The sequence below is a fragment of the Kitasatospora sp. NPDC056181 genome, from assembly GCF_042266225.1.
GTDB lineage: Bacteria > Actinomycetota > Actinomycetes > Streptomycetales > Streptomycetaceae > Kitasatospora.
The window spans coordinates 1-47,220 of record NZ_JBHJUK010000065.1; the positions used below are offsets into that span (position 1 = coordinate 1).

29 protein-coding genes and 2 pseudogenes are annotated in these 47,220 nt (G+C 72.8%); 3 read left to right on the forward strand and 28 right to left on the reverse strand.

Annotation, left to right across the window (positions count from 1 at the left end):
* Window positions 1-84: 84 nt before the first annotated feature.
* The 3 genes and pseudogenes from ACFC1F_RS23715 to ACFC1F_RS23725 all read right to left on the reverse strand — a co-directional run.
* Window positions 85-1,197 (reverse strand): branched-chain amino acid aminotransferase, encoded by a 1,113-nt coding sequence (locus tag ACFC1F_RS23715; protein ID WP_376161061.1) that lies wholly within the window; start codon window positions 1,195-1,197, stop codon window positions 85-87.
* 238 nt (window positions 1,198-1,435) lie between these two features.
* A complete protein-coding gene (locus ACFC1F_RS23720; RefSeq protein WP_148642817.1) occupies window positions 1,436-2,473 on the reverse strand; it encodes a 3-isopropylmalate dehydrogenase in 1,038 nt (345 codons plus the stop codon).
* 62 nt (window positions 2,474-2,535) lie between these two features.
* Window positions 2,536-2,817: pseudogene (locus ACFC1F_RS23725) on the reverse strand (Uma2 family endonuclease); the annotation flags it as partial.
* 190 nt (window positions 2,818-3,007) lie between these two features.
* Here ACFC1F_RS23725 and ACFC1F_RS23730 point away from each other — a divergent pair.
* Window positions 3,008-5,533, forward strand: coding sequence for a YfhO family protein (locus tag ACFC1F_RS23730; protein WP_376161063.1), 2,526 nt, complete (start codon window positions 3,008-3,010; stop codon window positions 5,531-5,533).
* An 87-nt stretch (window positions 5,534-5,620) separates the two neighbouring features.
* Here the strand turns inward: ACFC1F_RS23730 and ACFC1F_RS23735 are convergent, their stop codons facing one another.
* From ACFC1F_RS23735 to ACFC1F_RS23840, 22 genes and pseudogenes are all read right to left on the reverse strand, one after another.
* Entirely contained in the window at window positions 5,621-9,010 is a 3,390-nt protein-coding gene (locus ACFC1F_RS23735; RefSeq protein WP_376161065.1) for a S8 family serine peptidase, read from the reverse strand.
* Window positions 9,011-9,254: 244 nt separating this feature from the next.
* Complete coding sequence (locus ACFC1F_RS23740; RefSeq protein ID WP_376161067.1) at window positions 9,255-9,416, reverse strand: hypothetical protein; 162 nt, start codon at window positions 9,414-9,416, stop codon at window positions 9,255-9,257.
* A gap of 260 nt (window positions 9,417-9,676) precedes the next feature.
* Window positions 9,677-11,263, reverse strand: coding sequence for a phosphoglycerate dehydrogenase (gene serA, locus ACFC1F_RS23745; protein WP_209411538.1), 1,587 nt, complete (start codon window positions 11,261-11,263; stop codon window positions 9,677-9,679).
* Window positions 11,264-11,516: 253 nt separating this feature from the next.
* Window positions 11,517-12,515: a ketol-acid reductoisomerase gene (ilvC, locus tag ACFC1F_RS23750; RefSeq protein WP_209411384.1), complete on the reverse strand. Its 999-nt coding sequence runs from the start codon at window positions 12,513-12,515 to the stop codon at window positions 11,517-11,519.
* A gap of 159 nt (window positions 12,516-12,674) precedes the next feature.
* Window positions 12,675-13,199, reverse strand: coding sequence for an acetolactate synthase small subunit (ilvN, locus tag ACFC1F_RS23755; RefSeq protein ID WP_148642822.1), 525 nt, complete (start codon window positions 13,197-13,199; stop codon window positions 12,675-12,677).
* Window positions 13,200-13,233: 34 nt separating this feature from the next.
* Complete coding sequence (locus tag ACFC1F_RS23760) at window positions 13,234-15,087, reverse strand: acetolactate synthase large subunit (protein WP_209411383.1); 1,854 nt, start codon at window positions 15,085-15,087, stop codon at window positions 13,234-13,236.
* 331 nt (window positions 15,088-15,418) lie between these two features.
* On the reverse strand, window positions 15,419-18,349 hold the full coding sequence (locus ACFC1F_RS23765; RefSeq protein ID WP_376161098.1) for a putative bifunctional diguanylate cyclase/phosphodiesterase: 2,931 nt from the start codon (window positions 18,347-18,349) through the stop codon (window positions 15,419-15,421).
* A gap of 470 nt (window positions 18,350-18,819) precedes the next feature.
* Window positions 18,820-21,867 (reverse strand): AAA family ATPase, encoded by a 3,048-nt coding sequence (locus ACFC1F_RS23770; protein WP_376161070.1) that lies wholly within the window; start codon window positions 21,865-21,867, stop codon window positions 18,820-18,822.
* Window positions 21,868-21,998: 131 nt separating this feature from the next.
* Window positions 21,999-22,154 carry a hypothetical protein gene (locus tag ACFC1F_RS23775; RefSeq protein ID WP_376161072.1) on the reverse strand — a complete coding sequence of 52 codons (156 nt, stop codon included), beginning with the start codon at window positions 22,152-22,154 and terminating at the stop codon, window positions 21,999-22,001.
* Between the two features lie 318 nt (window positions 22,155-22,472).
* Window positions 22,473-23,984 carry an Asp-tRNA(Asn)/Glu-tRNA(Gln) amidotransferase subunit GatB gene (gene gatB / locus ACFC1F_RS23780; RefSeq protein ID WP_148642825.1) on the reverse strand — a complete coding sequence of 504 codons (1,512 nt, stop codon included), beginning with the start codon at window positions 23,982-23,984 and terminating at the stop codon, window positions 22,473-22,475.
* 75 nt (window positions 23,985-24,059) lie between these two features.
* The gene (locus ACFC1F_RS23785; RefSeq protein WP_209411380.1) at window positions 24,060-24,299 is read right to left on the reverse strand and encodes a hypothetical protein; all 240 of its coding nucleotides are present in this window, start codon (window positions 24,297-24,299) and stop codon (window positions 24,060-24,062) included.
* Window positions 24,296-25,789 (reverse strand): Asp-tRNA(Asn)/Glu-tRNA(Gln) amidotransferase subunit GatA, encoded by a 1,494-nt coding sequence (gene gatA, locus ACFC1F_RS23790; RefSeq protein ID WP_376161074.1) that lies wholly within the window; start codon window positions 25,787-25,789, stop codon window positions 24,296-24,298. The genes ACFC1F_RS23785 and gatA overlap by 4 nt, the downstream gene beginning before the upstream one ends.
* A 5-nt stretch (window positions 25,790-25,794) precedes the next feature.
* The gene (gene gatC, locus ACFC1F_RS23795; RefSeq protein WP_035845952.1) at window positions 25,795-26,091 is read right to left on the reverse strand and encodes an Asp-tRNA(Asn)/Glu-tRNA(Gln) amidotransferase subunit GatC; all 297 of its coding nucleotides are present in this window, start codon (window positions 26,089-26,091) and stop codon (window positions 25,795-25,797) included.
* A 459-nt stretch (window positions 26,092-26,550) separates the two neighbouring features.
* A pseudogene (locus ACFC1F_RS23800) lies at window positions 26,551-28,119 on the reverse strand (putative bifunctional diguanylate cyclase/phosphodiesterase); the annotation flags it as partial.
* A 373-nt stretch (window positions 28,120-28,492) separates the two neighbouring features.
* Window positions 28,493-30,841, reverse strand: coding sequence for an NAD-dependent DNA ligase LigA (ligA, locus tag ACFC1F_RS23805; RefSeq protein ID WP_376161100.1), 2,349 nt, complete (start codon window positions 30,839-30,841; stop codon window positions 28,493-28,495).
* Between the two features lie 23 nt (window positions 30,842-30,864).
* A complete protein-coding gene (locus tag ACFC1F_RS23810; RefSeq protein WP_376161076.1) occupies window positions 30,865-31,875 on the reverse strand; it encodes a methionine synthase in 1,011 nt (336 codons plus the stop codon).
* A 108-nt stretch (window positions 31,876-31,983) separates the two neighbouring features.
* Entirely contained in the window at window positions 31,984-34,194 is a 2,211-nt protein-coding gene (locus tag ACFC1F_RS23815) for a right-handed parallel beta-helix repeat-containing protein (RefSeq protein ID WP_376161078.1), read from the reverse strand.
* 296 nt (window positions 34,195-34,490) lie between these two features.
* Window positions 34,491-36,809 carry a right-handed parallel beta-helix repeat-containing protein gene (locus ACFC1F_RS23820; RefSeq protein ID WP_376161080.1) on the reverse strand — a complete coding sequence of 773 codons (2,319 nt, stop codon included), beginning with the start codon at window positions 36,807-36,809 and terminating at the stop codon, window positions 34,491-34,493.
* A gap of 245 nt (window positions 36,810-37,054) precedes the next feature.
* Window positions 37,055-39,448: a hypothetical protein gene (locus tag ACFC1F_RS23825; protein ID WP_376161082.1), complete on the reverse strand. Its 2,394-nt coding sequence runs from the start codon at window positions 39,446-39,448 to the stop codon at window positions 37,055-37,057.
* An 85-nt stretch (window positions 39,449-39,533) separates the two neighbouring features.
* The gene (locus ACFC1F_RS23830; protein ID WP_376161083.1) at window positions 39,534-40,223 is read right to left on the reverse strand and encodes an SDR family oxidoreductase; all 690 of its coding nucleotides are present in this window, start codon (window positions 40,221-40,223) and stop codon (window positions 39,534-39,536) included.
* A gap of 13 nt (window positions 40,224-40,236) precedes the next feature.
* A complete protein-coding gene (locus ACFC1F_RS23835; RefSeq protein WP_376161085.1) occupies window positions 40,237-40,761 on the reverse strand; it encodes a TIGR00730 family Rossman fold protein in 525 nt (174 codons plus the stop codon).
* A gap of 194 nt (window positions 40,762-40,955) precedes the next feature.
* A complete protein-coding gene (locus ACFC1F_RS23840) occupies window positions 40,956-41,924 on the reverse strand; it encodes a GlxA family transcriptional regulator (protein ID WP_376161087.1) in 969 nt (322 codons plus the stop codon).
* Window positions 41,925-42,005: 81 nt separating this feature from the next.
* Between ACFC1F_RS23840 and ACFC1F_RS23845 the strand changes: the two genes are divergently transcribed.
* Both ACFC1F_RS23845 and ACFC1F_RS23850 read left to right on the forward strand, forming a co-directional pair.
* Entirely contained in the window at window positions 42,006-42,599 is a 594-nt protein-coding gene (locus tag ACFC1F_RS23845) for an MBL fold metallo-hydrolase (protein ID WP_376161089.1), read from the forward strand.
* 84 nt (window positions 42,600-42,683) lie between these two features.
* Complete coding sequence (locus ACFC1F_RS23850; protein ID WP_376161091.1) at window positions 42,684-43,517, forward strand: hypothetical protein; 834 nt, start codon at window positions 42,684-42,686, stop codon at window positions 43,515-43,517.
* A 95-nt stretch (window positions 43,518-43,612) separates the two neighbouring features.
* Here ACFC1F_RS23850 and ACFC1F_RS23855 read toward each other — a convergent pair whose 3' ends face one another.
* The 3 genes from ACFC1F_RS23855 to ACFC1F_RS23865 form a co-directional block, all read right to left on the reverse strand.
* Window positions 43,613-44,590 (reverse strand): hypothetical protein, encoded by a 978-nt coding sequence (locus ACFC1F_RS23855; RefSeq protein WP_376161093.1) that lies wholly within the window; start codon window positions 44,588-44,590, stop codon window positions 43,613-43,615.
* A gap of 342 nt (window positions 44,591-44,932) precedes the next feature.
* A complete protein-coding gene (locus ACFC1F_RS23860; protein WP_376161094.1) occupies window positions 44,933-45,511 on the reverse strand; it encodes an HD family hydrolase in 579 nt (192 codons plus the stop codon).
* Window positions 45,512-45,525: 14 nt separating this feature from the next.
* Window positions 45,526-46,689 (reverse strand): helix-turn-helix domain-containing protein, encoded by a 1,164-nt coding sequence (locus ACFC1F_RS23865; protein WP_376161096.1) that lies wholly within the window; start codon window positions 46,687-46,689, stop codon window positions 45,526-45,528.
* Window positions 46,690-47,220: the final 531 nt, after the last annotated feature.

The window sequence follows — 47,220 nt, forward strand, 5'->3', positions numbered from 1 at the left end:
CGTCCTTTCGGGGGTCCCCCTCTGGTGGGGGGGGGGGCCGCCCCCCCGCGGCGCGGGCCCCCCCCGGCCGCGGTGCTCGCGCCGTCAGACGATCTTGTGCAGCCAGCCGTGCGTGTCGGGGGCCTGGCCGCCCTGGATGGCGAGCAGGGACCTGCGCAGCTCCATGGTGATCGGGCCGGGCTCGCCGGTGCCGACCGTCCAGTCGCCGCCGGCCGACTTGACCGAGCCGACCGGGGTGATCACGGCGGCGGTGCCGCAGGCGAAGACCTCGGTGAGGGTGCCGTCGGCGTTGCCCTGCTTCCACTCCTCGGTGGAGATCTTCCGCTCCTCGACGGCGTAGCCGAGGTCGGCGGCGAGCTGGAGCAGCGAGTCGCGGGTGATGCCGGGCAGCAGCGCGCCGGAGAGCTCGGGGGTGACGATCTTCGCGTCCTTGCCCTCGCCGAAGACGAAGTACAGGTTCATGCCGCCCATCTCCTCGATCCACCGGTGCTCGGCGGCGTCGAGCCAGACGACCTGGTCGCAGCCCTTGGCGGCGGCCTCGGCCTGGGCGACCAGGGACGCGGCGTAGTTGCCGGCGCACTTGGCGGCACCGGTGCCGCCCGGCGCGGCGCGGACGTAGTCCTCGGAGAGCCAGACCGAGACCGGCTTGACGCCACCGGGGAAGTAGGCGCCGGCCGGCGAGGCGATGATCATGAAGAGGTAGGAGTTGGCCGGGCGGACGCCCAGGCCGACCTCGGTCGCGAACATGAACGGGCGCAGGTAGAGGCTCTGCTCCGGCTCGTTCGGGACCCAGGCCTGCTCCTGCTGGACCAGCAGCTCGACCGCCTCGACGAAGGCCTCGACCGGCAGCTCCGGCATCGCCAGGCGGCGGGCGGAGGCCTGGAAGCGGGTGGCGTTGGCCTCCGGGCGGAAGGTGGAGATCGAGCCGTCGGCCTGGCGGTAGGCCTTGAGGCCCTCGAAGATCGCCTGGCCGTAGTGGAGCGTCATGTTCGCCGGGTCGATCTCCAGCGGCGCGTACGGCGTCAGCTGGGCGTCGTGCCAGCCCCGGCCCTCGGTCCAACGGATGGTGACCATGTGGTCGGTGAAGACGCGTCCGAAGCCGGGGTTGGTCAGCCGGGCCTCGCGCTCCGCGTCGGACAGCGGCTGGGCGGAGGGCTTGAGGTCGAACGTGATGGGCGCCTGGGTGGGCGTGCTCATGGCTGTATGTCCTTCACCGTGGGGTTGGTCCGGGCCGCCTCCGCCGGGATTCGTTTCGGCGAACGAACGCACGACGGCACGGCCCACTGTCGATACTCGCATCCAGAGGGCCGTGCCGAACAGTCGCGGGCTCCTTGGGGAGCTGCAAGCTGTGGTTATGCGGTCCGGCCCGTCGGGCCGGAACACGTTGTACCGGTTCCGGCCGCTCGGCCGGATACCGCTTCTCGGTTCCGGCCGCTCAGCCGGATACTCGGGCGGTGAGCGCGTCGCCGACCTGCGAGGTCGTCCGGGTGCCCGTGCGCTCGGCCAGGTCCGCGGCGACCGCGGCCTCGACCTTGGCGGCCTCGGCGGCGAAGCCGAGGTGGTCCAGCAGCATGGCGACCGAGAGCACGGTGGCGGTCGGGTCGGCCTTGCCCTGGCCCGCGATGTCCGGCGCCGAGCCGTGCACGGGCTCGAACATCGACGGGAAGTCGCCGCTCGGGTTGATGTTGCCGCTGGCCGCCAGGCCGATGCCACCGGTGACGGCGGCGGCCAGGTCGGTCAGGATGTCGCCGAACAGGTTGTCGGTGACGATCACGTCGAACCGCTCGGGCTGGGTGACGAAGAAGATGGTCGCCGCGTCGACGTGCAGGTAGTCGGTGGTGACCTCGGGGAACTCCCGGCCGACCTGCTCGAAGATCCGCGTCCACAGGTGACCGGCGTGCACCAGCACGTTGTTCTTGTGGACGAGCGTGAGCTTCTTGCGCGGACGCGCCTGGGCCCGGCGGTAGGCGTCCCGGACGACCCGCTCGATGCCGTAGGCGGTGTTGAGGCTGACCTCGGTGGCCACCTCGTGCTCGGTCCCGGTGCGCAGCGTGCCGCCGTTGCCGACGTACGGGCCCTCGGTGCCCTCGCGGACGACCACGAAGTCGATGTCCGGCTCGCCGGCCAGCGGGGACTTCACGCCGGGGAAGAGACGGCCCGGGCGGAGGTTGATGTGGTGGTCGAAGGCGAACCGCAGCTTCAGCAGCAGCCCGCGCTCCAGCACGCCGGAGGGCACGCTCGGGTCTCCGATGGCGCCGAGCAGGATCGCGTCGTGGGCCTTCAGCTCCGCCAGCACGCTGTCCGGCAGCGTCTCGCCGGTGCGGTGGTAGCGCCGGGCGCCGAGATCGTACTCGGTGGTCTCCAGCTTCACGTCGGCGGGCAGCGCGGCGCCAAGGACCTTGAGGCCTTCGGCCACCACTTCCTGGCCGATGCCGTCACCGGGGACAACTGCGAGACGAATGGTGCGAGACATGGTCGGACCCTACTCCGGTGTCCCAGAGGCTGACACCTCGTGTCCACTATCCGGACGAACGGTCAGGTCAGGTCGATGTCGACCGGGAACGGGCGTTCGAGCTTCAGCTGCTTGTGGTGGATGCCGGTCAGGCCGTAGGACTGGGTGGCCGGGTCGAGCTCGTAGGTGTGGACGACCGGGCGCCCCTCCTCGTCACCCTCGACCCGCCAGAAGTGCGGGATGCCGGCGGCGGCGTACTTCCGCGGCTTCACCTGCCGGTCGCGCTCCTCGGACTCCTCGGACACGACCTCCACGGCCAGCAGGACGTCCTCGGCGGTGTAGCCGCCGACCGGAGGGCGGAGCCAGTCGGGGTACGGCTCGGTGCTCATGATTCCTCCCATGCAGCCACCCTGACGGACCATTTCAGGCTACTCGGCAGATCCTCCCGCACGTCCCTCCCACGAGGGAGCGCGTGTAGTCGGCCCCCGCGCCGGGGGCGCGCTTATGCTCGCGGGCATCCGATCCGGCATTCCTCGCAGAACGGGGCAGATCACCATGGCCGAGCGGTGGCGGGAGGCGCGGGTCTGCGGGGCGGCGGGGGCCGCGGGGATGGCCGCGTACGCCCTCGCGGCCGGGCTGCGGGGGCAGTGGCCGCCGGGGGCGGCGGACACGGCGGTGCCGTTCCACGCCCACCTCTGGGACATGGTGCGCGGCGACGCCCCCGGCGACCTGCTGTTCAACTGGAACAGCGGCTACGGCGCGCCGTTCCTCGCCGACTTCTTCGCCTACCTGATGAACCCGTTCTCCTGGCCCACCGTCCTGCTGCCGCGCGACCAGGGTCAGTTGGCGGTGTTCCTGGTGGCCCTGTCCAGCATCGGGCTCGGCACCGGACTGATGACCCACGCGCTGGGCCGGCTGCACCCGGGACCGCACTGGCTGCGGGCGCTCGCCGCCCTCGGCTACGGGCTCTGCGCCTGGGTGCCGACCGTCGGCGGGACGGCCCCGATGTGGCTCTGGGGCCTGGTCTCGCTGCCGCTGCTGGTCGTGGCCGGCGACTGGTGCCTGCACGAGCGGCGCTGGCTGTCCGGCACCCTCTGCGTCGCGCTCGCCTGGTGGGGCAACCTCTACACCGCCGCGATGGCCACCATCACGGCCGGACTGGTGCTCGCCGTCCGGCTGCCCTCCGTCCGCCGGCCGTTCAGGACGCTCGTCCGGGTGACCGGGCGGGCCGTCACCATGGCCACCGCCGGGGTGCTGCTCGCCGCGCCCGTCCTGTTCGTCGCCGTCCGGGCCGCGCAGGAGGCCCAGCCGGAGTCCCCGGTGCAGCCGCTCGGCCCGTCCGGGCTCGGCGGGCACCTGGCCCAGCTGCTGCCCGGCGCCCACGGCGGCCCGCCCGTCCCGGACGTCTCGATCGGCCTGTTCGGCCTCCTGCTGGTGGCCGGGCTGCCGTTCAACCGACGGGTGCGGGCCCGCGAGCGGATCGCCTGGTGCGGGCTGCTGGTGCTCGTGGTGCTCAGCTTCGTCTGGACGCCGACGGTGCTGGTCTGGCACGGCCTGGCGATCCCGGCCGGAGGCCCCTACCGCGTCGCCTTCGTGCTCAGCGGCCTGCTGGTGCTGGCCGGCTGGGTCTCGCTGGCGCACCGGCCGGACACCGTGACCCTGCTCGGCGGGGCCGCGGTGGTGCTGGTGGTGACCGCCGTCGCGGCGGGCCAGCGCTCGGTGCGGGCGTCCACCTGGGTGCTGCTGGTGGCCGGCGGCGCCGTCCTGCTCGCCGCCCTGTGGACGCTGGAGCACCGGCACACCGACCGGCGGGCGGGCGCGGCGGCGACGGCGGTGCTCGGGTGCGCCGTCCTGGGCGGCGCGGTCTGGTCCTCGTACGCGGCGCTGGGCACGCCGGCCACCGGCACCGCCTCCGGGGCTTCCGTCCGGGCCGGGCACGCGGCGATGCGGCAGGCCGCCGACTGGCCGCGCGTGCGCACCGACCCCGGTCCGCACGCCTTCACCCCGAACGACCCGCTGCTGCTCGACGGCCAGGGCGGCGGCTACTCCAGCGGCTACCTGCCCACGGTCACCGCCCTGCTCCTGCACGACCTCGGCGCGGGCTGGACGGCGGGCGGACGGCAGACCGCGAGCGTCACCGATCCGGTCGGGCAGGCGCTGTTCGGCGTGCACACCCACCTCGCCGACGGGCCCCCGCCGGACGGCTTCACCGTCGTCCGGGCGCCCGCTCCCCCGCTGGTCACCGTCCTGCCGCCGGGATCGGCCGTCGACACCACCTCGGTCTGGTCCCGGCAGGAGTCGCTGCTCGGCGGGCAGGTCTACGACGTACCCGTGCCCGTCCCGGCCGCCGGCCCGGCGCCCACCGCGCACGGCAGCAGCGGGTGGTCCGTCCCCGCCACCCCGGAGGGCACGGTCGGGACCGCCTTCACCGCGCTCTGCACGCCGGGCGCCACCGCGTACTTCCACGGGGTCTGGTTCAACGGCACGGTGAGCGGCCTCGGCACCACCTACCGCAGTGACGGCGTCCAGCCGACCACGGCGGTGCCCGTGCACCTGCTGGGGCCGGTGCCCGCCGACGGCGTCGTCCGGGTGGTGCTGCACGCGGACACCGTCACCCAGGTCCCGGCCCGGCCGATCGGCTGCCTCCGGCCCGGCGCCCTGGACGCGGCCGTCACCCGGCTCACCGCCACCGGCGCGACGCGGGTCACCGCGGGCGGGCACGGCCTCAGCGCCGTCCTCCCCGCGGGCAGCACCGGAACCGCCCTGCTCTCCGTCCCGGCCACCACCGGGTGGACCTGCTCGGCCGGCGGCGGCCCGTACACCGCGCCGCGGTCCGTCCTGGGCATGATCGGTGTCCCGCTCGACCGGGGCGCCGACCGGGTCGTCTGCTCCTTCCGTCCGCCCGGCCTCACCGAGGGCGAGACCTTCGCGCTCGCCTCCGCCGCCGTCACCGTCCTGACCGCCGTCTTCGGCCGCCTGCGCCACCGCCCCACCCGGACTCCGCGCCGCGTCCGCCGGGCGGCGGCCGAGCGGGAGTGGCGGGAGGAGTGGCGGCCGCCGGGAGGCACGTGGGGCCTGTGAACCGCCCGGCCGCGCGGCCGGCGGGCCCGGTACACGACGGAGCCGCCGCCCTCTGCGAGGCGGCGGCTCCGGGTGCGGGGCGCGGTGTCAGGGCAGGTTCAGGATCTGCCCGCGGAGGCCGTCGCGGTTGAAGTGGTGCAGGAGCAGCAGGCGCGACGTGTCCCCGTCGGCCCGGCGGACGTCGAGCACGGTGCCGGGCGGCAGCGGCGCCGCCATCGCCGCGGGGCCGCCGGGACCGGTCCGGACGTCGACGGCAGGGTGCAGGACGTCGACGGCGAGGGTGGGCCGGGTGCCGCGCAGGCCGATGGCGGAGAACGCCTCGGCCGGGTCGGGCTTGCCCGCGGTGGCGGCGCCGGTCCAGAGCCCGTAGCGGACGGTGCTGTGGCCCGCCTTCACGCCGGGGAGGGCGCTCAGTCGGACCGGGAGTACCAGCACGTCGCTGTCGAGCAGCGCGGTGTCGGTGTCGCCCCAGCGGGCGTTGAGCGGCTGGACGTCCAGCTCGGCGCCGGTCCGGGCGTCCACGGTACGGGCGACCAGGACGTCGCTGCCGCGCTGCCGGTCGGCCTTGACGAAGGCGTCCGTGCTGCCGTCCCCGTCGGTGTCGAGCGAGGCCCGGACGGCGAAGACGCCGACCGGCGTGGTGGCGGGCGCCCAGAACTGGGCGGCGAGGTAGAGCGTGCCCTGCCCGTCGCCGACGGCGGGCGTGTCCGAGGCGGCGCCCGCGGCGCGCAGGTTGGCGGCCCGGTCGCCCGGGCGTTCGACGCAGACGTCCTCCGGCTTCTGCGGTTCGCCGTCCTCGGGGACGATGCCCGCGCCCGGGCCGACGGCGGCGCCGCTGCCGGGCGGGCAGTCGGGCCACCGGGCCCCTTCGCCGCCGAGGGCGAAGGCGCTGAGCAGGCCGGGCTGTTCGGCGGGCGCCCGGGTGCCGCCGAGGGCGACGAGCGCGCCTGAGCGGGGGGTGCGGACCGGGGCGGCGGCGCTGAGGTCGGAGGCGGGCCGGGGGGCGGCGAAGACGGGGACCCGCAGCGCGGGCAGGGCCGCGTCGGACTCGGGGGTGAGCAGCAGCCGGCCGGAGAGTTCGCCGCGGTAGCTGCGGGCCTTCCCGCCCTGGAGGGTGGCGATGGTCGGGTCGGGACTGCGGCCCAGCTGCCCGGGGACGGCCAGGGTGACCCGGACGCGGGCGGTGCCGCCGGCCGGGACCTCGACCCGGCCGGGGCTGATCTCGTAGCGGGCACCGGGCACGTCGGTGGCGGCCGCGTAGCCGGTGCGGTAGGTCACCGCCGCGCCGGAGAGGTTGCGGACCTCGACCTCACGGACCTCCGCCCCGCGGGCTGCGCCGGGCGCACCGCCGACCGCCACCACGCCGAAGGAGACGCCGACGCTGCCCTGCACCGCGCCCTCCCCCGCGGCGTACGCGACAACGGGGGTGCGGACGGCGGCGTCGACCCGGGCCCGGCCGGCGCCGGTGCGCTCGGGGCCGTAGACCGGGCCGGTGCCGCCGTCGCCGAGCCAGGTGTCCCCGGCGGTGTTCATCAGCGCGGCCTTGAGCTGCTCGACCGTCCAGTCGGGGTGGGCTGCGCGGACGAGGGCGGCGAGTCCGGCCACGTGCGGGGTGGCCATCGAGGTCCCGTCCTCGCGCTGGCCCCCGCCTCCGCTGCCGGCCTTGGCGGACCAGATCGTCTCGCCGGGCGCGGCCAGGTCGGGCTTGACCACGCCGGGCACGCCGATGCCTCGCGAGGTGAAGTCGGTGAGGGTGTCGGTGCGTTGCGGCTGGTCCTGGGGGACGACGCCGTGCAGCGGGTTGCCCGGCGCGGCGAGCCGGACGTCGACCTGGCCGGCCGCCGCGCCCTGGCGCAGGCGTTCGCCGTCGGCGTGGGCGAGCAGGGCGACGGGGATGCGGTCGTTGCCGGCGATCTCGGCGAGGTGGTCGTCGTCGGCGGCGAGCAGGGCGCCGATCGCGCCGGCGTCGGCGGCGTGGTCGGCGCGCGGGGCGGAGCCGCACGCGCGCTCGGACTCGCGGGTGGCCCAGGCGAGTACGGCGATCCTGCCGGTGAGCCGCTGCTTGTCGGCGTCGGTGAAGGCGGTGCAGCCGTCGGCCTGGTCGACGGGCAGCGCGAGCCGGCCGGCGACGTCGGCGGTGGACCAGCCCTGGTAGCGGCCGCTCCAGTGGGCCGGGACGGTGCCGGCGAGCGGCTCGGGGGCCAGCACGGTGAGGCCGTCGGCATCGCTGTGCGGGTCGACCGAGGCGGCGACGGCGAGGGCCCGGGCGGCGGTGCCGGGGCTGCCGCCGATGCCGTAGACGTCGCCCTCGTTGCCGGCGGCCGCGACCACCAGGGTGCCGAGGTCGGCGAGGTGGTCGACGGCGACGGCGTCGGCGTCGTCGGTGGAGCCGAAGCGGCTGCCGAGGGAGAGGTTGACGATGTCGAGCCGGTCACCGAGGTCGCCGTCGCCGTCCGGGTCGGCGGCGACGTCGAGGGCCTGGGCGAGCTGGTCGGTGGAGCCGTCGCAGCCGAACACCCGGATCGCGTAGAGCTGGGCGCCGGGTGCGGCGCCGGGGCCGACCTTGAAGGCGGCCGGGTCGAGGCCGGGCCGGTAGGGGCCGGCGTACGGGTGGCCGTCGGCGGTGACGCCGAGGCCGGCGGCGGTGCCGGCGACGTGGGTGCCGTGGCCGTTGAGCGCGCAGTCGATCGGGTTGGCGTCGGGGTGCGGGTCGGGCTGGTAGTTCGGGGCGGACGGGTCCGGGTTGTAGTCGTCCCCGACGAGGTCCTTGCCGCCGACCACCTTGGCGTTGGGGAAGAGTCCGGCGGGGGCCGGCCGGGCGCCGTCGACCGCCTTGAACGCCTCCGCGGTGCCGGGGCCGCCGAAGTCGGCGTGGGTGTAGTCGATGCCGCTGTCGATGACGCCGATCCGCACGCCCTGCCCGGTGTTGCCGCCGGTCGTGCCGTCCGCGGAGGGGCCGGACCAGACCTGCGGCGCCCCGGTGAGCGGCACGGAGTACGCGTTGTCCCGCTGCTTGCGCACGACCGGGTGGACGGCCCGGACGCCGGGCAGCGCCCGCAGGGCGGGCAGCCGGTCGGCGGGCACGGTGACGGCGAGGCCGGTGAGCAGGGTGCGGGTGCGGTAGAGCTCGCGGGCGGTGGGCGCCGCGCCGCGGACGGCGTCGGCGAGCCGGTCGAGCGCGTCGGAGGCGCGGGAGCGCTGCCCGCCCCCGGCCTGCGCGGCCTCCCGGCGGACGGCCTCCGGGGAGCGCCGGGCCCGCCGGGCCTCGGCGGCCGCCCGCCGCCAGGCCGGGCCGGCGGCCTCGGTGGTGAGCTCCAGCAGGACGGAGGCCGGGCGCCCCGGCGGGGCGCCCTGGGCCGTCGGGCTCGTCGGCGGACTGCCGGCCGCCGGGGCCGCGGTGAGCAGCACCGGCCCCGCCAGCAGGGCCAGGGTGAGTCCGATCCTGGTGACCGGACGACGGACGGGTGGCTGACGCACTGGGCCCTCTCCCCCGGCAAGGGGGACTGATCCGCACGCCGTGTCGCTGACGCCCGCCCGCGCGGACGTCGATCACCCCTCCGGGGCCCCACATATAGGAGACCCCGGCGGGGAGTGCGAGCAACATCCCTCCAACGGGCGCCACTTGCACTCCTCCGGGTGATCCGGCGTCAGTCCGGACGGCCCATTCGGCGGATGAACGCCACCGCCCGGAGACGGACTCGCAGGAGGGCCGGAGCGACCATCAGAGGTGCCCGGTCGCGCCGCCGTTGTCACGGCGGTCCAGTGCGCGCTGCAGGGCGGCGGCCGCGAAGGGGCTCTGCTCGGCCGCGCGGCGGCGGCGCGGGGTGCGGGCCGGGGTGGCGGCGGGGGCGGGAGTGGCGTGGCGGTCTGCGGCGGGGGGCATACCGGGCTCCTTGGGGCGAGCGCGCCGGGAGGGCGCAGAGGGTGGAAGGCACAGAGAGTGGGGGGTGCGCGGAGCAGGGGTCGCCTGCCCTCGGGGCGCACGGGCACACACGGGCCGCAGGCCCTGGCTACAGGGGCGGCACACCGTATGGCTCTTCCACGGTACGACCCGGCGCCTGCCGTGTCTGCACGAATACTTGGATTTCCTACTATCTGAGACGGGAGCCGCCCCGGGCCCTGCTGTCGGAGGCCGTGCGGTGCTCAGGCGCCCAGGTCGACCGAACGGGCGAAGCGGGCGCCGATCTCGGCGGAGATGGCGGTGAGGACCTCCTGCGGGATCTGGCTGTCCACGGTGATGGACGCCAGCGCGCCGCTGCCGTCGCGGGCCACCTGCATGCCGGCGATGTTGATGCCGGCGTCGCCGAGGTGGCGGCCGAGGATGCCGACCACGCCCGGACGGTCCTCGTACTTGAAGAACGCCATGTGGTCGGTGAGCGCGACGTCCACGTCGAAGGCGTCCACGCCGACGATCTTCTGGGTCTGCTTCGGGCCGGCCAGGGTGCCGGAGATGGCGATCTCGCCGCCGTCGGCCAGGGTGCCGCGGACGGTGATCACGTTGCGGTGCTCGGGGCTCTCGCTGGAGGTGGTCAGGCGTACCTCGACGCCGCGCTCCTGGGCGAACAGCGGGGCGTTGACGTAGGACACCGTCTCCGCCACGACGTCCTCGAACACGCCCTTGAGGGCCGACAGTTCGAGCACCTTGACATCGTGCTGGGTGATCTCGCCGCGGACCTCGACGTCGAGCCGGACGGCCACCTCGCCGGCCAGCGCGGTGAAGATCCGGCCGAGCTTCTCCGCCAGCGGCAGACCCGGGCGGACGTCCTCGGCGATCACGCCGCCCTGGACGTTGACCGCGTCCGGGACCAGCTCGCCGGCCAGCGCCAGGCGCACGGACTTGGCGACCGCGATGCCGGCCTTCTCCTGCGCCTCGTCGGTGGAGGCGCCCAGGTGCGGGGTGGCGACCACGTTGTCGAAGGCGAACAGCGGGGAGTCGGTGCACGGCTCCTTCGCGTAGACGTCCAGGCCGGCGCCGGCCACCCGGCCGTCGCGCAGGGCGGCGGCGAGCGCGGCCTCGTCCACGATGCCGCCGCGGGCGGCGTTGACGATGCGGACGGTCGGCTTGACCTTGTGCAGCGCCTCGTCACCGATCAGGCCGATGGTCTCCGGGGTCTTCGGGAGGTGGACGGTGATGAAGTCCGAGACCTCCAGCAGCTCCTCCAGCGAGACCAGCTTGACGCCCATCTGCGCGGCGCGGGCGGCCTGGATGTAGGGGTCGTACGCGACGATCTTCATGCCGAAGGCGGACATCCGCTGGGCGACCAGCACGCCGATGCGGCCGAGGCCGACGACGCCGAGGACCTTCTCGCTCAGCTCGACGCCGGTGTACTTGTTGCGCTTCCACTCGCCCTGCTTGAGGGCGGCGTTGGCGGGCGCGATGTTGCGGGCGACCGAGATCAGCAGGCCGCAGGCGAGCTCGGCGGCGGTGACGATGTTGGAGGTCGGCGCGTTGACGACCATCACGCCGGCCTTGGTGGCGGCGGAGACGTCCACGTTGTCGAGGCCGACGCCGGCCCGGGCCACCACCTTGAGCTTGCGGGCGGCGGCCAGCGCCTCGGCGTCCACCTTGGTGGCGGAGCGGATCAGGATGGCGTCCACGTCGGCGATCGCGGTCAGCAGCTCGGTGCGGTCGGCACCGTTGCAGTGGCGGATCTCGAAGTCGGGTCCGAGGGCGTCGACGGTGGCGGGCGACAGCTCTTCGGCGATCAGGACGACGGCTTTGGATGTCACAGTGCTCACGACAGTGTGGTCCTTAACTGTGCGGTTCTCCCCGGCACGAAGGTGGCGTGGAATCCGGGGGGAAGGTGGCATGCCGCGTAGGTAGACGCACGACGCTGTGGGCCTGACGCGCACTCGGAAGTGTATCGACGGGCTGGGTACCAGGCTGCTCCCGTCCGGCGAAATCACCCGGACGGGAGCAGCCTAGTTGTACAAGGGAGTTACAAAATCAGGCTGATCCGATCGGACCGGTGCCCGGAGAGGCTCAGGCCTCTTCCTTGACCCAGCTCATCAGCTTGCGGAGCTGCTTGCCGGTGGTCTCCAGCAGGTGGTCCTCGTCGGCCTTCTTGTACTCGTTGTACTTGGGCAGGCCGGCCTTGTACTCGGCGATCCAGGTGTTGGCGAAGGTGCCGTCCTGGATCTCGGCGAGGACCTTCTTCATCTCGGCCTTGGTGGCGTCGGTGATGATGCGGGGGCCGGTGACGTAGTCGCCCCACTCGGCGGTCTCGGAGACCGACCAGCGCATCTTCTCCAGGCCGCCCTCGTACATCAGGTCGACGATGAGCTTCAGCTCGTGCAGGCACTCGAAGTAGGCGATCTCCGGCTGGTAGCCGGCCTCGACCAGGGTCTCGAACCCGGCCTTCACCAGGGCGGCGGTGCCACCGCAGAGGACGGCCTGCTCACCGAACAGGTCGGTCTCGGTCTCCTCGGTGAAGGTGGTCTTGATGACGCCGGCCTTGGTGGCGCCCAGGCCCTTGGCGTAGGACAGCGCGAGGGCGAAGGCGTTGCCCGTGGCGTCCTGCTCGACCGCGACGATCGCGGGGACGCCGCGGCCCTCCTCGTACTGGCGGCGGACCAGGTGGCCCGGGCCCTTCGGGGCGACCATGCAGACGTCGACGTCGGCCGGGGGCTTGATGAAGCCGAAGCGGATGTTCAGGCCGTGGCCGAAGAACAGCGCGTCGCCGGCCTTCAGGTTCGGGGCGATGTCCGCCTCGTAGACGTCGGCCTGGATCGGGTCCGGCACCAGGATCATGATGACGTCGGCCTCGGCCGCGGCCTCGGACGGGGTGACGACGCGCAGGCCGGCCTCCTCCGCCTTGGCACGGGACTTGGACTCCGGCTTCAGGCCGACCCGGACGTCGGCGCCGGAGTCGCGCAGGGACAGCGCGTGGGCGTGGCCCTGGCTGCCGTAGCCGATGACCGCGACCTTGCGGCCCTGGATGATGGACAGGTCGGCGTCGTCTTCGTAGAACAGCTCGGCCACGGGGGCACATCTCCTTGCGTGATGGTCTTGCCGGGTACTGCGTTTCCTACGGTACGTCGACCCGGCGGGGGTGTGGGGCGGTGCTTCAGGGGGTGAGACGGGGCGCATGAGCGGCGGTGTCGCACCGTTGGAAGGGTGGTGACGGGCGACGGCCGGGTGTCACGCGCTCCGGTCGAGGGCGCGCAGCGAGCGGTCGGTGATCGACCGGGCGCCGCGCCCGATGGCGACCAGACCCGACTGGACCAGCTCCTTGACGCCGTACGGCTCCAGCATCCGGAGCATGGCCTCCAGCTTGTCCGAGCTGCCGGTGGCCTCGATGGTCACCGCGTCCGGGGACACGTCGACCGTCTTGGCGCGGAACAGCTGGACGATCTCGACGATCTGCGACCGGGTCTCGTTGTCGGCGCGGACCTTCACCAGGACCAGTTCCCGCTGGATCGCAGCGGACTGGTCGAGCTCGACGATCTTTATCACGTTGACGAGCTTGTTGAGCTGCTTCGTGACCTGTTCCAGCGGGAGGTCCTCGACGTTGACCACGATCGTCATCCGGGAGACGTCCGGGTGCTCCGTCGGGCCGACGGCGAGGGAGTCGATGTTGAAGCCCCGACGGGAGAACAGCGCGGCGATGCGGGCGAGCACGCCGGGCTTGTTCTCGACCAGGACGGAGAGGGTGTGCTTGGACATGGGTCTCTGTATCCCTAGGTCTTCGAGGTCGGGGTCAGTCGGTGTCGTCGCCGAAGTCGGGCCGGACGCCCTTGGCGAACTGGATCTCGTCGTTGCTGGTGCCGGCCGCCACCATCGGCCAGACCATGGCGTCCTGGTGGACGATGAAGTCGATGACGACCGGGCGGTCGTTGATCTCCATCGCCTGCTTGATCACCGCGTCCAGGTCCTCCGGGCGCTCGCAGCGCAGGCCGACGCAGCCCATCGCCTCGGAGAGCAGCACGAAGTCGGGGATCCGGGTGCCCTGGGCCGGCGGCTCGATGCCGTCGTGGCCGGGGCCCGAGTGCAGCACGGTGTTGGAGTACCGCTGGTTGTAGAAGAGGGTCTGCCACTGGCGGACCATGCCCAGCGAGCCGTTGTTGATGACCGCGACCTTGATCGGGATGTCGTTCAGGGCGCAGGTGACCAGCTCCTGGTTGGTCATCTGGAAGCAGCCGTCACCGTCGATCGCCCAGACCGACGTCTCCGGGCGGCCCGCCTTGGCCCCCATGGCGGCCGGGACGGCGTAGCCCATGGTGCCCGCGCCGCCCGAGTTCAGCCAGGTGGCCGGCTTCTCGAACTGGATGAACTGCGAGCTCCACATCTGGTGCTGGCCGACGCCCGCGGCGTAGATCGCGTCCGGGCCGACCAGCTGGCCGATCCGCTCGATGACCTGCTGCGGGGAGAGCTGCCCGGCCGGGGCCGGCTCGTAGCCCAGCGGGTAGGTCTTCTTCCACTCGTTGAGCTTGACCCACCAGTCCACGTAGTCGCTCTTGTGGCCGGCGTCGAACTCGGCCTGGACGGCGACGATGAGGTCGGCCAGCACCTCGCGGGCGTCACCGACGATCGGCACGTCGGCCGGGCGGTTCTTGCCGATCTCGGCCGGGTCGATGTCGGCGTGGACGATCTTGGCGTACGGGGCGAAGCTGTCCAGCCGGCCGGTGACGCGGTCGTCGAAGCGGGCGCCGAGGGTGAACAGCAGGTCCGACTTCTGCAGCGCGGTGACGGCCGGGACGGAGCCGTGCATGCCGGGCATGCCGAGGTGCTGCGGGTGGCTGTCGGGGAAGGCGCCGAGCGCCATCAGGGTGGTGACCACCGGGGCGCCGGTCAGCTCGGCGAGGATCCGCAGCTCGGCCGTGGCGTTCGCCTTGATCACGCCGCCGCCGACGTACAGCACCGGGCGCTTGGCGCCGACCAGCATCTTCGCGGCCTCGCGGATCTGCTTGGCGTGCGGCTTGGTCACCGGGCGGTAGCCGGGCAGCGAGGTCTCGGCCGGCCAGCGGAAGGTGGTGGTGGCCTGCAGCGCGTCCTTGGCGATGTCGACCAGGACGGGGCCGGGCCGGCCGGTGGCGGCGATGTGGAACGCCTCGGTGATCACCCGGGGGATCTCGGCCGGGTCGGTGACCAGGAAGTTGTGCTTGGTGATCGGCATCGTGATGCCGCAGATGTCCGCCTCCTGGAAGGCGTCGGTGCCGATCGCCTTGGAGGCGACCTGGCCGGTGATGGCCACCATCGGCACCGAGTCCATGTAGGCGTCGGCGATCGGGGTCACCAGGTTGGTCGCACCGGGGCCGGAGGTGGCCATGCAGACGCCGACCTTGCCGGTGGCCTGGGCGTAGCCGGTGGCGGCGTGGCCGGCGCCCTGCTCGTGGCGGACCAGGATGTGACGCACCTTGGTCGAGTCCATCAGCGGGTCGTACGCGGGAAGGATGGCCCCGCCCGGGATGCCGAAGACGGTGTCCGCGCCCACGGCCTCCAGCGAGCGGATGAGCGACTGGGCGCCGGTCATGGTCTCGACGACGTGCTGGGGAGCGGGAGCGTGGGCGGCCGGGGTGTCCCCGCGGCGGGGGGATGCGGCGTGCTCAGTCATCTGCCTGTCTCTTCTCGGTTTTTGCCGGCCCGGGTGGTTGCGGGCCCCGGTCTGTCGAGGGTGGGGTCCCGGGGGTCGGGCCGATCGCCGGCTCTGCCCCAATCGTCCCCCTTTTCCCGGTGGATCGGGGTGGTCGGGGGCGGCCGGGGCCAGTGGTCTTGCGGAGTGGAACAGTGTCAGTGCAACAAAAAACCCCTCGTGCCTAGGGCATGCGAGGGGTGGCGCGTCGGTCTCTCACGAGTCGGGCATGGCCCGCTCAGCCGACGCGCCCGCCAAGTACGAGAATTCGGGTGCGCATGGCAACGACCTTCCTCCCGTGCGGGGCCGACTGTCAAGCAGGTGGGATGACAGTCTCGCCATGCGGACCATGCCCCGGACCGGCCACCGCGCGGTGTTCGGGCAGGTCGGAGCCGCCGTGGTGATGTACGACACGCCCCGCCGCGGACTCCCCGCAGCCACTCGTACGGGTGTCCGCGGCGAGGTGCGCGCGGCGGGCCGAGAGCGAGCCGAGCGGTCTCGGCAGCGGGTAGACCCGGCGGACCAGCGCGCGGCGCAGCCGGGTCTCGTCCAGGGGCGGTGCGAAGGCCGAACCCTGGCCCTGCCGGCAGCCCAACTCCTGGAGCACGGAGACCTGGCGCGGCAGGTCCACCCCCTCGGCGGCGGTCACCAGGCCGAGGTCGCGGCCGAGCCGCAGGGCGTGCCCGGCGAGCGTCCGGCCGAGCCCCGACTCGCCGAGGTCCTGGACCAGCGTGCGGTCCAGCTTGAGCCCGTCGAACGGCAGCCGGCCCAGCGCGCCGAGCGAGCCGTGGCCGGCCCCGAAGCCGGCCAGGGCGGTGGAGACGCCGAGCCTGCGCAGCGCGGCCAGCCGACGGCCGAGCTCGTCGGCCAGCGCGTCCGGGCCCGTCCTGGCGACCTCGACCACCAGCTGGCCGGCCGGCAGCCCGCTGTCCCGCAGCGCGGCGACCACGGCCTCGTACATGCCGGGCGAGCAGAGCCGTTCGGCCGACAACCGGACCGAGACCGGCACGGGCGGCGGCGCCGAACGGGTCCTGGCCGGCAGCCCGCGCCGCAGCGCCGCGGCGGTCACCGCCTCGTGGACGAGCCAGCGGGAGAACCGGGCGGCCGCGTCGCCGTGCTCCGCGGAGCGCAGGAACTCGGCGGGGGTGAGCAGCAGCCCCTGGGCCGAGCGCCAGCGGGCCTGGGCCTCGACGCCGGTGACGGAGCCGGACAGGAGGTCCACCACGGGCTGGTGCAGCAGCGTGAAGCCGCCCTCCCGGACGGCGACCCGCAGCCGCTCCTCCAGCTCCGAGCGGCGCTCCAGGTCGGCCCGCATGGCCGGGGTGTAGAGCACCACCCGGCCCTTGCCCTCGGACTTCGCCCGGTACATCGCGAGGTCGGCGTTGCGCATCAGCTCGTCGGCGGCGGCCCTGGGGTCGGCGGCGGGGCCGCGCTCGGGGGTACCGAAGGCGATGCCGATGCTGGCCGCGACGGCGAGTTCGGCGCCGCCGATCCAGTAGGGCTCGGAGAGCGCGACCCGCAACCGCTCGGCGAGCTCCTGGACCTGGAGCCGGCCGAGCGGGCCGCAGACCAGCGCGGCGAACTCGTCCCCGCCGAACCGGGCGACGGTGTCCCCGCAGCGCACGGCGCCCTGGAGGCGGCGGGCCGCCTGGACGAGCAGCTCGTCGCCGACCTGGTGGCCGGCGCTGTCGTTGACCGCCTTGAAGCCGTCCAGGTCGAGGAAGAGCACCGCGACCCCGGCGCCGGCCCCGCCCTGCTGTCCGCGCGTGGCGAGGGCCCCGCGCAGCCGCTGCGCGAAGAGCGCCCGGTTGGGCAGGTCGGTGAGCGGGTCATGGGAGGCGTTGTGCTGCAACTGGGCCTGGAGTATCACGCGTTCGGTGACGTCCCGGCTGTTCAGGATCAGGCCGTCGCGGTACCGGTTGACGGTCGACTCGACGTGCAGCCACTCACCGCCGCCGGAGCTGATCCGGCACTCCACCCGGGCCGCCGACGGCTCGGCGGCGGTGCCCGACGAGCGGTGCGCCAGCAGCCGGCCGCGGGCCAGGAAGCGGCGCACCTCCAGCAGTACGCGGTCCACGTCCTCGGGGTGGACGAGGTCCAGCAGGTTGCCGCCGACCAGCTCCTCCGGGTCCCGCCCGTAGACGCCGAGCGCGGCCGGGGACACGTAGGAGAGCACGCCGTTGGCGCCGGCGATCATGATGACGTCGCTGGAGCCCTGCACCAGGGAGCGGAAGTGCGCCTCCTTGTGGGCGAGTTCCTGCGCCAGCGAGAGGTTGTCCAGCAGCATCACGCCCTGCCGCAGGATCAGCGCCAGGCCGACGGTGCAGGCGGCGGAGGCCACCACCCGGTCCAACGGCCGCCCGCCGAGGGCGTTGTAGAGGATCCCGGCCGTACAGACCGCGGCCGCCGCGTACGGGGTGAGGGCGCTGAAGGTGGTGGCCACCCGGCGGCGCGGCAGGCCCCCGGCCGAGGGGTGCTCGCGCAGCGGGCGGCGCCAGCGCGGCGACCACGGCGCCCAGGCGAGCAGCAGGCTGCCGGCGAACCAGCCGGCGTCCAGCAGTTCCCCCGAGTGGTAGCTGTTGCGCAGTTCGGGGGAGGTGAAGAGGGCGTCGCAGAGCACGGTGACAGCCAGGCCGATCATCGCGGTGTGCACCGCGGCCCGGTTGCCGTCCCGGCCGCCGAAGCGCAGCCCGACCACCAGGCTGACCAGCAGGATGTCCAGCACCGGGTAGGCCAGGTTGAGGGCGAGGCGCAGCGGGGAGCCGTCCTCCCCGGCGGCGATCCGGCCGAGCGCGAGGCTCCAGCTGAGGGTGAACAGCGAGCCGGCCACCAGCCAGCCGTCGAGCAGCAGGCAGAGCCAGCCGGCGGCGCTGCGCGGGCGCTGGGCGAGGACGAGCACGCCGGTGATGGCGAGCGGGGCGAAGAGCAGGAAGGCGTACTCGGCGAGCGAGTCCTGCGGCAGCGGGGTGCGCTCGACCAGCTCGTACCAGCCCCAGGTGCCGTTGCCGAAGGCGACCATGAGCGAGGAGAGGCCGAACAGCAGCCAGGCCGGGCGGGCGTGGCCGCCGACCGCGCAGCCGTAGGCGAGGCAGGACAGCGCGGCCGCGAGGGCGGCCGCGGCCAGGCCGAAGTCGCCCATGAAGATCGCCAGTTGGCGGGATCCCCAGCCGGAGGCCGCGCCGGTCGCATAGGCCACGCAGAGGACGCCGAGGGCTGCGCCGGGCAGGCCACGGCTGTGGAGCATCCGGCAGACCGGGCCGCGCCCGGTACACCGGGGCGTGTCGGCGTCCGGCGCGCCCGGCCGTCCGGCTCCGGGCAGCACCGCATCGGTGGAGCTCACTCGGCCTCTCCCCCTCCGACCCGGGGCGTTGCGCCCCGGCCACGGGCCACCGGCCGCGCACCTGGTGGCCGTACGCGGTGACCTGGCGCCCCGTCAGGGCGGTGGCCCAGGGGGTGGACGGCCTGTCGGCCGACGCACCGCACCGATGTTCCCGGTCGGGACCCTACACCACTTCGGTCACTCAATGACACGCACACTCAACTTAGAGTAATGGCGCGGGGGTGGGGAATTGCACCCGAATCTGCCAGAACGGGCCGGTTGGCGGGGGCGTGCGGCGAGGGGCTCACGCGGCGCGCACAGGAGCACGCGGAGGCGCCCGCCTACCGGGGACCGGTCGGACCGGTACGGTCGGCGGGCGCGGACGGCGGCCCGGCTCAGCGGCCGGCGGGCGCCAGGTCCTCCGGGAAGAGCCGCAACCGGTGGGCCAGCGCGCCGGCCTCGCCCCGGCCGGCCACCGCGAGCTTGCCGAGGATGTTGGAGACGTGGACGCTCGCGGTCTTCGGGGAGATGTACAGCTCCTCCGCGATCTGCCGGTTGGTACGGCCCCGGGCGAGCAACCGGAGCACGTCCCGCTCACGGGGGGTGAGGCCGAAGGAGTCTCCCCCCGACGGCGGAGCGGCGGGGACGGGGGCACCCGCCCCGGCGCGCCCGGAGAGCGCCAGGCCCGCCCGCTCGGCCAGCGCCGTGACCTCGGCGAGCAGCGCGGTGTCGGAGCGCGCCCCGGCCAGCTTCCGCGCCTCGCGCAGCAGTTCGGCGCCCGCCTCGCGGTGCCCGGCCAGCACCTCGGCCTCGCCGGCCCGCAGCAGCGCCGCCGCCAGCGGGCCCGGCAGCCCGGCCGGCCGCAGCGCCTCGACGGCGGCGGTCCACTGCGCCGGGGTGTCCCGGTCCTCGGCCCGGGCCAGTTCGGCCTCCAGCAGCCGCGCCCAGCCGTGGTGGAGCGACGCCTTGGGGGTCAGCAGGGCGGCCACCGCGGCGATCTTCGCCAGCACCTCGGCGCGGCCCGGCCCGGCCTCCGGCAGGCCCCGGCTGTCGGCCTCGGCCGCGGCGCCGTCCACCAGCAGCGGGTAGAGCGCGGCCTCGTTCCCGGCGGGGATCGGGTTGTCGATCACGGCGAGCAGCTCGGCCCGGGCCTCCAGCAGGCGCCCGCTGCGGGCGGCGATCAGCACCGCGAGCCGGGAGATCGGCACGGAGTGCTGGAACTGGCAGACCCGGTCCGAGGCCCGGGCCTGGGCCAGCATGCCGGCCGCCGAGGGGAGGTCCCCGCTCATCAGGGCCAGCTCGCCCCGCAACCGGTCGAGGAACTCCGCGTGGCTGCCCGGCTGCTGGGTCCGCTCGGCGCCGGCCAGCGCCTCGGCCGCCTCCTCGGTCCGGCCGAGGTCCATCAGCGCCTCGGCGAGGTTGCCGACCAGCAGGGTGCCGATGTTGCGCAGCAGGCCGTTGCCGTCGGCGGTCTCCAGCCCCTCGCGGGCCAGCACCACGGCCTCCTCCGCGCGGCCGAGCGACTGCAGCAGGCTGGCCAGGTTGTTGAGCCCGCGGAGCATGAGGTCCGGCACACCGAGCTCGCGGGTGGCGGCGACCGCCGCGGACAGCTCCGCGACGGCGGCCTCGGGGTCGTTCCCCAGGTCGTTGCGCAGGGTGCCGAGCGTCATCCGGGCGTGCTGCTCGACGGCGTGCGCCCCGACCTCACGGGCGATCGCCGCCGCCCGCTCGGCGAGCTCGACGCTCTCACCGGTGGGGCTGTTCAGCATGGCGATGCCCGCGCTCAGCGCGAACACCTCGGCCTGGACCGCGGACGGCGGCAGCTGCTCGACCAGCCGCCGGGCGTAGGCCGCCTCGTCCTGGTCCTTGGACCGGTTGAGGTGGCCGAACATCCGGGCCCGGTTCATCCGGAACCAGGCGGCGCGGGCCGGGTCCTTGGTCTCGTCGACCAGCTTCAGCGCCCGCCGGGAGAGGCTCAGGCCGCGCTCGCGGTCACCGCTGCGCCGGGCCGCGACCACCGCCTCCGCGAGCACGTCGACCAGTTGCAGCCGCTCGGGGTCGTGCGTCACCACGTCGCAGGAGCACGGCGGGTAGGTCTCGGCCCAGTCGTACGGGCGCAGGGTGTGCGCCAGCACCTCCTCGGAGACCTGGTCCCACAGCTCCAGGGCGCGTTCCAGCATCCGCAGTTGCTCGGCGAAGGCGTTGCGCCGGCGGGCGGCCCGGGCGGCGTCCAGGGCGCTCGGCAGGGCGCGGGCCGGATCGTGCGCGTGGTACCAGTAGTTGGCCAGCCTGGCCGGGCGGACGTCACTGCCGACCAGGTGCGGCTGCGCCTCCAGCGCGGTGGCGAAGCGGCGGTTGATCCGGTGCCGCTCGCCGGGGAGCAGGTCGTCCGAGACGGCCTCACGGACCAGGGCGTGCCGGAACCGGTAGCCGTCGCCGTCGGTGTCCGGGCGCAGGATGTTGGCGCCGACGGCCGCGCGCAGCGACTCGATCAGCTCCTCCTCGTCGTCCAGCACGGCCGCCAGGAGCGCGTGTTCGACGTAGGAGCCGCCCTCGGCGGCGATCCGCAGCACCCGCTGGGTCTCCTCGTCCAGCGCCTCGACGCGGACCAGCAGGATGTCCCGCAGCGAGTCGGTGAGCCCGGCCGAACAGCCGTCCTGGAAGGCGGTCGCGAGCTCCTCGACGAAGAACGGGTTGCCCTCCGAGCGACGGTGGATCCGGTCGACCAGCTGCCGGTCCGGGTCGGCGGTGCCGAGGATGCCGGCCAGCTGCGCGGCGACCTCGCCCGGGCCGAACCGCTCCAGCTCCATCCGCTGCACGGTGCGCAGCCGTTCCAGCTCGGCCAGGAACGGCCGCAGCGGGTGCCGCCGGTGCAGGTCGTCGGTGCGGTAGGTGGCCACCAGCAGGACGCGGGCCCGGTGCAGCGTGCGGACCAGGTAGGCGAGCAGCTCGCGGGTGGAGCGGTCGGACCAGTGCAGGTCCTCGACGGCGAGGACGAGGGTACGGTCCGTGCCGAGCCGCTCGAACAGCCTCGCGGTGTGCTCGAACAGCCGGGCCCGGCCGTACTCGTCGTTGGGTTCGCCGTCGGCCTCGCCGAAGTCGGGCAGCAGCCGGGCGAGATGACCCTCCATGCCGGCGGCGGCCACCTCCAGCTCGGTGCCCAGACCGCGGTGCAGCCGGCGCAGCGCGGAGGACAGGGGCGCGTACGGCAGGCCCTCGGCGCCGACCTCCAGACAGCCGCCGACGGTGGTCACCACTCCCCCGCCGTCGGCGGCGGCCCGGGCGAGGAACTCCTCCAGCAGCCGGGTCTTGCCGACGCCGGCCTCGCCGCCGACCAGCACGGTCTGCGGGCTGCCGGAGCCGGCCCGCTTCAGAGCGTCCGTCAGCTCGGTGATCTCCGTTCCACGGCCGACGAAGACGGGACTCACCGATATCTGCTGCATGGAGGCGAGCATGCCATAAGCCGATCCGCCCGGCCGAGGGGTTATCCCATCCTCCGGATGCCCGGAAGGGGAGGCGCTGGATCGCGCCTCCCCTTCCTCGTCCGCCCCGGCCGCTGCCGGGTGCCGGCCCGTCAGCACTCGTTCAGACGCGCGGCGCGCCGGTCGGCACGGGTGGTGACCAGGCGGCGCAGCCCCCGGCCGGCCTTGGCCTCACGGACCAGACGCTGGTGGTCGGCCTGGGCGTGGAGTTCCCGCACCTGCTGCTGGATGAGCTCGTACTCGATCACGGTGTTTCCCCTCGTGGTGGTCTCTCGTTCTGAGGTAAAGACTCCTCTCCCAGGGGGGTGCACCACATCGGCAGCCTGCCGCATCTTCCGGGGGCCGATCGCCTTAGGCGGGGCCCCGGAAACGACGAAGGCCCGGATTCACCCCCACTTACAAGGGTGAATCCGGGCCTTAGACCGCACTAAGGCACCTTAGAAGGCCTTAGACGCCTTAGAACCTTAGGCGACTGGCACCGCAGAGAGGCGCTTACCGTCCTCCCACGCCGAGGCGCTGCAGACCGTGCTTACTGACCTTCCACGCCGAGGCGCTGCAGACCGTGCCTACTGACCTTCCACGCCGAGGCGCTGCAGGATGAGGTCCTTCACGCGGGCCGCGTCGGCCTGGCCGCGGGTGGCCTTCATGACCGCGCCGACCAGCGCGCCCACCGCGGCGACCTTGCCGTCGCGGATCTTGGCGGCGATCGCCTCGTTGCCGGCGATGGCCTCGTCGACGGCGGCACCGAGCGCGGAGTCGTCCGAGACGACGGCCAGGCCGCGCTTCTCGACGACCTCGTCCGGCTCGCCCTCGCCGGCCAGCACGGCCTCGATGACCTGGCGGGCCAGCTTGTCGTTCAGCTTGCCCTCGGCGACCAGCGCGGTGACCCGGGCGACCTGCGCCGGGGTGATCGGCTGCTCGCTCAGCTCGGTGCCGGTCTCGTTGGCGCGGCGGGCCAGCTCGCCCATCCACCACTTGCGGGCCTGGTCGGCCGGCGCACCGGCGGCGATGGTCTCCTGGATCGGCTCGACCGCACCGGCGTTCAGCACCGACTGCATGTCCTTGTCCGACAGGCCCCACTCGGCCTGGAGCCGGGCACGGCGCACGCGCGGCAGCTCGGGCAGCCCCGCCCGCAGCTCCTCGACCCACTCGCGCGAGGGCGCGATCGGGACGAGGTCCGGCTCGGGGAAGTAGCGGTAGTCCTCGGCGTTGTCCTTGATCCGGCCCGAGGTGGTGCTGCCGTCGTCCTCGTGGAAGTGCCGGGTCTCCTGGACGATCGTGCCGCCGTCGGTCAGCACGGTGGCGTGCCGCTGGATCTCGAACCGGGCGGCCCGCTCCACGCTGCGCAGCGAGTTGACGTTCTTGGTCTCCGAGCGGGTGCCGAAGGTCTTCGTGCCGTTCGGGCGCAGCGACAGGTTGACGTCGCAGCGCATCTGGCCCTTGTCCATCCGGGCCTCGGAGACGCCCAGCGCCTTGATCAGCTCGCGCAGCTCGGCGACGTACGCCTTGGCGACCTCGGGGGCCCGCTCGCCGGCCCCCTCGATCGGCTTGGTGACGATCTCGATCAGCGGGATGCCGGCCCGGTTGTAGTCGAGCAGCGAGTGGGTGGCGCCGTGGATCCGGCCGGTCGCGCCGCCGACGTGGCTGGACTTGCCGGTGTCCTCCTCCATGTGGGCGCGCTCGATCTCCACGCGGAAGGTCGAGCCGTCCTCCAGCTGCACGTCGAGGTAGCCGTTGAAGGCGATCGGCTCGTCGTACTGCGAGGTCTGGAAGTTCTTCGGCATGTCCGGGTAGAAGTAGTTCTTCCGGGCGAACCGGCACCACTCGGCGATCTCGCAGTTCAGCGCCAGGCCGATCTTGACGGCCGACTCCACGCCGATCGCGTTGACCACCGGCAGCGAGCCCGGCAGGCCCAGGCAGGTCGGGCAGACCTGGCTGTTCGGCTCGGCGCCCAGCTCGGTCGAGCAACCGCAGAACATCTTGGTCTTGGTGCCCAGCTCGACGTGGACCTCAAGGCCCATCACCGGGTCGTACGACGCGAGAGCGTCCTCGTAGGAGACCAGGTTCATGACGCTCACAGCGTCCCCTTCGCTAAAAGTCTGTGGAGGTACGGGCCCGGCCGCGCACACGGGTGCGGGCCGGGCCGGGGCTGCTCAGCCCAGCAGGACGTCGTCGTCGCCGAGGCAGCGCAGTTCGCGCACGAGCAGGGCCGTGCCGGTGATCAGGGCGGCGGCGCCGACCAGGGCGTTGACCAGCTTCAGCGTGTCGTTCTCGGTGCGGGCCTTCTTGACGTCCTTGTACACGGAGATGGCGCCGAAGGCGCTGGTCCCGATGGACAGCCACAGGCCGGGCTTGCTGTGCTTGAAGCCCTTGGCCTTCTCGATCTTGCTCACAGTGCCGGTGCCTCCTCCAGCAGGGGGTGCCCCCACTTGTCGTTGAGCGCGGCCTCGACGGCGCCGCCCACGCGGTACAGGCGGTCGTCCGCCATCGCGGGTGCGATGATCTGCAGGCCGACCGGGAGATTGTCCTCCGGGGCCAGACCGCAGGGCAGCGACATGGCCGCGTTGCCCGCGAGGTTCGACGGAATCGTGCACAGGTCGGCCAGGTACATCGCCATCGGGTCGTCGGCGCGCTCGCCGATCGGGAAGGCGGTGGTCGGCGTGGTCGGCGAGATCAGCACGTCCACGCCGGCGAAGGCCGCGTCGAAGTCGCGCGAGATGAGCGTGCGGACCTTCTGGGCCGAGCCGTAGTAGGCGTCGTAGTAGCCCGAGGAGAGGGCGTAGGTGCCGAGGATGATGCGGCGCTTCACCTCGGGGCCGAAGCCGGCCTCACGGGTGAGGGCGGTGACGTCCTCGGCCGAGCGGGTGCCGTCGTCGCCGACCCGCAGGCCGTAGCGCATCGCGTCGAAGCGGGCCAGGTTGGACGAGGCCTCGCTGGGCGCGATCAGGTAGTACGCCGGCAGCGCCAGGGTGAACGACGGGCAGGAGACCTCGACGACCTCGGCGCCCAGCTCGCGCAGCAGTTCCACGGACTCGTTGAACCGCTGCATCACGCCGGCCTGGTAGCCCTCGCCGGCGAACTCCTTGACCACGCCGATCCGCATGCCGCGGACGTCGCGCAGCTTCGCCGCCTCGACCACGGCCGGGACCGGCGCGTCGATCGAGGTGGAGTCCAGCGGGTCGTGGCCGGCGATGGCCTCGTGCAGCAGCGCCGCGTCCAGCACGGTGCGGGCGCACGGGCCGCCCTGGTCGAGGCTGCTGGAGAACGCCACCAGGCCGTAGCGGGAGACCGTGCCGTAGGTCGGCTTCACGCCGACGGTGCCGGTGACGGCGCCCGGCTGGCGGATCGAGCCGCCGGTGTCGGTGCCGATCGCCAGCGGGGCCTCGAAGGCGGCCAGCGCGGCGGCCGAACCACCGCCGGAGCCGCCGGGGATCCGGGTGAGGTCCCACGGGTTGCCGGTGACGCCGAAGGCGGAGTTCTCGGTGGAGGAGCCCATCGCGAACTCGTCCATGTTGGTCTTGCCGAGGATGACGACGCCGGCGTCCTTGAGACGCGTGGTCAGCGTGGCGTCGTACGGCGGGATCCAGCCTTCGAGGATCTTCGAGCCGCAGGTGGTCGGCACGCCCTTGGTGGTGAAGACGTCCTTCAGCGCCAGCGGGACGCCGGCCAGCGGGCCGAGCTCCTCGCCCTTGGCGCGCTTCTCGTCCACGGCCTTGGCGGCGCTCAGCGCGCCCTCGGCGTCGACGTGCAGGAAGGCGTTGACCTTCTTGTCGACGGCCCCGATGCGGTCCAGGTGCGCCTGGGCGACCTCGACGGCGGAGACCTCGCCCTTGGCGATGGCGCCCGCGGTCTCGGCGGCGGTGTAGCGGATCAGGTCGGTCATCTCGGTCAGTCCTCCCCGAGGATCTGGGGAACGCGGAAACGCTGCTCCTCGGCGGCCGGGGCACCGGCCAGGGCCTGCTCCGGGGTGAGCGACGGCCGCACCTCGTCCGCGCGCATGACGTTGGTCAGCGGGAGCGGGTGGGAGGTCGGCGGGACGTCCTGTCCGGCGACCTCGGAAACGCGGGCGACCGCGCCGATGATCACGTCGAGCTGCTCGGCGAAGTGGTCCAGCTCTTCGGCCTGCAACTCAAGACGCGACAGCCGAGCGAGGTGGGCGACCTCCTCGCGCGTGATGCCAGGCATGCAGCGATCCTCAGGGTGAGTTCTGGTGAGGCCCGGCGGTGCGGTGAGGCGGTGCCGGGCCCGGGCGGGAGCAGCCGGCTCGGCGCTCCCGTCCTCTTGGTCTGTGGCCCCATCCTATGGGGCGCGGCCCTGCCACCGGCCAACGAGTAACGCCGGGGCCCGGTCACTGCGGCCACGGGCGCCGGCCGGCCCGGCGTGCCGGGGGCGCCACTGCGGCCGGTTCGGGGGCTAGTTCGGCGCGCCGGGGGCCCGGATCTCCATCTGCGCGGCCTGCGCGGCCTGGATCACCGGCGGCAGGACGGACTGGCCGACCGGGCTGATCACCGGCTGGACTCCGGCCTGGATTCCGGCCTGGAGCACGGGCTGGGCGGCGGCCTGGAGGCCGGCCTGGACACCGGCCGGGAGCACCGGCGGGATCGCGGGCGCGATGGCCGGCTGGGCACCGGGCTGGAGCACCGGCGGCAGCCCCGGCTGGACGGCCGGCGGCAGCTGGGCGGCCGCGCTGAACCGTTCCACCTTCGGCGCGCCGGTGCGGTGCACCCGCAGCCAGGCGGTGGCCTGCTCGGCCGGCAGCGCCGCCGAGACCAGCCAGCCCTGGACGGCGTCCACGCCCATGCGGTGCAGCCGCTCCCAGGTCTCGTCGTCCTCGACGCCCTCGGCGACCACGGTCAGGCCGAGCGAGTGCGCCAGCTCCACCGAGCAGCGGACCACCGCCGCGTCGTGGTCGTCGGCGACCATCCGGGAGACGAAGGAACGGTCGATCTTCAGCTCGCCGACCGGCAGGCTGCGCAGCCGCACCAGCGAGGAGTGGCCGGTGCCGAAGTCGTCCAGGGACATCCCCACGCCGTAGCCGCGCAGCTCGGCCAGGGTGTCCGCGGCGCGCCGGGAGTCGTCCAGCAGCAGCCGCTCGGTGATCTCCAGCTGGAGCGCGTGGGCCGGCACCTGGTGGCGGACGAGGTGCCCGGCGACCCGCTGGGCGAAGCCCGGGTTGAGCACGTCGCGCGGCGAGACGTTCACGGCGACCTGCACCTGGAGGCCCTGTTCGCGCCAGTAGGCGAGCTGGCCGACGGCCGCCTCCAGCACGTAGTCGGTGAGCCGGGGCATCAGGCCGCTGGACTCGGCGAGGCCGACGAACTCGTCCGGCGAGACCTTGCCCTGGCCCGGCCGCTCCCAGCGCAGCAGGGCCTCCAGGCCGACCACCCGGCCGTCGAAGGCCACCTTCGGCTGGTAGTGCAGCTGCACCTCTCCGGTCTCCAGCGCCCGCCGCAGGTCGCCCAGGAGCCCGATCCGGTAGGGCGTGTCGGCGTCCTGGGTCTCGTTGTACTGCTCGACGGAGGTGCGGCCGTGCTGGGCGTGGCCCATCGCCACGTCGGCGCGGCGCAGCAGCGACTCGGCGTCCTGGGCGTGCTGCGGGTAGACGCAGACGCCGGCGCTGGCCTCCAGGACGAGCAGCAGCCCGTCCAGGCGGATCGGCGCGGCCAGCTCGGCGATCAGCGCCTTGGCGACCCGCTCCAGGGTGTCCGGGCAGCCGACGCCGGGCAGCAGGACGGCGAACTCGTCGCCGCCCATCCGGGCCACCAGCGGACGCCCGCCCCGGTAGTGCCGGGGCAGCCCGGCGAAGACGTCGTCGATCGACTCCCGGGTGGCGCTGCCCGCCGGGCCGCCGGACCGCAGCGCCCGGTGCAGCCGGCGGGCGATGTGCACGAGTAACCGGTCGCCGGCGGTGTGCCCGAGCGTGTCGTTGAGTGACCGGAACCGGTCGAGGTCCAGCAGTATCAGCCCGACGCTGTACCCCTGCTCGTGCTCGGCGATCGCCTCCTGGGCCGCCAGCAGCAGCGCCTGGCGGTTGGGCAGGTCCGTCAGCGGGTCGGTGAGCTGGTCCCGGGCCCGGTCACGGGCGATCCGCCACGCCGCGACCAGCACGGCCAGCGGCACCGCGAAGAGCGGCAGCAGCTCGGGCTCGTACCGGTAGACCAGGACGGCCAGCGGGATGAGCGGCGCGGCGCCGGCCAGCAGCACGCCGAGCAGCAGGACCGCACCCGCCACCCCCTGCGGCGGGCGTGTGGGCGCACCGCCGGTCGTACGATCCATAAGCCCTGTCCTCCGTCGGGCCCGCCCCGTCAGGCCGCCTTACGGTGAGGCACCGTGCTGGTGCCGGCAGCTGCCGGGCATGGAGCGACCCCGCGGAGACCGGCTCAGCCGGTGCCCCCACCCCTGCTGACACTCTGTTGCGCTCCAGGGTATTCCGGGGTCCACCCGGCGGGCAGACTTTCGGACAACCGGGAACACGCCACCGAGTTCGGGTGCCGCGCAGTGACACAATGCCCGCTTTCACTGTGCGGCACCCGGTGACGTTGCATCAGGACGATAACAAGACGGATTCGGCGCTTCCGCGCGCGGGTCAGCCTTCGGCCGGGGCCTCCTCCACGGGCTCCCCGGCGGCCTCCTGCCCGTCGGCCTTCTTCGCGGCCCGCTTCCGCGCGGGCGCCGCCTCCACGGGCTCCGGCTCCTCCGGCAGGCCCAGGTGGAGCCGCGCCGCCCCCGGCCCCTGGTCGAGGAGGACGGCGAAGCCCGCGTCGTCCAGCACCGGCAGTCCGAGCTGAACGGCCTTGTCGTACTTGGACCCGGGGTTGTCGCCGGCCACCACGAAGTGGGTCTTCTTCGACACCGAACCGGTCACCTTCGCTCCGCGCGAGGTCAGCGCCTCCTTGGCGCCGTCCCGGGTGTGCCCGGCCAGGGTGCCGGTGACGACGACGGTCAGGCCCTCCAGCGGGCGCTCGCCCTGCTCGTCGTCCCCGGCCTCCTCGGTGAACCGGACGCCGGCCCGACGCCACTTCTCCAGGATCTCCCGGTGCCAGTCCTCCTGGTGCCACTCCTTGATCGAGCGGGCGATGATCGGGCCGACGCCCTCGACCGCCGCCAGCTCCTCCTCGCTCGCCTCGAAGATCCTGTCCAGGTCGCGGAACTCCCGGGCCAGCTCCTGGGCGGCCACCGGGCCGACGTGGCGGATCGACAGCCCGTTGATGAACCTGGCCAGCGGGCGGTCCTTCGCCTTGCCGAGGTTGTCGAGAAGCGTCCCGAGCGACTTCTTCGCCGCGCCGGTGGTGGTGGCGAAGAAGAAGACCTCCTTCTCCTTGCCGGTCTTGTCGTCGAGCTTCGGCATGCCCGTCTTCTGGTCGCGGACCAGCACCTTGATCGGCAGCAGCTGCTCCTCGGTGAGGCCGAAGATGTCGCCCTCGTCCCTCACCGGAGCCTCGGCCGGCTCCAGCGGCTGGGTCAGCGCGGTGGCGGCGACGTAGCCGAGGCCCTCGACGTCCAGCGCCGAGCGGCCGCCGAGGAAGGCGATCCGCTCCCGGATCTGCGCCGGGCAGAACTGCGCGTTCGGACACCTGAGGTCGATGTCCCCCTCGGACATCGGCCGCAGCTCCGCGCCGCACTCGTGGCAGTGCGCGGGCATCACGAACTCCTGCTCGGTGCCGTCCCGCAGGTCGTAGACCGGGCCGAGGATCTCCGGAATGACGTCGCCGGCCTTGCGCAGCACCACGGTGTCGCCGAGCAGGACGTCCTTGGCCTTGACGACCTGCTGGTTGTGCAGCGTCGCGTACTGGACCATCGAGCCGGCCACCTTGACCGGCTCCGCCAGCACCGCGTACGGGGTGGCCCGGCCGGTGCGGCCGATGCCGACCTTGATCGCGGCGAGCTTGCCGGTGACCTCCTCCGGCGGGTACTTCCAAGCGATCGCCCAGCGCGGGGACTTGGAGGTGGCGCCGAGCCGGCCCTGGAGGGCGATCTCGTCGACCTTGACCACCACGCCGTCGATCTCGTGCTCGACCGAGTGCCGCTGCTCGCCGTACTGCCCGATGAAGGCGCGGACCTCGTCGAGGGTGGCGACCACCCGGTTGTGCCGCGCGGTGGGCAGGCCCCAGTCGTGCAGCAGCTGGTAGGCGTGCGACTGGTTGTCGATGTCGAAGCCGACCCGGGCGCCGATGCCGTGCACCACCATGTGCAGCGGCCGGGAGGCGGTGACGTGCGGGTCCTTCTGGCGCAGCGAACCGGCGGCGGCGTTGCGCGGGTTCATGAACAGCCGGATCATCGCCCGGGGCCGCCTGCCCTCCTTGGCGCGCTCCTCGTTCTCCTGCCGGCGGCGCTCGTTCTCCTCCGCGAAGGAGGCGTTGAGCGCCTCGAAGGCCTCGGTCGGGAAGTAGACCTCGCCGCGGATCTCGACCAGCTCGGGGATGTTGTCGCCCTTGAGCTGGTGCGGGATCTCCCTGATGGTGCGGACGTTGGCGGTGATGTCCTCGCCGACCCGGCCGTCGCCGCGCGTCGCGGCCTGCACCAGCTGGCCGTTCTCGTACGTCAGGTTGACGGCCAGGCCGTCCACCTTGAGCTCGCACAGGTAGTGGTAGTCGATGCCGTGCAGTTCGCCGGCGACGCGCTCGGCCCAGGCGGCGAGCTCGTCGTCGTCCATGGCGTTGTCCAGGCTGAGCAGCCGCTCGCGGTGCTCGACCGCGGCGAACAGCTCCGTCGGGGCGCCGCCCACCCGCTGGGTCGGCGACTCCGGGGTGACGAGCGCCGGGTGCTCGGCCTCCAGCCCCTCCAGCTCGCGCATCAGCGCGTCGAACTCGGCGTCGCTGACGACCGGCGCGTCCTGCTCGTAGTAGCGGGCACGGTGGTCCGTGATCTCCACCGCCAGCTCGGCGTGCCGTCTGCGCACCTCTGCCGGGACGTCCTCCCAGCCCTCGACAGCCACCACCGCAAGCCCTCCGTTACCTGTTACTCCGGGTTGTCCACCAGGCTCTGCGCCGCCCGCGCGCTGAGCGACAACGCCTGGCGCGCGTACGCCGGGGAGGCCCCGGCCAGCCCGCAGGCGGGTGTCACCAGCACGCGGCGGCCGAGCAGCTCCGGGGCGAACCCGAGCCTGCGCCACAACGTCCTGACACCCTGGACACTACCGGCCGGGTCCGACACCGCCTGGTCAGTGGCGGGGACGACACCCGCGAGGATCGCGGTGCCGCCCTCGACCGCCTCGCCGAGGTCGTCGTCCATCCGGTCCGTCAGGAGCGAGAAGTCCAGCGAGATCCCGGCCACCCCGGCCCGGCGCAGCAGGGGAATCGGCACGTTCGGCGCGCAGGAGTGCACGATCACCGGCGCGTCCAGGGTGCGGACCAGCTCGCGCAGGGTCTCCTCGGCGACCTGCCGGTCCACCGCGCGCAGCCGCTGGAAGCCGCTGGCCGTCTTCACCGCGCCGGCCAGCACGGCGGGCAGCGAGGGCTCGTCGAGCTGGAGCACCACCTCCGCGCCGGGGATCCGCCTGCGGACGTCGGCGAGGTGGCGGCGCAGGCCCTCGGTGAGCGAGCCGGCGATGTCACGGCAGGCCCCGGGGTCGGCGAGCGCCTTCTCGCCGTGCTTCAGCTCGATCGTGGCGGCCAGCGTCCACGGCCCGACCGCCTGCACCTTGAGCGCGCCCCGGTAGCCCTGGGTGTACTCCTCCAGGGCGTCCAGGTCCTCGCGGAGCCAGGAGTGGGCGCGCCGGGTGTCCCGGCCAGGGTGGTCGGTGAAGCGCCAGCCGCTCGGCTCGGTCTGGGCGAACAGCTCGACCAGCAGGCCGGCCCCGCGCCCGATCATGTCGGCGCCCGGTCCGCGCGCCGGCAGCTCCGGGAGGAACGGCAGGTGCTCCAGCGCCCCGGTGGCCGTCCTGGCGGCCTCCCGCGCGTCGGTGCCGGGCAGCGAGCCGACGCCGGTGGCGGCGCCGGTCAGGTCGGGGAAGGGGTGTCCGTTGCTCACCCGTCCGAGCCTAGTGCGCCGGGCGGGTGCGGCCCGCACACGGGCGCGGCCCCGGTGCCGAGCGCGGGGCTCGGCACCGGGGCCGCGGGATGTCCGTGCGGGCTGCGGTCAGTACTGCTCGGAGCCGAAGGAGTCGACCACCACGTGGATCGGCGCGCCGCTCGCGTTGTAGAACGACACCCAGTCCCCCTTCACCGGCACCACGACCTGGTTGGCGATGGTCTCGCCGGCCACGAAGTTGAGGTTCGAGACCTTGGGCATCACCTCACCGCCCGGGTAGACGGTGAGGTGGCCCTCGGCGCCCGGCTCGGTGACCGTGACGTTCAGGGTCCTCGCAGCGGTGGAACCGCTGGAGCCCATGTAGACCGACAAGGTGCCCCAGGCCGCAACGGCACCTGCGGGACGCGAGTGGTACCGGTCGGTGCTGAAGTTCGTCCGGGTGTCCATCATCCGCGTCGGACCGTACGGGCGGTAGCTGAGCCTGCCCTCGGCCGTGTAGTAGCCGGCCAGGTCCGCGAGCAGGTGCACGGTGCCGCCGGAGGCGTTGTAGAACGACACCTTGCCGTCCTTCACCGGCACCGTCACCAGGTTCGGAATCGTCCGGCCCGCCGTCCAGTTCACGTTCGACGCGTTGGGCGCGGCACCACCGTGCGGGTAAACGGTGAGGTGGCCGTCCACCGTCGGCTCGGTCACGGTCACGTTCATCGTCACCGCGGTCACACCCGTCGCCGGGATCCCGGCTACGCCCGCGACCGGCAGGTCGACGGTGCCCCACGCCGGGACGGCCTGCGCCGACGGCACCCCGATCGGCTCCCTGGTGTCCAGCAGACGGGACGGACCCTGCGGGTGGAAGAGGTCGCCCTTCGAGCTGTAGTAGCCGGCCAGGTCGGCGATCAGATGCACCGGGCCGTCGGAGGCGTTGAAGAAGGACACCTTGCCGTCCTTCACCGGCACCGTCACCAGGTTGGCGATCGTCCGGCCGGCCTCCCAGTTCAGGTTCGACGCGTTCGGTACCGCGTCACCGTGCGGATACACCGTCAGGTGGCCGCCCTTCGTGGGCTCGGTCACCGTCACGTTCATCATCACCGCCGTCAGGCCGGTGGCCGGCACCCCCGCCACACCCGCGACCGGCAGCTCCACGCTGCTCCAGGCCGGGACGGCCTGCGCCGACGGCACCCCGATCGGCTCACGGGTGTCCAGCAGGCGGGTCGGACCGGCGGGCGTGAACGCGCTGCCGACGTTGGTCTTCTCACCTGAACCGCGGTCGCGGAAGCCGCTGCCGGTACCGGTGTTGGGCACCCGCGGGTCGTCCACGGGCGCGCGGCCGTCGAAGTCGGTCGCCGGCATCCCGGGCGCGTTCTCGTCGGCCGAGTCGATCCTGTGGCCGACGGGTGCGTCCGTTCCCGGTGAGGCGGACGAGTCCGGCTCCACGTAGTCGTGAACGCCCTGCCCGCTGGCGGCGGTGAACGCCGGCTGGTCGGTGTAGGCGGTGCCGGCCCAGTTGTAGGCGAGGCCGTCGCTGCGCGAGTCGACGATGTTGTAGTCCACCTTGGTCCCGGCGGTCGCGGCGGCCGCGACGGTGATGCCGGTGTGCTGCGCCGGGTCCACGCCGGCGCAGGCCCCACCGAACAGGGTCCCCGTGTCGACCACGTTGTTCTCCACCGTGGCACCGCCGGAGGCCCCGGTCAGGACCACACCCGGTCCGCAGAGCGGCAGCATGCTGTTGCTGACGATCACCGTGTTCGGGGCGCCGTCGACCAGGACGGCCGTGCCGCGGGTATCGCTGATGGTGTTCGTGGTCAGCACGGTCCCGGTGGAGCCGCCGTCCACCGTGAAGGCCGCCGCCCCCTCCACGTTGACGCTGGTCTCGCTGCGGGAGAAGACCACCTGACTGGAGGCGTTGGTGACATGGGCGCCCCCGGTCATCAGGCTCACAGCGGTGAACGACACGTCTCGCGCGCCGTCCACCGTCAGCGGCTTCCCGTCGGGCGTGAAGACGACCAGGTTCTGGAACCTGAGGTGCTCGCCCTTGACGACGAAGCTGTTGATCGGGTGGCCCGACTCGCCGATGTGGGCCATGCCTCCGGAGTACCGGGCCGGGCCGCGGAAGGTGATCGGCGCCTCGGCCGTACCGGAGCCCGCGACGGTGAGGTCCCCCTCGTCGTAGACGCCGTCGGCGATCTCGACCGTCTGGCCCGGACGGGCGGCCGCGGCGGCGGCACCGACGTGACAGAACGGCGCGGCCTGGGTGCCGGCGCCGCTGTCGGTGCAGTTCAGCCCGGCCTTGTTGTTGACGTAGAGCGTGGTGGCGTCGGCCACCGCGCCGCCCGTACCGACGGCCGGCAGGCCGACCGTGCCGAGCAGCGTGGCCCCGACGGCCAGGGCTGTGCGAAGTCTGGAAATGGGATGCCCCCCTGGGCGGAAATGCGGACCGGTGCCGCGTGCGAGCCCTCGTCGGCCTGGGGTTTCCCGGCGGAGGGCCTGGGTCTCCCGGCGGAGGGTCGATCGGGATCATGCCACAGGGGGTGGGAACCGCACCACGGGGTAATCCGAAGCGGCCCCGGCACCGAGCGCGGGGCTCGGTCCGGGGCCGCGGGGGTGGTGCTCGGGGGGGGTCAGTACGCCTGGTAGCCGAACAGGTCGACGACGATGTGCAGCGGCGCACCGCTGGCGTTGTACAACGAGATCATGCCGTCCTTGACCGGGACCACGACCTGGTTGGGGATGGTCTCCCCGGGCAGGAAGTTGAGGTTCGAGGCGTTCGGCGCCGCATCGCCGTGCGGGTACACGGTGAGGTGGCCCTCGGCGCCCGGCTCGGTGACCGTGACGTTCAGGGTCACCGCGGTGACGTTCGGGATGTCACCGACCGGGACGTCCAGCGTGCCCCACGCCGGCACGGTGCCGGCCGGACGCTCGCCGTCCTCCCAGCGGATGTACTCACGCGTGTCGATGAGCCGCCACGGCCCCTCCGGACGGTAGCTCACCTTGCCCTCGGCGGTGTAGTAGCCGGCGAGGTCGGCGATCAGGTGCACGGTGCCGCCGGAGGCGTTGTAGAACGACACCTTGCCGTCCTTCACCGGGAGCGTCACCAGGTTCGGGATCGTGCGCCCGGCGGTCCAGTTGAGGTTGGAGGCGTTCGGCGCCTTGTCCCCGTGCGGGTAGACGGTCAGGTGACCGTCCGCCGTGGGCTCGGTCGCCGTCACGTTCATCGTCACCGCGGTCACGCCCGCCGCCGGGACCCCGGCTACGCCCGCGACCGGCAGGTCGACGGTGCCCCACGCGGGCACGGCCTGCGCCGCCGGGACGCCGATCGGCTCCCGGGTGTCCAGCAGCCGGGTCGGGGCCTGCGGGTGGAAGAGGTAGCCCTTGGTGCCGTAGTAGCCGGCGAGGTCGGCGATCAGGTGCACGGTGCCGCCGGAGGCGTTGTAGAAGGACACCTTGCCGTCCTTCACCGGCACCGTCACCAGGTTCGGGATCGTGCGCCCGGCGGTCCAGTTGAGGTTCGACGAGGTGGGCGCCTGGTCACCGTGCGGGTAGACCGTCAGGTGGCCGTCCGCCTGCGGCTCGGTCACCGTCACGTTCATCGTCACCGCGGTCACACCCGTCGCCGGGACCCCGGCGACACCCGCGACCGGCAGGTCGACGGTGCCCCACGCCGGGACGGCCTGCGCCGACGGCACCCCGATCGGCTCACGGGTGTCCAGCAGCCGGGTCGGGCCGGCCGGGGTGAACGCGCTGCCCACGTCGAGGTTCTCGTAGGCGCCGCGGTCGCGGATGCCGCTGCCGGTCCCGCTGTTCGGCACGGTCACGTCGTCCGCCGGGGCCGCGCCGATGCGGTCGGACGCCAGCATGCCCGGGGCGTTCTCGTCGGCCGAGTCGACCGTGGGGTCGACCGGCGCGTTCGGGCCCTTCTGGGACCACGACGGGGTGACGAGGTCGTGCGCGCCCTGGCCGGTGTTCGCGGTGAACTGGCCCTGGGCGGTGAAGGTGGTACCGGCCCAGCTGTAGGCCGCACCGCCGCTGCGCGAGTCGACGACGTTGTAGTCGACCTTGGTACCGGCGGTGGCGTTCGCCCCGACGGTGATCCCGGTGGCCTTGGCGGCCTTGTCGGCACAGGACTTGTCGAGGTCCAGCGCGGTGTCCACCACGTTGTTCTCGACCACCGCGCCGGTCGACGCGCCGTCCAGCACGATGCCCGCGTAGCAGCGCGTGTTCATCGAGTTGCTCACCACGACGGTGTTCGGGGCGTCCTTGACCAGGATGCCCGTCCCGTCGGTCGGCGCACTCGGCTGCACCTCGTTGGTGGTCAGCACCGTTCCGGTGGAGCCGCCGTCCACGAGGAGGGCCGGGCCCGCCGTGTAGACGCGGCCGCGCCCGAACAGCACCTTGTCGGAGCCGTTGGTGATCCGGATGCTGGTGCCGCCGCCGACGTCGACGCCGTCGAACGCCACGTCACCGGCGCCGTCCACCACCACGGAGGGCTTCTGGAAGGCCGGGGTGATCGACAGGTTCGCGAAGCGCAGGTGCTGGGCGCCCTTGACGGTGAAGCCGTTGACCGGCTTGTCCCAAGTGCCGAGCCTGACGCCGCTCGACAGGTAGAGCGGGTCCGGCCGCTTGCCGCGGAAGGTGATCGGCGCCTCGGCGGTACCCGATCGGGTGAAGGTCAGGTCCTCGGTGTAGGTACCGTCGGCGATCTCGACCGTCTGCCCCGGCTGGGCGACTGCCGCCGCCGCGCCGATCGTGCAGAACGGTGCCGCCTGGGCGCCCGTACCGGCATCGGTGCAGTTGGCACCGGCAGCGTTGTTGACGTAGAGCGTGGTGGCCGCGGCGACCGCGCTGTTGGCCCCGACGGCCGGCAGACCGACCGTGCCGAGCAGCGTCGCACCGACGGCCAGCGCTATGCGGGTTCTGGAAATCGAAGCCCCCCTGGGCATGACGAAGCGCTATGGCGCATTCCAACCCTCAGACGTCCGAAAGTGATCGAACGGAGGGCGGAGCGGATCATCGCACAGGGGGCAGAGCTCTACCAAGGCTTTACCGACGGCCCCGGCCCGCGCCCGAGGGCGGCCCTGCCGCAGAGCGCGGAGCTCCGCAGCAGGGCCGCCCCCGGGCGGTGGTGCGGTGATGCGTTGGTGCGGTGATGCGTTGGTGCGGTGGTGCGGTGGTGTGGCGGGAGCGCTCAGTAGCGCTCGGTGCCGAACACGTCGACCACGAGGTGCAGCGGCGCGCCGCTCGCGTTGTACAGCGAGATCCGGCCGCCCGACTGCTGGACCACGACCTGGTTGGCGATGGTGTCACCGGGCTTGAAGTTGAGGTTCGAGACGTCCGGCACCGCGTCCCCGTACGGGAAGACGGTGAGGTGGCCCTCGGCGCCCGGGTCGGTGACCGTGACGTTCAGGGTCAGCGGGAGGCCGTTCGTCGCGCTGGTGTTCAGGTCCAGCGTGCCCCAGGCCGGGACGGGGCCCGCCGGACGACGGTTGCTGTGGTCCGCGAAGTCCCGTCGGGTGTCCATGATCCGCGTCGGACCACCGGGGTAGAAGGCGGTCTTGCCGGTGGTGGCGTAGTAGCCCGCCAGGTCGGCGATCAGGTTCACCGTGCCGCCGGAGGCGTTGTAGAAGGACACCTTGCCGTCCTTCACCGGCACCGTCACCAGGTTCGGGATCGTCTGCCCGGCCGTCCAGTTGATGTTGGAGGAGTCCGGCGCCGCTCCGCCGTGCGGGTAGACCGTCAGGTGGCCGCCCCCCGTGGGATCGGTCACCGTCACGTTCATCGTCACGGCCGTCACACCGCTCGCCGGCACACCCGCGACACCGGTGACCGGCAGGTCGACCGTGCCCCACGCCGACACGGCCTGCGTGCTCGGGACTCCGATCGCCAGACGGGTGTCCAGCAGCCGGGTCGGGCCCTGCGCGTGGAACAGCGAACCCTGCGGGCTGTAGTAGCCCGCCAGGTCGGCGACGAGGTGCACGGTGCCGCCGGAGGCGTTGAAGAAGGACACCTTGCCGTCCTTCACCGGCACCGTCACCTGGTTGGCGATGGTGTGCCCGGACGCCCAGTTGACGCTGGAGGAGTCCGGCGCCGCGCCGCCGTGCGGGTAGACCGTCAGGTGACCGTCCACCTGCGGCTCGGTCACCGTGACGGTCATCGTCACGGCCGTCACACCGCTCGCCGGCACACCCGCGACACCGGTGACCGGCAGGTCGACCGTGCCCCAGGCCGACACGGCCTGCGTGCTCGGGACTCCGATCGCCAGACGGGTGTCCAGCAGCCGGGTCGGGCCGGACGGGGTGAACGCGCTGCCGACGTCGGTGCGCTCCTCCGCGCCGCGGTCACGGATGCCGCTACCCGTACCGGTGTCGGGCAGCGTCGGGTCCTCCACCGCGGTCTTGTAGAACCGGTCGGTCGGCAGCATCCCGGGCGCGGTCTCGTCGGCCGCGTCACCGGCGTGGTCGGTGTAGTCCGGGCCCCGGAAACGGCTGATCGGCGCGAGGAAGTCGTGGGCGCCCTGCCCGCCGCTGGCGGCCGTGAAGGACGCCTGGTCGGTGTAGGTGGTGCCGGCCCAGTTGTACGCCGGGGTGTTGCTCTGCGCGTCGAAGGTGTTGTAGTCGGCCTTGGTGCCCGCGGTGGCGCTCTGGGCCACGCTGAGACCGAAGTCCTGGGGCGCGTCCGGGCCGCCGCACGGGACTGCCTGGTCGCCCGTGGGGTTGATCACGTTGTTCTCGACGACGGCACCGGTCGAGGTTCCGGTCAGCACGATGCCGGGCGCGCAGACCCCCTCGATGCTGTTGGCCACGACGACGCTGTTGGGCGCGTTGTCGACCAGCACGGCGGCCCGGTCGTCGCCGGAGCCGGGGACGAGGAGGTTGGTGGTGACAACGGTGCCGGTGGAGCCCCCGTCCACCTTGATGGTCGGGCCCTTCGTACCGAGGAAGGTGCCTCGGGAGTAGCGGACCTGGCCGGAGCCATTGGTGATGCGCGCGCCGGTGTCGCCGAAGGCCGCGAAGTCGTCGAACGAGACGTCCTGCGCGCCGTCCGCCAGCACGACCGGCCGCGAGGCGGCGGCGTACACGCCGAAGTGCTCGAAGCGGACGTGCGCGGCGCCGCGGACGGTGAGGCCGCCGCCCGGCGCCTTGCTCGTGCCGATGCTGGCGCTGCCGCCGTAGCCGGGCTCGAACGGCGAGGGGCCGCGGAAGGTGATCGGGGCCCCGGACGTGCCGGAGCGGGTGATCGTGAGATCGCTCTCCGGGTAGTCACCTCGGGCGATCTGGACGGTCTGGCCCGGCTGGACGACGGCCGCCGCGGCGGCGACGGTGCAGAACGGCGCGGCCTGGGTGCCGGTGCCGCCGTCGGTGCAGTTGGCCTGGGCGTTGTTGTTGACGTAGAGCGTGGTGGCCGCGGCAACCGCGGAGTTCGCACCGATGGCCGGCAGAGCGGCCGTCCCGAGCAGCGTTGCGCTGAGCGCCAGCGCAAGGCGGGTTCTGGAAATGGAAGTCCCCCTGGACGATCGTGCGGCGCTGGGTGCGCCGCTCGCCGCCTTCTCGAAACGCGTCCGGAAAAGCGGCGAGCGGATCATTCCACAGCGGAGATACCGACCGAAATACCCGCCGGCGCAAGGCTTTGGTAAACGTTTGCGCTGCCCGGGGACTACCTGCCCGGGACTACCTGCCCGGGCGGACGGTGATCTCGGTGATCTCCGCGTCCCGCGAGGCGTCGAGCGCGGCGAGGACCGCCTTCGCCACGGACTCCGGGTCGATCCACCTGTCGGCGTCGTACGCCTTGCCCTCCTGCTGGTGCACCTTGACCTGCATCGCCGTGGCGGTGCGGCCCGGGTAGACCGAGGTGACGCGGACGCCGTGGCCGTGCTCCTCCTGGCGCAGCGAGTCGGCGAGCGCCCTCAGCCCGTGCTTGCTCGCCGCGTACGCCGACCACTCGGCGTGGGCGTTGAGGCCGGCGCCGGAGTTCACGAAGACGACGTGGCCCTTGACCAGCCGCAGCGAGGGCAGCAGCAGCCGGGTCAGCTCGGCGGGCGCCACCAGGTTGACGTTCAGGGTCTCCTGCCAGGCCTTGACCGGCAGTTCGCCGACCTGGCCGAGCTCGACCACGCCCGCGACGTGCAGGAGGGAGTCCAGCTCGACGGGAAGCGCCTGGTGGCCGAAGGCCCAGGAGAGCTTGGCCGGGTCCTTGAGGTCCCCGACCAGGGTGTTCGCCCCGGGGAAGCGCTCGCGCAGCTCGGCGGCCCGGCGGGCGTCGCGGGCCAGCAGCCAGAGGTCGTCCCCGCGCTCGGCGAGGCGTTCGGCGAGGACGGCGCCGATGCCGGAGCCCGCGCCGGTGATCAGATGTGCAGCCATGGTCCGGATCCTCTCAGGCCTTGAGCTGCTCGAAGACCTGCGCGGGGGTGTCGGCGAAGGTGATCAGGTCACCGAGCGGGCGCGGCAGGAAGCCCTCGGCGTCCATCCGCTCCAGCTGGGCGCGCATGCCGCCGTAGAAGCCCTCGGTGTCGAGGACGACCACCGGCTTGTCGAACATCCCGTGCTTCTTGAGCTCCAGCACCTCGGTGACCTCGTCGAGGGTGCCGAGACCGCCGACCAGGACGACGATCGCGTCCGCCCGGGCCGCCAGCTCGGCCTTCCGCTCCGCGAGGTCCCGCGTCATGACCAGCTCGTCGGCACCGACGTACCCCTTGTGCTTCAGCATCTCGACCATGACGCCGACCAGCCGGCCGCCGGCCTCCTTCACGCCGTCCGCGAGCAGCCCCATCAGGCCGGCGTTGGAGCCGCCCCAGACCAGGGTGTGCCCGCCCTCCCCCAGGAGGCGGGCGAATTCGGCGGCGGGGCCGGTGTAGCGGTCGTCGAGCGAGTACGCGGAGCAGAAGACGCAGATATTCATAGTGTTCTCTGGTGTACCACGTGCCCGCTGCCCGGCCCACCGGCTTTCCTTCCGCACGGGCGCACCGGGCCGGCCTGCGCACCTGCTTGCGTACCTGCTTGCCTGCGTACCTGCTTGCGTACCGACCTACCGACTACCGACCTACCGACCTACCGACCTACCGACCGCGGACCGTTTCGTGGAGATGGACCGGCTCATCCCGCCGGAGTCGTCATGCGGGTGAAGGAGCGGCGGTAGTCACGGGGCGGGACGCCCCGGCGGCGGACGAACTGTTCCCGCAGGACGGACGCGCTGCCGTAGCCGACCCGGCGGGCGATCTCCTCGACCGGCAGGTCCGTCGTCTCCAGGAGCTCCTCGGCGCCGCTGAGCCGCAGGTCCCGCAGCCAGGCGTGCGGGGTGGTGCCGGTGGCGGCCGTGAAGCGGCGGGCGAAGGACCGTTTGCTCATCATGGCCCGCTGGGCCAGCTCCGCCACCGGCAGCGGCTCGTGGAGGTGCTCGCGGGCCCAGGCCAGTACCTCGGCGAGGCGCTCGTCCTGACCGTCCTCGGGGGCGGGCGCGGCCAGGTACTGGGCCTGCCCGCCGTCGCGGTGCGACGGCAGCACCATGTCGCGGGCGATGTGGTTGGCCATGGCGGCTCCGTGCTCCCGCCGGATCAGGTGCAGGCACAGGTCGAACCCCGCGGCGGCCCCCGCTCCCGTGACGATCCGCCCTTCGTCGAGGTACAGGGCGTCGGGCTCGACGGCGACGTCCGGGTAGTCGCGTGCCAGCAGGTCCGCGAACCGCCAATGGGTGGCGGCCCGGCGGCCGTTGAGCAGCCCGGCGGCGGCGAGCGCGAAGGTGCCGACGCAGTGGGCGGCCACCAGGGCACCGCGCTCGTACGCGGCCACCAGGGCGTCGAGCACGGCGGGGCCGGGTGGCGTGCGGAAGCCGGCCCCGGGCAGGGCGATCACGAGGTCCGCGGCGGCCAGCCGGTCCAGGCCGTGCCCGACCGTCAGCGGCACGCCGAGGTCGGTGGGGACACTCCCCGGGCGGTCGGCGCAGAGCGCGAAGTCGAAACCGGGCGCCGCCGCCCCGTGGGCCCCGAACACCTCGGCGACGATGCCGACGGACAACATGCCGGCGCCGGGCGGGACGTACGCGGCGACGGTCGCGAAGGGTGCCATCCGCGGATGATGGCACATTTCCTGCGATCAGTGGCATCCGTGCCACTCGTCGGGACTCGGCCCGTTCGACAGGATCGAGGCATGACAGACGCACCGCTCGGCCGCAGCGCCGTGTACAAGGTCCTGACCACCGGCTACGTGGGCTCCACCGGCCCGGGAGTCGCCGCCACGGTCTCCTACGTCGCGGACGCGGGACGGCACGTGATCTTCGACCCGGGCATGGTCGCCGACCACGACGACATCCTCGTACCGCTCGCGGAACTGGGCCTCGGCCCCGACGACATCACCGACGTGGTGCTCAGCCACCACCACCCGGACAACACCATGAACGTGGGCCTCTTCGGCCGCGCCCGGGTCCACGACCACAAGGTGGAGTACCAGGGCCACCACTGGACGAACCGGGACGCGGAGGGCTACGAACTCACCCCGTCGCTGCGGCTGATCCGCACCCCGGGCCACAGCAACGAGGACATCACGCTGCTGGCGGGCACGGACACCGGCGTGGTCGCCTTCGCCGGCGACCTGTGGTGGCACCGGAACGGCCCGGCCGACGACCCGGTGGCCCCGGACCGCGAGGTCCTGCGCGCCTCCCGCCTCCGGGTCCTGGCCGCCGCGGACGTCATCGTGCCCGGCCACGGCGCCCCGTTCACGGCCGACGACAACGCACCGCTCTGAGCCGTCCCGTTCCGGCCCCATACGGAGGGAGATGGCCTAGACTCGCCCAACTGTACCGTCCACCAGGGACGTTCGAGGAGATCCATGGTCGACAGCGTCAGCTCACTGGCCACCCGCTTTCGCGACCTGCTGGTGACGAACATGACCCATGCGGGCGGCTCGCTGGTGCCGGGGCAGGGCGCCCTCCTCTCGGCCACGAGTCCGTTGTGGACCGTCCCGCAGGACCTCGACGTCACGAGGGACTTCCAGGAGCTCACCACCCGCGCCACGGCGCTCGGCAGCCACGGCATGTGGCTAGCCGCCGCGGGCCATGCCGGCCTCGCCGCCCAGGCCATCGCGCGCGGACAGACGCGGTACGCCGTCCTCTGCCTGACGGTCGCCGTGGCGTTCGGTTACAACGACTGCGTGGCGCTCCACGCGGCCGCCATCCGTCCGCTGCACGACCTTCCCCAATTCCAGGACCTCTACCGGCAGATACGGGTCACCCCGGCCGACCTCGCCGAGTTCCTCTGGCTGCGCCGGGAGATGCAGACCCTGTCCCGGGACGCCCAGCGAGCGGGCATCGAGAACCTCCGCCGCCAGGACAGCAGGATGTCGGTCCTCCCGCAGGCCCCCATGCCGGACCGCGATCCGAACACCAACGGCATCCTGATCACCCGCTTCGAACTCGCTGCCGCAAGGATCGCGCTCCAACAGGCCCTCATGCAGTCGGACATCGCGCGCAGAAGCGACAACCTCCTCCGCCATGCCGTCTCCGAGCGGGACCACTCCCGCGCCCGGCGCGACTCCTGGCACGCCCATCTCCAGGAATCCCAGCTTCAACTGGCCGCCCCGAGACGCGCTTTCATCGAGGACTCCAACGCCCACACCACGTCCATCCCCTGCCCGCCGCTGGGCTCGATCCCGAACCCGGGCTGAGGAGAAGGCCAGGCGCCGGCGCCGTGGCCGGCCGCATCGGCCCGCGGCGGCCCACGATGTCCTCAACCGACTCGGACGGGTCCACCTCGGCACCGTCACTCATGCGCAGCAGGACGGAGGCCCCGGGCCGCGCGGGCGTGTCGGTCCGAGAGGGCGCACAGGACGGCCACCAGAGCAGCGGCGAGACGGTCCGCAGGGGTGGCGGCGGGAGCATCCTCCGGCCGGTGGGACGCCAGGCGGGCGGCGAGCCAGCCCGGGGACGCCCAGCCGTCCCGGAGGGCCGTGGTGGTGACCCGGCGCAGCAGGTCGTCCTCCGGGACGGCGCGGGCGGGCTCCTGGAGGTCGGGCGGCAGGTGCTCGATCATCCGCTCCCAGGCCGTGGGGTCGGGCAGCGGCGGCAGCGGTACCGGCGCGGGCCGTTCGCCCGCGCGCGGAGTGGTACCTGTCACCACTACAGCAACCATCTGCCTTTCCTGGTAAGGGACTTCCTGGTTCCGTCCGCACATGCGGAGCTTCGATCCTTCACGTGCGGACTTGCCCGGATCCGCAGGTGCGGACTTCCGCTCACCGCAGCGCGGCCTCGGCAGCACCGCACGTGCGGACTTCACCGGCTCCGTACGTGCGGACTTACCGGCGTCGCAGCGGAGTTGCTCCTGCTTGACCCGCCGGGCGTCGGCACGCAGGACGGCGAGGGCGGCGTCCCAGTCGGGGACGCCGCCCAGGGGCATGGTGACGGCGTAGCCGCGCACGCGGGTGCCGGAGGGGCCGTGGACGAGGGCCAGGACCCCGGCGGCCTCGGCGGCGCGGTAGAAACCGGGGACGGAGTCCTTGGAGACCCGGCAGGCGCGGGAGAACCAGAGGTTGGAGGGTGGGCAGTGGAGGTTGGTCCCGTCCGCGTCGGCCTTCTGCGCGGCGTGCATGAGGAAGAGGACGAAGGACGACCCGAGGGACTTCCAGGGCCCGCCGGTCGGGACGCTCTGCATCCACTGCCCCACGCGGACCCGGAACTCGTTCGCGGGTGGGGTGCCGGTGGGGCGGGAGAGGGCGAGGGCTTCGGTGGTGATGGCGTGCACGTTCAGCCTTTCGTGGCCGATATGCGAGCCGGAAGGCAGCCTGGCTGGCATACTGGCCGAGCTTTCGAAGAACGCGTACGCCGGAACCGCCAAGTTGCAGGCGTACGCGGGAATGGCCACCGCCCAACTGGGCGGTGGCCATTCCAGTTTACGCCGAGAGAGCAGCAGATTTGACGGACAGTCATAGATTCACTGCGGTGAGTGCTCGCGCGAGGAGCCAAGGCCTCATCCCGCAGAAGCAGCGAAGCTCCGGAGCGGCGCCCCACCGGCTCCCCCGGCCTACCGTCGGCAGACCAAGAGGCCGCCGAGGCAAGCGATCTTGAACGGAATAGTCCTTGGCGGTCACTGGCCGAGGTAGACCTTCTGCCACTCCAGTGAGGTCATCGAGAGTGCCGCCTCGGCGAGTTCGCGAGCGGAGTCGGTCTTGAGGCTGCCGAGACTGCTGTCGATCCAGGGCTGCACGTTCTGGTAGCCCTGCTCGCGGTACTCGACGGCCTGGAGCAGGCATTCGAGCTTGTCGGCGTCGTGCGCCACGACGACCTCCGGGCTGTCCGCATTCTCGTACTCCTCCACGATCGCCTGGACGCCCGAGACGACGGCCGGGTGTGCGGCACTGACCTGGTCGGCCGTGACCCGCTCGTTCGAGGCGGCGGTCAGGTAGCGCCGGCCGATGTGCGGAATGTCCCCGATCCGCGTCTCCTGCGTGTCGTGGAAGAGGCAGAGCAGGGCGACCTTGGCGGGGTCGACTCCCTCCATCATCGCAAGGACGGCGCCAACGACCCCGGTTCGGAACGAGTGCTCCGCGATGGTCTCCGGGTCCTTCACCCCGGCGATCCACCAGCCCGACCGCTTGGCCCGCTTGAGCATCCCCGCCTCGAAGAGGTAACCCGCCGTGCCCTTGACCTGCCCGTCGTCTGCCATAGCTGACCTCTCCGTCATGCGCTGTATCCGCTTATCCGGAGACCGTAATGCACGGACTCCAACTCCCGCCGGGACTCGATAGACAGAGTGTTGCCGTCGAGCAAGCGACTCACTCTTCCGGCCAACTCCCGCGCTGTGTAGGGGTCCGATTCGAGCAGCCCTCGACGGGAGACGATCAAGGCCCAAATCGAGTGAATGTACAGGTCGGTGTACTCCACAGCCCGGTCGAGGCGCAGAGCGAATGCACGGAGCAGTGCTGAGGCGTCCCACGTTGGCCGATCTCGCTCGGCCATGAAACCGTCGTCCGTCTGCGGCCGGCCGTCGATACCGAGCCAATGTGCCCAGTAGTTCAGGTTGGCGGCCTCAGCTTCGTCGTGATCGACGATGGAACGGTTGATGAAGTCCCGCATGAGCGAAGGATCACCTTGCCGAGCCAGGGCCGCAGCAACCGACCTCGCCTCCGCCCAGCCGGGTGACCAGCCGTCCGCGGTCGCTGTCATGGCGCCTCTGCGACGAAGCCCCTCAAACCAGGCCGCCGCGCCCCAGTCCCGGTCGTAGGAGGAGAGATACCAGACCTGTCGGCGCAGCAGCGCCGAGTCCTCTCCTGCCCGCTCTGCCTTCTCTGACGTCACCCGAAGGTTCTCGAAGAACCGCGTTCGGACACCCTGCTCCAGGAGCGGCGACGACGAGACCGGTCCACGGCGTGCATTGGGAATCATCGAGTGGGTTGCCACCACTGCGGGCAACACACCACTTACGGCCCACCCAATCATGTGGGTGGATTCGCGCGTAAGCACCCATCCAGCGAGTGGATGGTCGTCCAGCCGACCACAAGTCGGCTCGGCGCGCAGGATCTCGCCCAGAAGCAGGTCTGCGTCCATAGCGGTACTCAGCATCTCTACCAGGCCACTCGGAGCGCCCAGCAAGATCAGCTTGCGTCGCATCGCCACGAGATTTCCCGCTCGGGTCGACGAAAGCGGGCGTCGCCCGGATTCCCAGCCTTGCAGAGTGCTCTTGTCGATGCCCAGCTCATCGGCCAGCTCGTCTTGGGTTCGCGGGATCTGCTCGCGAATGACCTTGAAGAGATAGCCGGTGATGGCACCTTCGGGGACACGCTCTGGCAAAGGCCGACTACCAGTCAGTGCCGCCCTTCGCTCTTGCGGCAGATGAGCAGCCATTGGGACTCTCCCTGGCCTCAGTCGTCCGGGCAACCCGTACTGACAGTCCGTCGAAAGGATGCGTCACGCGGCGTAGCGTCGTGGATACGAACGGACCCCACGTGGCGCCGAAATCGTAGTTCCGTCCTGCCTCTTCGTGGTCGCAAACGGCCAGATCTCAGCCTTATTGGGGACTCCTCCCTGTGGCTCTGACCGATGCACACGCCATATCTCCCCCTTGGAGCCGTCATGTTGCGCGCGTTGCTGGAGGCCCACACGCCTCCCGATGCCGGATCAACGTCGCTTCCGGCGGCGCAGGAAGCACGACTTCCCTACCGACCGGAATCGGTCGGCCAGGCCAGGCGGCTGGTTCGCGAGGCGCTGATGGCGTGGGAGCTGTCCGAGCTGCTCGACACCGCGGCGGGGGGGGGGGGCGCCCCCGGGGGCGGGGGCGCGGGGCCACCCCACCACCTGGACCACCTCGCAGCGTGACCAGGCCGCGTTCGCCACGGCGGGTGGGCTGCGGGTTTCCGGTTCGCCGCTGGCCGGGAT

Coding starts and splice junctions, on each gene's coding strand:
- ACFC1F_RS23715 (WP_376161061.1), bottom strand. CDS start 1,197: ATGAGCACGCCCACCCAGGCGCCCATCACGTTCGACCTCAAGCCCTCC.
- ACFC1F_RS23720 (WP_148642817.1), bottom strand. CDS start 2,473: ATGTCTCGCACCATTCGTCTCGCAGTTGTCCCCGGTGACGGCATCGGC.
- ACFC1F_RS23730 (WP_376161063.1), top strand. CDS start 3,008: ATGGCCGAGCGGTGGCGGGAGGCGCGGGTCTGCGGGGCGGCGGGGGCC.
- ACFC1F_RS23740 (WP_376161067.1), bottom strand. CDS start 9,416: ATGCCCCCCGCCGCAGACCGCCACGCCACTCCCGCCCCCGCCGCCACC.
- ilvN (WP_148642822.1), bottom strand. CDS start 13,199: ATGTCCAAGCACACCCTCTCCGTCCTGGTCGAGAACAAGCCCGGCGTG.
- ACFC1F_RS23760 (WP_209411383.1), bottom strand. CDS start 15,087: ATGACTGAGCACGCCGCATCCCCCCGCCGCGGGGACACCCCGGCCGCC.
- ACFC1F_RS23765 (WP_376161098.1), bottom strand. CDS start 18,349: ATGCTCCACAGCCGTGGCCTGCCCGGCGCAGCCCTCGGCGTCCTCTGC.
- ACFC1F_RS23770 (WP_376161070.1), bottom strand. CDS start 21,867: ATGCAGCAGATATCGGTGAGTCCCGTCTTCGTCGGCCGTGGAACGGAG.
- gatA (WP_376161074.1), bottom strand. CDS start 25,789: ATGACCGACCTGATCCGCTACACCGCCGCCGAGACCGCGGGCGCCATC.
- gatC (WP_035845952.1), bottom strand. CDS start 26,091: ATGCCTGGCATCACGCGCGAGGAGGTCGCCCACCTCGCTCGGCTGTCG.
- ACFC1F_RS23820 (WP_376161080.1), bottom strand. CDS start 36,809: ATGCCCAGGGGGGCTTCGATTTCCAGAACCCGCATAGCGCTGGCCGTC.
- ACFC1F_RS23825 (WP_376161082.1), bottom strand. CDS start 39,448: ATGATCCGCTCGCCGCTTTTCCGGACGCGTTTCGAGAAGGCGGCGAGC.
- ACFC1F_RS23830 (WP_376161083.1), bottom strand. CDS start 40,223: ATGGCTGCACATCTGATCACCGGCGCGGGCTCCGGCATCGGCGCCGTC.
- ACFC1F_RS23835 (WP_376161085.1), bottom strand. CDS start 40,761: ATGAATATCTGCGTCTTCTGCTCCGCGTACTCGCTCGACGACCGCTAC.
- ACFC1F_RS23840 (WP_376161087.1), bottom strand. CDS start 41,924: ATGGCACCCTTCGCGACCGTCGCCGCGTACGTCCCGCCCGGCGCCGGC.
- ACFC1F_RS23845 (WP_376161089.1), top strand. CDS start 42,006: ATGACAGACGCACCGCTCGGCCGCAGCGCCGTGTACAAGGTCCTGACC.
- ACFC1F_RS23850 (WP_376161091.1), top strand. CDS start 42,684: ATGGTCGACAGCGTCAGCTCACTGGCCACCCGCTTTCGCGACCTGCTG.
- ACFC1F_RS23860 (WP_376161094.1), bottom strand. CDS start 45,511: ATGGCAGACGACGGGCAGGTCAAGGGCACGGCGGGTTACCTCTTCGAG.
- ACFC1F_RS23865 (WP_376161096.1), bottom strand. CDS start 46,689: ATGGCTGCTCATCTGCCGCAAGAGCGAAGGGCGGCACTGACTGGTAGT.